Origin of the sequence: Deinococcus radiopugnans ATCC 19172 (assembly GCF_006335125.1) — a bacterium.
Lineage (GTDB): Bacteria > Deinococcota > Deinococci > Deinococcales > Deinococcaceae > Deinococcus > Deinococcus radiopugnans.
The window spans coordinates 1-55,712 of record NZ_VDMO01000021.1 but is presented as its reverse complement, the minus strand read 5'-3'; the positions used below and the strand labels follow the sequence as shown (position 1 = coordinate 55,712).

The 55,712-nt window shown below is 68.9% G+C and carries 56 protein-coding genes and 1 rRNA gene (1 of these 57 running past the window's edge); 32 read left to right on the top strand and 25 right to left on the bottom strand.

Features of this window, described 5'->3' with window-relative positions:
• From FHR04_RS16290 to FHR04_RS16275, 4 genes are all read left to right on the top strand, one after another.
• Positions 1-296 carry the 3' portion of a hypothetical protein gene (locus FHR04_RS16290; protein ID WP_139404329.1) on the top strand. The gene continues 277 nt to the left of window position 1, outside the view, so 296 of the gene's 573 nt are visible here — the last part of the coding sequence; its start codon lies off the left edge, out of view; its stop codon occupies positions 294-296.
• Between the two features lie 433 nt (positions 297-729).
• On the top strand, positions 730-1,701 hold the full coding sequence (locus FHR04_RS16285) for an aldo/keto reductase (RefSeq protein ID WP_139404328.1): 972 nt from the start codon (positions 730-732) through the stop codon (positions 1,699-1,701).
• Positions 1,698-2,615: an NAD-dependent epimerase/dehydratase family protein gene (locus FHR04_RS16280; protein WP_249039169.1), complete on the top strand. Its 918-nt coding sequence runs from the start codon at positions 1,698-1,700 to the stop codon at positions 2,613-2,615. The genes FHR04_RS16285 and FHR04_RS16280 overlap by 4 nt, the downstream gene beginning before the upstream one ends.
• Positions 2,612-3,604: an SDR family oxidoreductase gene (locus tag FHR04_RS16275; RefSeq protein WP_139404327.1), complete on the top strand. Its 993-nt coding sequence runs from the start codon at positions 2,612-2,614 to the stop codon at positions 3,602-3,604. The genes FHR04_RS16280 and FHR04_RS16275 overlap by 4 nt, the downstream gene beginning before the upstream one ends.
• Here the strand turns inward: FHR04_RS16275 and FHR04_RS16270 are convergent.
• From FHR04_RS16270 to FHR04_RS16260, 3 genes are all read right to left on the bottom strand, one after another.
• Positions 3,601-4,086 carry a hypothetical protein gene (locus FHR04_RS16270; protein ID WP_139404326.1) on the bottom strand — a complete coding sequence of 162 codons (486 nt, stop codon included), beginning with the start codon at positions 4,084-4,086 and terminating at the stop codon, positions 3,601-3,603. The two genes, FHR04_RS16275 and FHR04_RS16270, sit on opposite strands and share 4 nt — an antisense overlap.
• A 203-nt stretch (positions 4,087-4,289) precedes the next feature.
• Positions 4,290-4,964 carry a DUF2270 domain-containing protein gene (locus FHR04_RS16265; protein ID WP_039686606.1) on the bottom strand — a complete coding sequence of 225 codons (675 nt, stop codon included), beginning with the start codon at positions 4,962-4,964 and terminating at the stop codon, positions 4,290-4,292.
• Positions 4,965-5,099: 135 nt separating this feature from the next.
• Entirely contained in the window at positions 5,100-5,759 is a 660-nt protein-coding gene (locus FHR04_RS16260) for an MBL fold metallo-hydrolase (RefSeq protein ID WP_139404325.1), read from the bottom strand.
• 80 nt (positions 5,760-5,839) lie between these two features.
• Here FHR04_RS16260 and FHR04_RS16255 point away from each other — a divergent pair, with 80 nt between their 5' ends.
• From FHR04_RS16255 to ftsZ, 11 genes are all read left to right on the top strand, one after another.
• Entirely contained in the window at positions 5,840-6,916 is a 1,077-nt protein-coding gene (locus FHR04_RS16255; protein WP_375782587.1) for a sensor histidine kinase, read from the top strand.
• Positions 6,913-7,497 (top strand): response regulator transcription factor, encoded by a 585-nt coding sequence (locus FHR04_RS16250; RefSeq protein ID WP_039682457.1) that lies wholly within the window; start codon positions 6,913-6,915, stop codon positions 7,495-7,497. Before FHR04_RS16255 ends, FHR04_RS16250 begins: the two co-directional genes overlap by 4 nt.
• A gap of 94 nt (positions 7,498-7,591) precedes the next feature.
• Positions 7,592-8,194 carry a hypothetical protein gene (locus FHR04_RS16245; RefSeq protein ID WP_139404324.1) on the top strand — a complete coding sequence of 201 codons (603 nt, stop codon included), beginning with the start codon at positions 7,592-7,594 and terminating at the stop codon, positions 8,192-8,194.
• A gap of 403 nt (positions 8,195-8,597) precedes the next feature.
• Complete coding sequence (locus tag FHR04_RS16240) at positions 8,598-9,596, top strand: NPCBM/NEW2 domain-containing protein (protein WP_139404323.1); 999 nt, start codon at positions 8,598-8,600, stop codon at positions 9,594-9,596.
• A gap of 93 nt (positions 9,597-9,689) precedes the next feature.
• On the top strand, positions 9,690-10,871 hold the full coding sequence (locus FHR04_RS16235; RefSeq protein ID WP_139404322.1) for a pyridoxal phosphate-dependent aminotransferase: 1,182 nt from the start codon (positions 9,690-9,692) through the stop codon (positions 10,869-10,871).
• Positions 10,872-11,238: 367 nt separating this feature from the next.
• Entirely contained in the window at positions 11,239-12,420 is a 1,182-nt protein-coding gene (murG, locus tag FHR04_RS16230; RefSeq protein WP_139404321.1) for an undecaprenyldiphospho-muramoylpentapeptide beta-N-acetylglucosaminyltransferase, read from the top strand.
• A 23-nt stretch (positions 12,421-12,443) separates the two neighbouring features.
• Positions 12,444-13,871, top strand: a complete 1,428-nt coding sequence (gene murC / locus FHR04_RS16225) for a UDP-N-acetylmuramate--L-alanine ligase (protein ID WP_139404320.1) — start codon at positions 12,444-12,446, stop codon at positions 13,869-13,871.
• Positions 13,868-14,803: a UDP-N-acetylmuramate dehydrogenase gene (locus FHR04_RS16220; protein WP_139404319.1), complete on the top strand. Its 936-nt coding sequence runs from the start codon at positions 13,868-13,870 to the stop codon at positions 14,801-14,803. The genes murC and FHR04_RS16220 overlap by 4 nt, the downstream gene beginning before the upstream one ends.
• 107 nt (positions 14,804-14,910) lie before the next feature.
• The gene (locus FHR04_RS16215; protein ID WP_249039168.1) at positions 14,911-15,498 is read left to right on the top strand and encodes a cell division protein FtsQ/DivIB; all 588 of its coding nucleotides are present in this window, start codon (positions 14,911-14,913) and stop codon (positions 15,496-15,498) included.
• Complete coding sequence (gene ftsA / locus FHR04_RS16210; protein ID WP_139404317.1) at positions 15,495-16,832, top strand: cell division protein FtsA; 1,338 nt, start codon at positions 15,495-15,497, stop codon at positions 16,830-16,832. The genes FHR04_RS16215 and ftsA overlap by 4 nt, the downstream gene beginning before the upstream one ends.
• Before the next feature lie 185 nt (positions 16,833-17,017).
• A complete protein-coding gene (ftsZ, locus tag FHR04_RS16205; protein ID WP_039682443.1) occupies positions 17,018-18,088 on the top strand; it encodes a cell division protein FtsZ in 1,071 nt (356 codons plus the stop codon).
• Between the two features lie 165 nt (positions 18,089-18,253).
• Here the strand turns inward: ftsZ and FHR04_RS16200 are convergent, their stop codons facing one another.
• From FHR04_RS16200 to FHR04_RS16190, 4 genes are all read right to left on the bottom strand, one after another.
• Positions 18,254-18,613 carry an IS1 family transposase gene (locus FHR04_RS16200; RefSeq protein ID WP_139404316.1) on the bottom strand — a complete coding sequence of 120 codons (360 nt, stop codon included), beginning with the start codon at positions 18,611-18,613 and terminating at the stop codon, positions 18,254-18,256.
• A 53-nt stretch (positions 18,614-18,666) separates the two neighbouring features.
• Positions 18,667-18,975, bottom strand: a complete 309-nt coding sequence (locus tag FHR04_RS21695; RefSeq protein ID WP_417323661.1) for an IS1/IS1595 family N-terminal zinc-binding domain-containing protein — start codon at positions 18,973-18,975, stop codon at positions 18,667-18,669.
• A 127-nt stretch (positions 18,976-19,102) separates the two neighbouring features.
• Positions 19,103-19,687, bottom strand: a complete 585-nt coding sequence (gene mobA, locus FHR04_RS16195; protein WP_139404315.1) for a molybdenum cofactor guanylyltransferase — start codon at positions 19,685-19,687, stop codon at positions 19,103-19,105.
• Positions 19,688-19,693: 6 nt separating this feature from the next.
• On the bottom strand, positions 19,694-21,160 hold the full coding sequence (locus tag FHR04_RS16190) for an aldehyde dehydrogenase family protein (protein WP_139404314.1): 1,467 nt from the start codon (positions 21,158-21,160) through the stop codon (positions 19,694-19,696).
• Between the two features lie 241 nt (positions 21,161-21,401).
• On the opposite strand from FHR04_RS16190, the gene FHR04_RS16185 reads away from it, so the two are divergent.
• Positions 21,402-21,854 (top strand): hypothetical protein, encoded by a 453-nt coding sequence (locus FHR04_RS16185; RefSeq protein WP_039682438.1) that lies wholly within the window; start codon positions 21,402-21,404, stop codon positions 21,852-21,854.
• A 71-nt stretch (positions 21,855-21,925) separates the two neighbouring features.
• Here FHR04_RS16185 and FHR04_RS16180 read toward each other — a convergent pair whose 3' ends face one another.
• Positions 21,926-23,083, bottom strand: a complete 1,158-nt coding sequence (locus FHR04_RS16180) for a prepilin peptidase (RefSeq protein WP_139404313.1) — start codon at positions 23,081-23,083, stop codon at positions 21,926-21,928.
• 434 nt (positions 23,084-23,517) lie between these two features.
• Here FHR04_RS16180 and FHR04_RS16175 point away from each other — a divergent pair, with 434 nt between their 5' ends.
• Entirely contained in the window at positions 23,518-24,960 is a 1,443-nt protein-coding gene (locus tag FHR04_RS16175) for a beta/alpha barrel domain-containing protein (protein WP_249039167.1), read from the top strand.
• Between the two features lie 72 nt (positions 24,961-25,032).
• On the opposite strand, the gene rimO is transcribed toward FHR04_RS16175, so the two are convergent.
• The 6 genes from rimO to FHR04_RS16150 form a co-directional block, all read right to left on the bottom strand.
• Positions 25,033-26,544 carry a 30S ribosomal protein S12 methylthiotransferase RimO gene (gene rimO, locus FHR04_RS16170; RefSeq protein ID WP_221265573.1) on the bottom strand — a complete coding sequence of 504 codons (1,512 nt, stop codon included), beginning with the start codon at positions 26,542-26,544 and terminating at the stop codon, positions 25,033-25,035.
• 134 nt (positions 26,545-26,678) lie between these two features.
• Complete coding sequence (gene purD, locus FHR04_RS16165; RefSeq protein WP_139404312.1) at positions 26,679-27,926, bottom strand: phosphoribosylamine--glycine ligase; 1,248 nt, start codon at positions 27,924-27,926, stop codon at positions 26,679-26,681.
• The gene (locus FHR04_RS16160; protein ID WP_139404311.1) at positions 27,923-28,837 is read right to left on the bottom strand and encodes an MBL fold metallo-hydrolase; all 915 of its coding nucleotides are present in this window, start codon (positions 28,835-28,837) and stop codon (positions 27,923-27,925) included. The genes purD and FHR04_RS16160 overlap by 4 nt, the downstream gene beginning before the upstream one ends.
• Complete coding sequence (locus FHR04_RS21030) at positions 28,834-29,007, bottom strand: hypothetical protein (RefSeq protein ID WP_170213988.1); 174 nt, start codon at positions 29,005-29,007, stop codon at positions 28,834-28,836. The genes FHR04_RS16160 and FHR04_RS21030 overlap by 4 nt, the downstream gene beginning before the upstream one ends.
• A 46-nt stretch (positions 29,008-29,053) precedes the next feature.
• A complete protein-coding gene (locus FHR04_RS16155; protein ID WP_039682430.1) occupies positions 29,054-29,398 on the bottom strand; it encodes an RNHCP domain-containing protein in 345 nt (114 codons plus the stop codon).
• Positions 29,395-29,820, bottom strand: a complete 426-nt coding sequence (locus tag FHR04_RS16150) for a hypothetical protein (RefSeq protein WP_039682428.1) — start codon at positions 29,818-29,820, stop codon at positions 29,395-29,397. The genes FHR04_RS16155 and FHR04_RS16150 overlap by 4 nt, the downstream gene beginning before the upstream one ends.
• A gap of 61 nt (positions 29,821-29,881) precedes the next feature.
• On the opposite strand from FHR04_RS16150, the gene FHR04_RS16145 reads away from it, so the two are divergent.
• Positions 29,882-30,442 (top strand): Uma2 family endonuclease, encoded by a 561-nt coding sequence (locus FHR04_RS16145; protein WP_139404310.1) that lies wholly within the window; start codon positions 29,882-29,884, stop codon positions 30,440-30,442.
• A gap of 61 nt (positions 30,443-30,503) precedes the next feature.
• Here FHR04_RS16145 and FHR04_RS16140 read toward each other — a convergent pair whose 3' ends face one another.
• From FHR04_RS16140 to FHR04_RS16115, 6 genes are read right to left on the bottom strand one after another with little or no spacing between them, the layout of a single operon-like run.
• Complete coding sequence (locus tag FHR04_RS16140; protein WP_139404309.1) at positions 30,504-31,115, bottom strand: hypothetical protein; 612 nt, start codon at positions 31,113-31,115, stop codon at positions 30,504-30,506.
• Between the two features lie 52 nt (positions 31,116-31,167).
• On the bottom strand, positions 31,168-32,484 hold the full coding sequence (locus FHR04_RS16135; protein ID WP_139404308.1) for an ABC transporter permease: 1,317 nt from the start codon (positions 32,482-32,484) through the stop codon (positions 31,168-31,170).
• Complete coding sequence (locus FHR04_RS16130) at positions 32,481-33,230, bottom strand: ABC transporter ATP-binding protein (RefSeq protein WP_311734731.1); 750 nt, start codon at positions 33,228-33,230, stop codon at positions 32,481-32,483. The genes FHR04_RS16135 and FHR04_RS16130 overlap by 4 nt, the downstream gene beginning before the upstream one ends.
• Positions 33,227-34,603 (bottom strand): efflux RND transporter periplasmic adaptor subunit, encoded by a 1,377-nt coding sequence (locus tag FHR04_RS16125; RefSeq protein ID WP_139404307.1) that lies wholly within the window; start codon positions 34,601-34,603, stop codon positions 33,227-33,229. The genes FHR04_RS16130 and FHR04_RS16125 overlap by 4 nt, the downstream gene beginning before the upstream one ends.
• Positions 34,600-35,598 carry a TolC family protein gene (locus FHR04_RS16120; protein ID WP_249039166.1) on the bottom strand — a complete coding sequence of 333 codons (999 nt, stop codon included), beginning with the start codon at positions 35,596-35,598 and terminating at the stop codon, positions 34,600-34,602. Before FHR04_RS16120 ends, FHR04_RS16125 begins: the two co-directional genes overlap by 4 nt.
• Positions 35,599-35,648: 50 nt before the next feature.
• Positions 35,649-37,025, bottom strand: coding sequence for a TolC family protein (locus tag FHR04_RS16115; protein WP_139404305.1), 1,377 nt, complete (start codon positions 37,023-37,025; stop codon positions 35,649-35,651).
• A gap of 255 nt (positions 37,026-37,280) precedes the next feature.
• Here FHR04_RS16115 and FHR04_RS16110 point away from each other — a divergent pair, with 255 nt between their 5' ends.
• The 11 genes from FHR04_RS16110 (at position 37,281) to FHR04_RS16060 (ending at position 48,327) form a co-directional block, all read left to right on the top strand.
• Positions 37,281-37,964 carry a response regulator gene (locus FHR04_RS16110; RefSeq protein WP_039682415.1) on the top strand — a complete coding sequence of 228 codons (684 nt, stop codon included), beginning with the start codon at positions 37,281-37,283 and terminating at the stop codon, positions 37,962-37,964.
• The gene (locus FHR04_RS16105) at positions 37,961-39,274 is read left to right on the top strand and encodes a sensor histidine kinase (protein WP_249039165.1); all 1,314 of its coding nucleotides are present in this window, start codon (positions 37,961-37,963) and stop codon (positions 39,272-39,274) included. The genes FHR04_RS16110 and FHR04_RS16105 overlap by 4 nt, the downstream gene beginning before the upstream one ends.
• A 91-nt stretch (positions 39,275-39,365) precedes the next feature.
• The gene (locus FHR04_RS16100) at positions 39,366-40,385 is read left to right on the top strand and encodes a D-alanine--D-alanine ligase family protein (RefSeq protein WP_039682414.1); all 1,020 of its coding nucleotides are present in this window, start codon (positions 39,366-39,368) and stop codon (positions 40,383-40,385) included.
• 125 nt (positions 40,386-40,510) lie between these two features.
• Positions 40,511-41,416 carry a pyridoxal kinase PdxY gene (gene pdxY, locus FHR04_RS16095; RefSeq protein WP_139404304.1) on the top strand — a complete coding sequence of 302 codons (906 nt, stop codon included), beginning with the start codon at positions 40,511-40,513 and terminating at the stop codon, positions 41,414-41,416.
• Between the two features lie 104 nt (positions 41,417-41,520).
• On the top strand, positions 41,521-42,183 hold the full coding sequence (locus tag FHR04_RS16090; RefSeq protein ID WP_039682412.1) for a hypothetical protein: 663 nt from the start codon (positions 41,521-41,523) through the stop codon (positions 42,181-42,183).
• Positions 42,184-42,357: 174 nt separating this feature from the next.
• Positions 42,358-44,043: a glycerol-3-phosphate acyltransferase gene (locus tag FHR04_RS16085; protein ID WP_139404303.1), complete on the top strand. Its 1,686-nt coding sequence runs from the start codon at positions 42,358-42,360 to the stop codon at positions 44,041-44,043.
• Positions 44,044-44,182: 139 nt separating this feature from the next.
• Positions 44,183-45,706, top strand: coding sequence for a phospholipase D-like domain-containing protein (locus FHR04_RS16080; RefSeq protein WP_139404302.1), 1,524 nt, complete (start codon positions 44,183-44,185; stop codon positions 45,704-45,706).
• A 49-nt stretch (positions 45,707-45,755) separates the two neighbouring features.
• A complete protein-coding gene (ispH, locus tag FHR04_RS16075; RefSeq protein ID WP_039682410.1) occupies positions 45,756-46,751 on the top strand; it encodes a 4-hydroxy-3-methylbut-2-enyl diphosphate reductase in 996 nt (331 codons plus the stop codon).
• 88 nt (positions 46,752-46,839) lie between these two features.
• Positions 46,840-47,643, top strand: coding sequence for a [LysW]-aminoadipate kinase (locus tag FHR04_RS16070; RefSeq protein ID WP_139404301.1), 804 nt, complete (start codon positions 46,840-46,842; stop codon positions 47,641-47,643).
• Positions 47,640-48,011: a YbjQ family protein gene (locus FHR04_RS16065; protein WP_211344210.1), complete on the top strand. Its 372-nt coding sequence runs from the start codon at positions 47,640-47,642 to the stop codon at positions 48,009-48,011. The genes FHR04_RS16070 and FHR04_RS16065 overlap by 4 nt, the downstream gene beginning before the upstream one ends.
• Positions 48,012-48,048: 37 nt before the next feature.
• Positions 48,049-48,327: a hypothetical protein gene (locus FHR04_RS16060; protein ID WP_139404300.1), complete on the top strand. Its 279-nt coding sequence runs from the start codon at positions 48,049-48,051 to the stop codon at positions 48,325-48,327.
• 85 nt (positions 48,328-48,412) lie between these two features.
• On the opposite strand, the gene FHR04_RS16055 is transcribed toward FHR04_RS16060, so the two are convergent.
• From FHR04_RS16055 to FHR04_RS16040, 4 genes are all read right to left on the bottom strand, one after another.
• Positions 48,413-49,765 carry a S1C family serine protease gene (locus FHR04_RS16055; protein WP_139404299.1) on the bottom strand — a complete coding sequence of 451 codons (1,353 nt, stop codon included), beginning with the start codon at positions 49,763-49,765 and terminating at the stop codon, positions 48,413-48,415.
• 95 nt (positions 49,766-49,860) lie between these two features.
• Complete coding sequence (locus tag FHR04_RS16050; RefSeq protein ID WP_052195232.1) at positions 49,861-50,289, bottom strand: S1 RNA-binding domain-containing protein; 429 nt, start codon at positions 50,287-50,289, stop codon at positions 49,861-49,863.
• A gap of 93 nt (positions 50,290-50,382) precedes the next feature.
• On the bottom strand, positions 50,383-52,521 hold the full coding sequence (locus FHR04_RS16045; RefSeq protein WP_249039164.1) for a hypothetical protein: 2,139 nt from the start codon (positions 52,519-52,521) through the stop codon (positions 50,383-50,385).
• Complete coding sequence (locus FHR04_RS16040) at positions 52,518-53,096, bottom strand: glycerol-3-phosphate acyltransferase (protein WP_139404298.1); 579 nt, start codon at positions 53,094-53,096, stop codon at positions 52,518-52,520. The genes FHR04_RS16045 and FHR04_RS16040 overlap by 4 nt, the downstream gene beginning before the upstream one ends.
• Positions 53,097-53,219: 123 nt before the next feature.
• Between FHR04_RS16040 and FHR04_RS16035 the strand changes: the two genes are divergently transcribed.
• From FHR04_RS16035 to FHR04_RS16025, 3 genes are all read left to right on the top strand, one after another.
• Positions 53,220-54,002, top strand: a complete 783-nt coding sequence (locus FHR04_RS16035) for a HesA/MoeB/ThiF family protein (protein WP_139404297.1) — start codon at positions 53,220-53,222, stop codon at positions 54,000-54,002.
• 204 nt (positions 54,003-54,206) lie between these two features.
• Positions 54,207-54,548 carry an HU family DNA-binding protein gene (locus FHR04_RS16030; RefSeq protein ID WP_039682404.1) on the top strand — a complete coding sequence of 114 codons (342 nt, stop codon included), beginning with the start codon at positions 54,207-54,209 and terminating at the stop codon, positions 54,546-54,548.
• Positions 54,549-54,967: 419 nt separating this feature from the next.
• Positions 54,968-55,462: a CarD family transcriptional regulator gene (locus FHR04_RS16025; RefSeq protein ID WP_311734732.1), complete on the top strand. Its 495-nt coding sequence runs from the start codon at positions 54,968-54,970 to the stop codon at positions 55,460-55,462.
• 123 nt (positions 55,463-55,585) lie between these two features.
• On the opposite strand, the gene FHR04_RS16020 is transcribed toward FHR04_RS16025, so the two are convergent.
• Positions 55,586-55,712, bottom strand: a 16S ribosomal RNA gene (locus FHR04_RS16020); the annotation flags it as partial.

The window sequence follows — 55,712 nt, the reverse complement described above, 5'->3', positions numbered from 1 at the left end:
TGGAAGGGGTACGTCAGGCCATGTGGCTGGTCAACGCCAAGACCAGCCCGGAAGACGCCGCCGCCTACCGCGACATGCTGATGCTGGTGGCCGAGCGCACCGCCGAGGCCGCCACCGAAGGCGGATTCCTGGGCATCGGCGGCGAACGGGTGAACGACAAGGAACGCGCCGTGATCGAGGAATTACGTCAGATGCTGGGGGGCAGCGGCTCAGGCGTCATCACGCACGAAACGCCCCCCGAAGCGCTGGACAGGCGGCCAGAGCCGGGGCCGGACGGTTCAGGCAACAGCAACTGAGCAGCGACTGAAGTTCAGCCGAGATTCACAGGGGCGGCCACCGCAATTCGGTGGCCGCCCCTTCCTTTGCACCCGTCGATGGTGCGCGCCGACGGAGGTCATGGGCCACGACAAGGGCGCCCGGAGGCTTCGGCTGTGCCCCTGATACGGACTCCGATTGAAAGGTGTTGAAAACACCTGAAAATCCGAGCGAGAGGAGCAGCGTCCTCCCTGCGGGCTGTTCCAGTCATGGGCGTCTGTTCGCGACGACAGCGAGAATGAGGAAAACGGGTTCCGGACGTGGAGTGTAGAGATCGGAGCTGTCGCGATGTCTGTCGCGTTACAAACGGAATCCGTATGAGCCCTCGCAAGCATGAAGGCATGGCCAGGATGACGCTGCCCCGCCTAGGGGTGTAGCGTCGGGACGAACACCGCACACAAGGAGGCGTCACCGATGGACTACCGTCACCTGGGCCGCACCGGCCTGAAAGTCAGCCCACTGTGCCTGGGCACCATGAACTTCGGCCCGGAAACCACCGAGCAGGACAGCCACCGGATCATGGACCTGGCGCTGGAGCGAGGCGTCAACTTCTTCGACACCGCCAACGTGTATGGCCGCAAACCCGGCGAGGGCGTGACCGAGCAGATCGTGGGCCGCTGGCTGGAAAGCAACCCTGGCAACCGCGACCGCATCGTGCTGGCCACCAAGGTCTACGGCAAGATGGGCGACGGCCCCAACGATCAGAAGCTCTCGGCGTACCACATCCGCAAGGCGTGCGAGGACAGCCTGCGCCGCCTGAAGACCGACCACATCGACCTGTACCAGATGCATCACATTGACCGCGCAACCCCCTGGGAAGAGGTCTGGCAGGCGATGGAGCAACTCGTCCGCGAGGGCAAGGTGCTGTACGTGGGCAGCAGCAACTTCGCGGGCTGGAACATCGCGCAGGCCAACACGCTGGCCGCGCAACGCCACTTCATGGGCCTGGTGTCCGAGCAGAGCCTGTACAACCTGTCGGCGCGCACCATCGAGCTGGAGGTCATTCCGGCGTGTCAGGCGCTGGGCCTGGGCCTGATTCCCTGGAGCCCGCTGGGCGGCGGTCTGCTGGGCGGCGCGCTGCAAAAAGCCGAGGGGGGCCGCCGCGCCAGTGAGAACATGCAAAAGCAGATCGAGAAACACCGCCCGCAACTGGAGCGCTACGAGGCGCTGTGCCGGGAGTTGGGCGAGTCGCCGGCGGACGTGGCGCTGGCGTGGCTGCTGCACCGGCCTGCCGTGACGGCCCCGATCATCGGCCCGCGCACGGCGGAGCAATTGGAGGGCGCATTGAGGGCGCTGGACATCAAGCTGACGGAGGACACCCTGAAGACGCTGGACGACATCTGGCCCGGCCCCGGCGGACAGGCCCCGGAAGCCTACGCGTGGTGAGGGACGCTTCCCAGGCTGCGCCGATAGGGCCGGTGGTGCTGACCGGCGCGGCGGGCCGGGCCGGACGCGCCACCCTGCGACACCTGCTGGAACACGGCCACGAGGTCATCGCCGTGGATCTTCAGCCCATTTCCAGACCGGACGGCGACTTCCCTGGCACCCTCAAGGCCACCCTGCGGGCCGATCTAACCGATCTGGGCCAGACGCTGGAGGTCATGCACGGGGCGGGCAGCGTGGTGCATCTGGCGAATATTCCCGCTCCGGATCTGCAGGCCGCGCACCACACCTTCGTGCAGAACGTGAGTATGAACCACAGCGTCTTCACGGCGGCCACCCTGCTGGGGCTGGGCCGGGTGGTCTGGGCGTCCAGCGAGACCACGCTGGGGCTGCCCTTCGACGTGCCGCCCGAATACGCCCCGGTGGACGAGGCGCACTACCCGCACCCCGAGTCGTCGTACGCCCTGAGCAAGGTGGTCACCGAGACGATGGCCGCCGATTTCTCGCGCAAGACGGGGATTCCCTACGTGGCCCTGCGCTTTTCCAACATTCTGGGGCCGGAGGAGTACCGCCGCTTTCCGGCACTGGCCTGGCCCGATCCGCAGGCCCGCAAGTGGAACCTGTGGGGCTACATCGACGAACGCGACGCCGCGCTGGCCTGCCGCCTGGCGCTGACCGCGCCGCTCGCGGGGGCCAGCAGCTTCATCATCGCCGCCGCCGACACGGTGATGCCGGTGCCGTCGCGCACGCTGATGGAACAGGTGTTTCCTGGGGTGCCGCTGCGCGAACCGCTGAAAGACTTTGAGACCCTGCTCAGCATCGACCACGCCCGGCAGCACCTCGGCTTCGAGCCCCGGCACTCCTGGCGCGACACGCTGGACGGACCGGAGGCGGACCAGCCGGGCGAACGCGCGTGAACGTCCTGTTCATCGGCGGCACCGGCATCATCAGCTCGGCGTGTTCGGAACGGGCGCTGGCGCAGGGCATGGAGCTGTACCTGCTCAACCGGGGCGAGTCCTCCCGACCCGTGCCGGACGGCGCAAAAGTATTGCGAGGCGACATCCGCGATCCGGAGAGTGTCCGGCGGGCGCTGGGCGATCTCGAGTTCGACGCCGTGGTGGACTGGGTGGCCTTCACGCCCGAACACATCGAGACCGATCTGGCACTGTTCACCGGGCGCACCCGGCAGTACGTGTTCATCAGCTCGGCCTCGGCGTACCAGAAGCCGCTGGGGCACCTGCCCATCACCGAGTCCACCCCGCTGCACAACCCGTTCTGGGGGTACTCGCGCGACAAGATCGCCTGCGAGGAGCGGCTGACGCGCGCCTACCGCGAGGACGGCTTTCCGGTGACCATCGTGCGGCCCTCGCACACCTATGACCGCACCCTGCTGCCGATGGACGGCGGCTGGACGGTGGTAGACCGCATGCGCCGGGGCAAACCCGTGATCGTCCACGGCGACGGCACCTCGCTGTGGACGCTGACCCACCACCGCGACTTCGCCGTGGGGTTCGTGGGTCTGCTGGGCCGCCCGGCGGTGCTGGGCGAGGCGGTGCAGATCACCGGCGACGAGTGGCTGACCTGGAACCAGATTTTCGAGCTGGTGGCCGGGGCGGCGGGCGTCAAGCCGCAACTGGTGCATGTGCCGTCCGAGACCATCGCCGCCTTCGCTCCCAACTGGGGCGCGGGGCTGCTGGGCGACAAGGCCCACAGCGTCATTTTCGACAACAGCAAGATCAAGCGGCTGGTGCCGGAGTTCCGCGCCACCATCCCCTACGCACGCGGCGTGCGCGAGGTGCTGGCGTGGTACGACGCCGATCCGGCCCGGCAGGTGGTGGACGAGGGGTTAGACCGGCTGATGGACGAGATCATCGCGCAGGTTCGGGCGCTGGGGCCGCAGCGCTAGGGGGCAGTTACAGGCGCTGCGGCGGCGGGCGTCGCTGCCGGGGCCGCCTCCCCCACCCGCTCCAGCTCGACGGTGTAGCCCAGCAGTTCACGGCCCAGCAGCACGGTTCGCAGCACCCCACTGATTTTGGATCCGCTCAGGGTGGCGTGCAGGTTGCCCCGGTGCTTGTCGCCGTTCTCGAACAGGTTGAGTTCCAGCGCGCCGCCGTTGCCGCTGCGCTTGAAGGTGCCGCTGGCCGCGTAGGCCTTGCGGCTTTCCAGGTTGGTGATGACCCCGGTGGCGCGGCCCTCGCGCTCCTGCACGGTCAGGGTCATGCGGTAGGGCACCCGGCCCGTGCCGCCCACGCCGATGCCCTCGTAGGTGCCGTTCACGGCGCGTTCCAGTGGGGTCAGCGGGCTGAGGTACGCCCCGAAGGCGCAACCACTGAGGGCGGGGGGCAACAGCAGGGCCGCCGCCGCGAGACAGGCAAGACTTGAGCGCATACCGGAGCTTACGGAGACCTCATGAAGCGCGTCTGATGCGCCCCGTTTGCCCGCCATGCCGGACTCATACGGACTCTGATTGGAAGGTGTTGAAAACACCTGGAAATCCGAGCGAAGCGAGCAGGAGAAAAACATCCCTCCGGACGTGGAGTGTGGAAATCGGAGCTGTCCCGATTTCTGTCGCGTTACAAACGGAATCCGTATCAGCCCTCCTCCAGCGGGTAGGTGCGGGCGGCGCGCACTGCCAGCCAGATCAGGTAGAGGTAGAACACGCCGACGATGGCAAAGACCAGCCAGCCGGGAAAATTGCCGATGTCGGCCAGTGAGAAGGCGTCTGGGAAGGTCAGGACGTAGCCCTTGGGCTGTTCCAGATCCAGCTTGGCAAACCACGCCAGCAGCACCGCCGCGTAGATCCACAGGTAGTTGCGTCCCAGCCGCCAGCCCAGCGCGTCGTTGCGGCTCATCGGGCTGCGCGGCTTGCCCAGTTCGGCCAGAAGCAGCTGGTGCCAGCCGGGGTCCACCTTGTCGCCCAGCATGGCCGGGTAAAAGAAGCGCTCCATGATCCGCACGCGGTGGTGGGCGATCTCGTAGGTGCGGAAGCGCCGGGCCTCCAGCCGCAGGAAGAAGTAGTTCATGAACATGGCGAACAGGAAGGTGGCGTGGCTGTTGCCCACGTCGCCCAGCGCGAACGAGGCCAGGCCCGCGCTGGTCACCACCGACCAGTTGGTGGTCATGTCGAGGCGCTGCCGCCACGCGGTCATCTTGCCGACCTCGGCGCGGTACAGGTGGATCAGCGCGTTGGCCTGGTTGGTGCTGTAACTGACCTCCGTCAGGCCGGGCGCCAGCACCGCCCCGGCCCCGCCGCCTGCCCCCGGCATCAGCCCCAGACCCCCGTCACGCTGCCCCGGATCCCGCCGCCCCACCGCATCATGTGGCCCAGCGTAGCGCGTTCACGCTGCCGGCGGCCCATCTGACCTGCCACGCTGATCAAGCAGCGCCCATTCCAACAGCCGTCAGCGCAGAAAGGGATTGCTGCGGCGTTCCGCGCCGACCGTGGTGGCCCCGCCGTGACCGGGGTAGACGGCGGTGGCGTCGGGCAGCGCCAGCAGTTCCCGCGTGATGCCTGCCAGCAACGCGGCATGATCGCCCCCCGGCAGGTCCGTGCGCCCGATGCCGCCCTGAAACAGCGTGTCCCCGGCCACCACCACGCCCGGCCCGCCATCTGTGGCGGCCAGGAAGACCACATGCCCCGGCGCGTGGCCCGGCAATTCGCGGGCGGTCAGGGTCAGGTCGCCCGCCGTGAAGGTCTGGTCCTGCGCGATCTCGTGGTCCGGCGCGTCAGGCTGGATGAAGGGCAGGTTCCAGCGCCCCGCCGACGCCGCGCCCATGCGGTACAGCGGCAGATCGGCGGGGTGCAGCCAGACCGGCACCTGCAACGCCTCGCGAACGGGCTGCACCGCCCCGATGTGATCGAAATGCGCGTGCGTCAGCAGAATGCCGCGCACCGTCACGCCTGAATCGCGCACCAGCGCCAGAATCCGGTCCGCGTCGTCGCCGGGATCGAAGAGGAAGCCCTCATTCTGCGTGCCTGCCGCCAGGACAGCGTTTTCCTGCAGGGGGCCGGTGGGCAGGGACCACACGCGAACGTGACCATGGACAGTCGGTTGAAGCATGGGCGCAGTGTAGCGGCCAGCCCCACCCCTCCCCCGCACCGTGAGGGTTCTGTCAGACCCCCCTCCCTAAGCTGAGTTTCGTGAGTGGCCGCCTGATCACCGAATCCCCTGGGCAGGATCTGGCCGGACGCCGCCGGGCGTCGCGCAACACCCTGCGCGCCCAGTTCGCGCTGGTGATCTTTCTGCTGGCGTTCCTGCCCAATCTGGTCCTCACGTTGACCGCCCAGTCCACCCTGCCGGCCGGGGCGCTGATGGGCTGGATGCTGCTGGTGGGCGTGCTGTGCGGCATGGTGGGCTACGTGCTGAGCGGAGCGCTGCTGCGGCCCCTGAGCCGCCTGCAGACCGAGGTGGAGGGCGGCGAACTCAGGGCCCACACCGACGATCCAGCGGAAATCCTGCGGCTGCGCCGCGCCTTCTCGGACCTGCTGGCCCGCCTGGGCACCGAGCAGACGCGCCGCAACGCCTTCATGGCGACGCTGGTGCACGACCTGAAAACCCCGCTGGTCGCCGCCGGGCACCTGACCCACGCGCTGGTCCACCTGCCGCTGCCCGAGGCCGAGCGCCGCGAGGTGGGGGCGCAGATGGGGGCCGAGACCGCCCGCCTGCTGGCGCTGGTGCAGCAGATGGCCGACGCCCACCGCTTCGAGCGCGAGGACGTGACGGTCCAGAGCGCCCCCACCGATCTGCGTGCATTGATCGACGGCGTGGCCCGGCGCCTTCAGCCGCAGGCCGAGTGGGGCGGCCTGGAACTGACGGTAGACGGCAGCGGCCACGCCCCCGCCGACGCCCCGGTGCTGGAACGCGCCGTGACCAACCTGACCGAAAACGCCCTGCGCTACGCCCGTTCACGCGTCGAACTGCGGGTCACACCCAGTGGGCTGGTGGTGGCCGACGACGGCCCCGGCCTGGGCGGCTCACTGGCACAACTGGCGCAGCCGTTTACCTCGCAGCCCACCACCATCGCCGGCCAGCAGTACACCGCCGGCACCGCCGGGCTGGGGCTGTTCATCGCCCGCCGCATCGCCGAGGCGCACGGCGGCGGGTTGCACTACTCCCACCAACCCCACGAGCTGTCCTCCCAGGACCCCGCCTCCCCGCCGCCCGCATCCACCCTGCCCACCGTTTTCACGCTGACTCTTCCGGAGGTCACCCCATGAGACTTGTTATCGCCGACGATCACCCGCTGTTCCGCATGGGCCTCAAGTACGCCCTGATGCACCAGGGCTTCGACGTGGTGGCCGAGGCTGCCGACGGCCTGAGCGCCCTGGACGCCTGCCGCACGCTGCAACCCGACGCCGCGCTGCTGGACATCAAGATGCCCGGCATGACCGGCATCGAGGTCTGCGAGCGGCTGCGCATGACCCACCCGCAGGTCGTCAGCGTGCTGATCACCACCTTCGCCGAACCCGCCATCGTGCAGGCCGCCCGCGCCGCCGGGGCCCGCGGCTATGTCAGCAAGGAAACCGATCCCGAGAGCCTGGCCCGGCAGCTGCGCGACATCGTGGCCCACCCGGAAATCGACCGTCTGCCGCAGGTGGACGTGCCCCGGCTGACCCCCCGCGAATCCGAGGTGCTGCCGCTGCTGGCCCAGGGCTACAGCAACAAGGAAATCGCCAAGAACCTGGGCGTTAGCCCCGACACGGTCAAGGACCATCTGGCCCGCCTGTACGCCAAGCTGGACGCCGGGGACCGGACCCAGGCGGTCAGCCGCGCCCGCAGCATCGGCCTGCTGCACTGAGGAGCGCCGGGGGATTTGCGCCGGGGAGGGGGCTTGCGGGCCTTCTTCCCCATTCTTGTGCCGCGTCCCTTCTGCTCTCCGCTACTCTCGTTGCATGTCGAAACCCACCCTGACCCGTGCCCTGGCGCTGGCCCTCGCCGCTGTTCCCTTCGCCAGTGCCCAGACCGCGCCCGGCACGCCCATCTTCGTTCAGCCGCCCCAGCAGCAGACGCCCGAACTGGTGCCGAGCGTGCCGCAGCTCCCAGAGATGCCCCAGGCTCAGCCCACGCGGGACCGCTTCACCGTCTGGGGCGGTCTGGGCACCGAGCTGTACGTCCTGCCCGGCGTAACCATCGGGGCCAGCGCGCCGCTGGGCCGCGTGGGCAACGTGAATCTGGCCCTGCGCGCGGGCGCCGAGGCCATCCTCATTCCACTGGCCGATGCCCCCGGCCCGCTGCCCATCGTGAACGCAGCTCTGCTGCTCTCACCGTCGGGTGGTGGGCGCGGGCTGCAGGTCTACGGTGGCCCCAGCGTGGGCACGGTGCTGGGTTACGCGTGGCTGCTGGGCGGCGTGGCCGGGGTGCGCGGCGACTTCGGCGCGGGGCCGTGGGGCTACTTCGCCGAGGGCAAGGCCCGCATGCTGTTCATCGGGACAGGAGATGGCGGAGCGGCGCTGTTCACGCCGGGCGTCAATCTGGGGGTCACGTACCGCTTCTAGAGCATTTGTCAGAAGGGCTGTTTGCTTTTGACCGAACGGACTGGCACAGCTCGCAGAGAGTGAGTGGATTTTGCTGAGCATTTGGGCCTGGTACAGCTCCGAAGGAGAGAATGGAGGCATCAGAAGTCTTTTTTCTGATGCAGCAATTCGGACAACTGCTCTAGCCTGCCGTTGCTGAAATCACGACAAGGCCGCGCGGGAAGTCCAGTTCGCCCTGGCCCCGATCATGCCCCGGTCATGAGGCTCGGCGCAGCATGACCCCATTCCAGCCGGGCAGCAGCCGTCCAACCTCACGCCTGCCGGCTGGGACAGGAGCGCCGCAGCGCCAACACGGCTGGCGCCTCCGCATCCGCGCCGCGTCCATCCGCCCGCCTCGCCCACCAACAGTTCAAGGGGTGATGCCATGTCCGTTGCCAGGCTCTTTCCGTCCGTCACGTCCGCCGTGGTCCTCTGCGCGCTGCTTGCCGGTTGCGGCACCACTCCAGACTCGTCTGCCGAGATGGACCCCTACGCGGGCGGCGCGTCCTTCCCGTGGACCTACACGGCTCCGGCGGGGTCCCTCGGTCCCCAGCGGCTGACCGCGGCCCTCAACACCCTGTCGTTCGAGACCCTGCTGGGTGCGTCCAACGGCTGGGGGCCGATTGAACCAGACCGCAGCAACGGCGAGCAGGCGCGCGGTGACGGGCGCACCCTGACCCTGGCCGGCGTGCCCTACGCCAGGGGCTTCGGCACCCACGCGGGCAGCGAGATGCGTTTCTCACTGCAGGGCTACAACGGGGCACGCTGCACCCGCCTGACCTCGGACATCGGGGTGGATGACGAGGTGGGCCACCGGGGCAGCGTGGTGTTCCAGGTCTTCCTGGACGGGGTGCTGGCGTATGACAGCGGCACCATGACCGGCGCGAGCGCCACGCGCCGCATTGACCTGGACCTCCGCGGCCAGGGTGAGCTGCGGCTGGTGGTGGGGGACGCCGGGGACGGCATCGACTACGATCACGCCGACTGGGCCAATCCCCAGGTGCGCTGCGAGAACGACTCGGCCGCCGATCTGCGCTACGCCTTTGAGTTCCCTGAGCCCCTCAACGCCCGCTACGGTCAGCAGGTCACGGCCACCCTGCGCGTCAGCGACGAGCCGGGGCACACCAGCGGCCCGGTCTCGTTCCAGCTCTCGGTGTTCCACTGGTCCAGCCCCGGCGCCCCGCCCGCGCAACTGGCCGAACCCAACCGCGTGTACGCCGCCACCACCCTGCCGGCGGAGTTCCCCGTCCGCCTGAATCTCACGGCGCCCTATCCGGACGGGTTCACCCCGCCCACCGGCCCGGTGGAACTGACCCTGGCCGCCCGACTGGAAGACCGGGGCTTTTTCCGGCGGGCCTACCTGAACTGGAACGTGCTGCCGTAGAGCCGCATATTGCAGCCGCCGCACGTCGACGCGCCGCCGTCCATCTAAGGCGGCGCGTTTTCCCGCTGCCTCCGGCCCTGTACCCTGAACCCCATGAGCAGCCCCTTTGCCCTGTCGGCGCGCGCGCTGAGCCTCAAGCCCTCCTCGACGGTGGCGGTGACCAGCCGCGCACTGGAGCTGCAAAAAGCCGGGGTGGACGTGATCAGCATGAGCGTGGGCGAGCCGGACTTCGACACGCCGGCGCACATCAAGGCCGCCGCCATCCGCGCCATCGAGGCGGGCAAGACCCGCTACACCCCGGTCAGCGGCATCCCCGAACTGCGGGCGGCCATCAGCGCCAAGTTCCGGCGCGAGAACGGGCTGGAGTACACGCCGGACGCGGTGACGGTCACGTCGGGCGGCAAGCAGGCGCTGTTCAACGCCTTTCTCGCGCTGCTCAATCCAGGCGACGAGGTGCTGATTCCCGCGCCGTACTGGGTCAGCTACCCGGAGATGGTGGCGCTGACCGGGGCGTTTCCGGTGCCGGTGCCGACGCACGCGGCGGGCGGCTTTCAGCTTGATCCCCAGGCGCTGGAGGCCCGCGTCACCCCCATGACCCGCATGATCGTGCTGAACAGCCCCGGCAACCCCACCGGAGCGGTGTTCACGCCGGAGGTGTTGCAGGCGGTGGCCGAGGTGGCGATGCGCCACAACCTGATGATCGTCACCGACGAGATGTACGAGCATCTGGTGTACGACGCCGCTCAGGTCAGCATCGGCACCTTCGCGCCGCAGCATACGCTGACCGTGAACGGGGCCAGCAAGGCGTACGCCATGACCGGCTGGCGCATCGGCTACGCGGGCGGACCGAAAGCGGTGATCGCCGCCATGAACGCCCTGCAGTCGCAGAGCACCAGCAACGCCAGCAGCGTGTCGCAGTACGCCGCCCTGGCCGCCTTCGAGCAGCACGAGGAGACCACGCGATTTATCGAGATGACCCTGGGGGCCTACCGCCAGCGGCGCGACCGCATCGTGGCCGGGCTGAACGCGCTGGGTCTGAAAACGCCCACGCCGCAGGGGGCCTTCTACGTGATGGCCGACACCACCCGCATCCATCCAGACGAGCTGGAGGCCGCCCGCATCATCCTCGACGACGCGCGGGTAGCCGTGGTGCCCGGCACCGATTTCGCCGCCCCCGGTCAGGTCCGCCTGAGCTACGCCACCAGCATGAACAACATTGAGGAAGTGCTGCGGCGGCTGGACGGATTGCTCCAAACGCGGGCGCACCAGGAATGAGCGACTGAGCCTGCCCGAGCGCCGACAAACGCCCTGGCTGCGTGAGGCGCTGCGTGGGGCGGCCTGCGGGACTCAGGGGGACGTGGTGGCGAGGGTTTCCGGATAGGCTGGCCCTGAATCTTGCCGACATCCTGCGGCCTGGACGTCCATAATCGCGCCAAATTGAGTTGCGAGCGACGCGACAAACCGGGCCAGCGCTGGAGGTCTGGGCCTCCACCGAAAAACGTCGAACAGGAGGCGCGAGGCCACCGGGCATCCCAATTTTCGCGCAGATTCCGGCGCGGACTTCTCCCGGTGATCGGGTTGACCCGGTGGTCCGGCCCCGTCCGTCCCCCACCACGCACCCCATCCTCTACACTGCGCCCCAATGGCTCTGGTGGTGATGGCGACAGGTGGAACGGGCGGACACATTTACCCGGCGGTGGCGACCGCACACGAACTCACGCGGCGCGGGCACGCGGCGATGATCCTGGGACAGCGCGGCGGCATGGAAGAACGCATTGCCGCCGAGCAGGGCCTGCTGTTTCAGGGCGTGGACGCGGGCAAACTGGCCCGCAGCGGGCAGGGCCGCCCCGACCCGCGCGAGCTGATCCGCGCCGGGCAGGGCGTGGCGCAGGCGCGGGCGGTGCTGTCCAAACTGCGGCCGGGTGTGGTGGTGGGTTACGGCGGCTTTGCCAGCCTGCCGGGGGTGCTGGCCGCCCAGAGCCTGCGAATTCCCACGGTGCTGCACGAGCAGAACGCCCGCCTGGGCCTGACCCAGCGGCTGGCGGTGCGGCGGGCGCGGGCGGTGGGTACCGCCTACGAGCGGGTGCTGGGCCTGGACCCCCGCAAGGCGACGATGGTGGGCATGCCGGTGCGCGAGGAACGCATGGACCGCATGGCGGCGCTGAGCCGTCTGAAGCTGCGCACCGGCCCGCTGACCATTCTGGTGATGGGCGGCTCGCAGGGCTCGCTGTTCCTGAACAATCACGTTCCAGACACGCTGCGCAACATCCTGGGCACCGAGGGTCTGCTGGAAAGCGGCTCGGCGGCCACCACCGCCCGCATCGACCTGCAGTTCGAGCCGCAGGGCGAGCGTAACCTGTTCCGCGATCTGGTCTCGGAGGCGGTGGGCAGCGAGGCGATACAGGTGCTGCACTCCACCGGGCCGCGCTGGTTTCCAGAGGTGGCCTCGCGGGTGCAGGACATGGACTGGTACCACGCCACCGGGTTTGTGGACGCGGTGGCGGCGTGGTCGGCGGCGGATCTGGCCATCACGCGGGCCGGGACAGGCACCCTGGCCGAGGCCGCCTTTCACGGGGTGCCGGCCATCATGGTGCCGCTGCCCGAATCGGCGGAGAACCACCAGTTTCACAACGCCCGCATGGTGCAGGAGGCGGGGGCCGGCATTCTGGTCGAGCAGGCCCGCGTCAGCGCCGAGCTGGGGGCGGCGGTGTTACAGTGTGCCTCACCCGCCGCCCGCGCCGAGATGCGCGACGCGGCGCTGGGCCGCTCCCCGGTGGGCGCCGCCGCCCGCTTTGCCGACCTGATCGAAGGCAGCCTGCGCTGATGGCCCCCCATTCCCCTTCCAACATGACTGACCCTTCCCTGCCTTCCCCCACCCCCGACGCGGCCCGTCCCGAGCCGCTGCACTACCACCTGATGGGCATCGGCGGCATCGGCATGAGCGCCTTTGCCCGGCTGCTGCGGGCGCGCGGCGCACGGGTCAGCGGCTGCGACGAGTCGGTGACCGAGCTGACGGCACAATTGCAGGCCGAGGGCATCCCTGTGGACTGCGGGCACTCAGCGACGCACATCACCACCCGGCCCCACGGCAAAATCGACGTGCTGGTGGCCTCTGAGGCGGTGCCCAAGTCGCACCCCGAACTGGTGGCCGCGCGTGAGGCGGGGATCGAGGTCCGCCCGCGCATGGCGCTGCTGGACGAACTGCTGCGCGCCGGGCCGAGCATCGGCGTGATCGGCACGCACGGCAAGACCACCACCACCAGCATGATCGCCGTGGCGCTAATCGGGGCCGGGCTGGACCCCTCGGCCTTCGTGGGCGGCATCGTGCCGGAATTCGGCAGCAATGCCCGTGTGGGCGCCGGTCCTTTTGTGGCCGAGGTGGACGAGTCGGACCGCGCCTTCGCCGAGCTGGGCAGCGAAACCGCCGTGTTCACCAATGCCGAGGACGACCACGTGGGCGGCAATCAGGCGACGTACTGGGCCACGGTGGAGGAGCAGCACGCCGGGTTCGCGCAGTATGTCGCGCAGTCCGGGCGCGTGCTGCTGTGCGCCGACTGGCCGGGGCTGCGTGAGCTGTGTACCGGGGCAAAAGAGATCCTCAGCTACGGGCAGGCGATGGGGGCCGATTACCGCGCCGTCAATCTGCGCCCGGACCCGGATGGGACCTCGTTCACTGTGACTTTTCAGGGCGAGACGCTGGGCGAGGCCCGTGTGGGGCTGCCCGGTGTGCACAACGTCCTGAACGCGCTGGCGGCGCTGGCGGTGGGCCACCTGTACGGCGGTGAATTTGAGGCGGCAGCGGCGGCGCTGGCAGCCTTCGGGGGACCGGGGCGCCGCTGGCAGCGCGTCGGCACCCTGAATGGAGCGCTGGTGATCGACGACTACGCGCACAACGCCACCAAGGTGGCCGCCGCCGTGCAGGCCGCACGCCAGACCGGGCGGCGCGTGCGGGTGGTGTTTCAGCCGCACCGGTACCTGAGAACGCAGCAGAGCTGGCCCCGGCTGGCCGACGCCCTGATGGACGCCGACGAGGTGCTGCTGCTGGACATCGCCGCTGCCAGCGAAACGCCTATCGAGGGCATCCACGCCACGCTGATCTCCGGGCGCATGGCCGCCAACGGGCACGCGGGCGTGCGCTACCTGCCGGACCGCGCCGAGGTGTTGCGTGTGCTGAGCGAGTCGGCGGCCCCCGGCGACGTGATCGTGACGATGGGGGCGGGCGACGTCTGGAAGCTGGCGCGCGAGCTGGTGGACCCGGCCGGGGCCCGGCCATGACCGCCGCGTCTGAAAGCCAGACGGGCGCGCGTGTGCAGCGCCTGCCCCTGGCCCGCTTCACGACGCTGGGCGTGGGCGGCGAGGCCGAGGTCTGGTTCGTCGCCACCCACGAGCAACTGGCCGAGGCAATGTCGGCGCCGTACCGCATCCTGGGTGGCGGCAGCAATCTGGTGATCGCCGACGAGGGGGTGCCGGAGCGGGTGATTCGCCTGAGCGGCCCGCTGGCCGAGCGTGACCTGACGCCGGACCCCGACCTCAGCGAGGGCGACGCGCTCGTGACCGGCTGGGTGGGCGGCGGAGTGCCGCTGCCGGGGCTGGTCCGCGCGCTGCAAAAGCTGGGGCTGGGCAACCTGGAAGGCACCGTGGGCATCCCCGCGCAGGTGGGCGGCGCGGTCTGGATGAACGCCGGCACGCGCTACGGCGAGATGTTCGACGGCCTGCACACGCTGGAAATCGCCACGCCGGACGGCCTGCAGGTGCTCAGCCCCGACGACCTGCGCTGGGGCTACCGCAACAGCGGCATTCCGCGCGGCCACATCGTGACGCGGGTGCGCCTGAAGCTTCAGCGCAGCACACCGGAAGAGGTGCTGGCCAAGATGACGCTGGCCGACACTGCCCGCAAGGGCCAGCCCAAGATGAAAACGCCGGGGTGCGCCTTCAAGAACCCCGGTGGCGTCGGCGCCGGGCGACTGATCGACGAGGCCGGGCTGAAGGGCACGCGGGTGGGGGGCGCGCTGATCGCCCCGGAGCACGCCAATTTCATCGTCAACCTGGGCGGCGCGACCGCCGGCGACGTTCACGCGCTGCTGGACCTGATCCGTCAGCGCGTCGGTGTGCCGCTGGAGTTGGAATACGAGCTATGGCCCGGCGGAGCGCAGGGACAGGCGGCATCTACTTCCACATCGCGTCCGTGGGCCGTGGAGCGGCAGTGAACGGGCCAGACGGGACTCCTCCTGAAGTGGAGCACGCGGCCTCCCCCACGCTGTCCACTCTGCGGCCACCCTCCCGCCGCCGCTGGTGGTGGCTTGGCGGGGGCGTCTTGCTGACCGGGGCCCTGGCCGCCAGCTGGTTCGCGCTGCCCATCCGCGCCGTCGAGGTGACGGGCGAGCGGCACCTGAGCGCCGGGCGCGTGCGTGAACTGGCGGGCCTGACCCCCGGGTTCGGCTGGCTATACTACGGGGCGTGGCGGGCACGCGGCCTGCTGGACGATCCCTGGGTCCGTTCGGCGGTGGTGACGCGGCATTTTCCCGATGCGGTGACGGTGCAGGTCAACGAGCGGCAGCCGGTGGCCCGCTGGCAGAAGGACAACGGCACGGTGGTGGCGCTGGCCGCCGACGGCACGGTCCTGCCCCGGCTCTCAGAAAAAGACGCTGAACTGGCCCGCCTGCCCCTGATCCAGGGCTGGGGACCGTCCCGGCTGCCCGAAGCCCTGAAGGTCTTAACGGTCCTGGGCGGTTACAATGTTGAGTCGGTGGCCTACACGCCAACCGGACTCCGGGCAAAAATGCCCGCCGGGTCCGTGTGGAGCGGCGACCTCAAATCCTTACTGAAGTATGCTGGGAGTATCGGCATGTACCCAAAACAGAACATCAACATCTACCCCTGGGGGGTGAGCGTCCAGGAATGAAGGACAACACGATCATCGTGGGCCTGGACATCGGGACCACCAAAATCACCACCGTCATCGGCGAGGTCGCCTCTGGCGGCGGCATCGACATCATCGGCGAGGGCAGCGTGCCCAGCGAGGGCATGAAGCGCGGCAGCGTGGTCAACCTGGAACGGGCCACCCACGCCATCAAGCAGTCCGTGCTGGCCGCCGAGCGGGTGGCCGGCGTCAAGGTCAGCAGCGTCTACGTGTGCGTGGCCGGCAACCACGCCAAGGCCATCACCAGCCACGGTCTGGCCGCCATCCGGCGCAACCAGGAGATCGGTCAGAGTGACGTGGACCGCGCCATCGAGAACGCCCGCGCCGTGCCGCTGGACCCCAACCTGGAGATCATCCACACGCTGCCGCAGGAATACGTGGTAGACGGCCAGGAAGGCATCAAGAGCGCGGTGGGCATGCACGGTGTCCGGCTGGAAGTCGACGTGCACATCGTGGCCGGCACTGCCGGGCCGCTGCTGAACCTGCGCCGCTGCGTGCAGGAGGCCGGGCTGCAGGTCGAGGGCTTCGTGCTGCACGTCCTGGCCTCGGGGCTGGCGACGCTGGAGGCGCTGGAACAGACCCAGACAGTCATCGTGGTCGATATGGGCGGCGGCACCACCGACATCGGGGTGTTCAAGCGCGGCAATCTGGCGCACTCGGCCACCATTCCCATCGGCGGCGAGCACGTCACGGCGGACCTGGCGCAGATCCTGAAGATTCCCATGGAGGAGGCCGAGAACGTCAAGAAGCGCTACGGCTCGGCCCTGCCCGATCTGGCCGATCAGGACCTGACGCTCGAGATCACCACCGCGTCGGGCAGCACCCACGCCATCAGCGCCTTCGAGCTGTCGCGCATCATCAAGCCGCGCCTGTCGGAGATCTTCTCGATGATCCGCGAGGAGATCGACCACACCCTCGGCCCCGCCGAACTGGTGGCGCAGGGCGTGGTCCTGACCGGCGGCGCGGCGCTGCTGCGCGGCACGGTGGAGCTGGCCCGTGACCGCTTCCGCCTGCCCGTCCGCATCGGCCGCCCGCGCGGTATCGGCGGCCTGACCGACATCGTCGGCGGCCCGGAACACACCGCGAGCGTGGGGCTGGTGCTGTACAGCCTGGGCGAGAACGGACGGGTGCCGCAGATCGTCTTCAAGGAACCCGATCCCATCGAGGCCCCCCGGCCCGATCCTTATCCGGACCAGGAACCCACCATCGTCAAGCCCACGCCCAGACCCACGCCTCCGGCCCCCAAACCGGGCTCGGGCGACACCGGCGCGAGCCTGATCAACCGGGTCCGCAACTGGCTCAAGGAATGGACCTGAGGTGGCGCAGGGGCAAGAGAGGCGCGTGAGAGCTGATTCGTTTCGGTTCTCGCCTTCCTTTATGCCCCCCTCCCCCGGGATTTCCGCCGCACCGTCTCAACCCTGTATGAGGGTGCGCTAAACTACCACCACCCAGAAAGCGACCTCTTCCTGCCCGGCAGGATGGTGAGGCAAGGAGAAGATAGATGCAAGCGGCCAGAATTCGTGTGATCGGTTTGGGCGGGGCGGGCAACAACGCCGTCAACCGCATGATTGAATCGGGACTTGAGGGTGTGGAGTTCATTGCCGGCAACACGGACGCTCAGGTGCTGGCCAAGAGCCACGCCGAGATCCGGATCCAGCTGGGGGACCGCCTGACCCGTGGGCTCGGCGCGGGCGCAGACCCGGACGTGGGCGAGAAGGCGGCCCTGGAAGACCGCGAGCACATCAAGGAGTACCTGGGCGGCACCGACATGCTGTTCATCACGGCGGGCATGGGCGGCGGCACCGGCACCGGCTCGGCTCCGGTGGTGGCGCAGATCGCCCGTGAAATGGGCATCCTGACCGTGGCCATCGTCACGCGCCCCTTCCGTTTCGAGGGTCCCAAACGCCTGCGAATCGCCGAGGAAGGCATCAGCAAGCTGGCCGATGCGGTCGACGGCATGATCGTGGTGGACAACGAGAAGCTGCTGACCGCCGTGGACAAGAAGGTGTCGTTCCGCGAGGCCTTCCTGATCGCCGACCGCGTGCTGTATTACGGCGTCAAGGGGATCAGCGACGTGATCAACGTCGAGGGCATGATCAACCTGGACTTCGCCGACGTGCGCAACCTGCTGTCCAACAGCGGCACGGTCCTGATGGGCATCGGCGCAGGCCGGGGCGAGAAGGTCTCCGAGGAAGCCGCCATGAGCGCCATCCACAGCCCGCTGCTGGAGCGCGGCATCCAGGGCGCGCGCCGCATCCTGGTCAACGTGACCGGCAGTTATGACCTGAGCATGACCGACGCCAACGAGATCGTCGAGAAGATCCGCGAGGCCACCGGCTTCGAGGACCCCGACATCCTGTTCGGCATCACCCCGGACGAGGCGGCGGGCGACGAGGTGCGTGTGACCGTGATCGCCACCGGCTTCAACGAGACGCCCATGAGCATCGCCAGCGGCGGCGCCCGGGGCAGCGTGATCGACAACATCGTCCGCCCGATCCGGGGCAGCGGCAGCACCTACGATCCCAAGGACTACGACATTCCTGCCTTCTTGCGGAACGTCGAGCGCGAGTAAGTCTCACCCGTTCGTGAGCAGGCCAGGGCAACTTGCTCTGGCCTCTTTCGGATGTGCCAAGCAGGGGAAAGAAGCCTGAGACCGGCCTCCCCAAGTGCTCTCACCCGTTGATGACCATCGAAAACCTTCTCTCCGCAGCGGCGAAAGACCCCATGGGTAGAGGGTTCAAGGTAATGACGCGTTGTAGCGGTGGATGAACAGCCAGATCAGCATTTCCAGGTTGGCCTGTTTCCGGCTGAAGGACAGCGTGCGGCGCACCAGATGTGCCACTCGAACCCGTAGGGTGGCATTGAATCGCTCGATATGCTGGGTGCCGCCGATGCGGTGCAGGGCGCCAAAAACAACACTTTTGTAGGCCCCCAGGCGGTCTGTATGACAGACCGCATCGAGATAAGGGGTGGGCAGGCCCTCCCACAAGCCAAAGGCGCTGACAGCATCCCGACGTCCCATAAAGCAGCTCACGATTTTGCGCGTGTGTCGGTCCATGGCCAGCCAGATCCAGAGCTGACGGGTGTGCCGTGCCACAAACGTGCATCACTCATCGCACTCCAGCACCAGCGGCGCTGGCGCTGGAGTGCTCACCGTTTTGAGGACACCACCTCCTGTGGATCAATGCGGTGTGGCACGGTCTGAGCCAGCGATTGCAGGTGATGGCGAAACCAAGTTCGGCTGACCCCCACCACCCGGCAAATGCCACGGTGGGAGATGCGCTCAGACAGCAAACGGTCCACCAACTGCACTTTTTCAGGGGAAATCGGAGGCCGAGCGTGGTTCAGGGTGAATTGGAACGTGCACACCCGGCAGAGGTAACGCTGTTTTCCTGTGTGTGCGTGGCCGTTTTTGACGATGTAGACGCCCCCGCACTGCGGACACTTCAAACCGTTCATGATTCATTGAACACCCGTCATGCTCGGAAGTCCACTACCACCGGGTGCATGGATTTGACAGCGGCTGAATACCGCGCTATATTCTTTATTAATACCGCCGACACAGGCGGCTTTTTTTGGGCTTGAATCAGAGGGCACGTTCGGCGGCCAGGGCCGTCAGGTCGGCTGGCGTATTCACGTTCCGCAGGGCGGACGACAACCCCGCCAGATGCACGCACTGCTCGAAAGGCGCGGCCAGCCTCAAGCGCCGCTCACCGCTGTCGAGCAGAGCTGTGACGTGCGGCAGCAGATCGCGGTGGTACAGCCCAGCCAGCGGTTGCGGGCGGCCCGCGCCGTCAAGGGCCAATACCGCCCGTGCGGCTGGCGTACGCGCCCGCGCCAGTGCCCCCCAGAACCCAGGCGTCAGCCCAGGCAGATCGACGCCGGTGAAGGCCAGCCACGGGGTCTGGGCGTGGTTCAGGGCCGCCTCCAATCCGGCCAGCGGTCCCTCGCCGGGGCGGGTGTCGGGAATCACCTCCCAGCCCGCCAGGGTGTACCGGCCAGGGGGCGCGATCAGCAGGCGGGTGGGGCACGCCTGCAGGCTGTCGGCGACGTGGCGCAGCAGGGGCTGGCCGTCCAGCAGCGCCAGCGCCTTGTCCGAGCCGAAGCGGCTGGACCGCCCCCCCGCCGTGATGACCGCCGTGAACTTCCAGTCTTCACCCGTCCGACTCACGCGCCGCTACTCGCGCGGCCCGGCCTGACGTTCCAGCAGCCGAAGGGCCCAGGCGGTCAGGCGCGGCAGCGGGCGGCCATACGGCGGGTACATCAGCCGCACCGGCGACGGGCGCGGCTCGCGCAGGACGGCCCGCTCGTGGCTGAAGGTTCGGAAACCGTGTTCGCCGTGGTAGTTGCCCATGCCGCTCGGCCCCACCCCGCCAAAGGGCAGGTGAGGGTTGGTCAGATGAATGACCGCGCCGTTGATCACCAGGCCGCCGCTGGTGGTCTCCTGCCCCACCTGCGCCACCGCCGCCTCGTCCTCAGCGAACAGGTAGAGGGCCAGCGGGGGGTCCAGACGGCGGACCAGCGCCAGCGCGTCTTCAAACCTGCGGTAGGTCAGCACCGGCAGCACCGGGCCGAACAGTTCCTCCCCCATCAGGGGCATCTCGGGTGTCACGTCCGTGACCACGGTGGGCGAGATGAACCGCTCGGCCGGATCGAACTCGCCGCCCAGCGCCACCCGCGCGCCCTGCTCCACGCTGTGGTCGGTCAGCCGTTGCAGCCGCTCAACGCTGGCCGCGTCCACCATGCGGCCGTAATCGGGACCGACCCGCAGCCACGCGCGGTCCCCGTAGCGGCGGGCGATCACCGCGTCCACCTCCAGCACAAAGGCGTCGCGCATGGGTTCCGGCAGCAGCACGTAGTCGGGCGCCACGCAGGTCTGCCCGGCATTCAACAGCTTGCCCCAGGCGACGCGCTCAGCGGCCGTTTTCAGGTCCGCGCTGGGATGCACGAGGGCCGGCGACTTGCCGCCCAGTTCCAGGGTGACGCTGCTGAGGTTCTGGGCGGCGGCGGCCATCACCTTGCGCCCGATCTCGCCGCTGCCGGTGAAAAAAATGTGGTCAAAGGGCAGCGTGGTCAGGGTGTGGGCCACCGCGCCGTCGCCCTCGACCACCGCCACCAGCCGTGGCTCGAAGACACCCTCCAGCAGGTCCCGCAGGGCACGCGCGACGTTCGGCGCTTTCTCGCTGGGCTTCAGGATCACCGTGTTGCCCGCCGCCAAGCTGGCGATCAGCGGCGACAGGGCCAGATTGACCGGGTAATTCCAGGGACTCAGGATCAGGGTGACGCCGCGCGCCTGAAACTGCACCTCGCTGCGTGCCCCGGCCAGCATCAGCGGCGTGCTGACCCGGCGCGGGGCCATCCAGCGCGGCAGGCGGCGGATGATGAACTGCAATTCCTCCAGCACCGGATGAATCTCGGTGATCTCGGCCTCGGCGCGGCTCTTGCCCAGATCGAGGGCCAGGGCGTCGGCCAGCGCCACCCGCCCGGCCTTGAGCGCGTCGTGCAGCCGCCGCAGGATCGCCTGCCGCTCGGCGGCCCCCGTCTGCGCGGCCCGCCAGCGCCAGTCCCGCTGGGTCTGGAACAGGCGGCGCAGGTCCGTTTCGGAGGGCTGTGTCGGGTCGGAGGAAGGGGCAAGGGCAGTCATGGCGGAACCTCGCAGGAGATGGATGTGAGGGGAATTGAACCGAGTATAAGCCCCAGGTGCGGATCAGACTGTGCGGTCTGGACGGCCACCCGCCGCGTGACCACCCACTTCAGGCCACAGTCCAGCTTGATGAGTCCCCTTAAGGGCTCCATTACAAAGCGGGGAAACCAACACTCAGGTGCATGTACACGCGGCACACTGCGAGGCGATAGACAATTCAGAGCTTCATGGAGGTTCCACTATGAAAAATATTCTGATGCTGCCCGCCCTGGCCGTTGCCCTTAGCGCCTGCACCATGATGTCGGGCAACATGATGTCGTACACGCTGGCCAAGCAGCCCGACGGGATGGCGCTGAACTCCAGCGGCACGGTGATGCCCAAGATGGACGGCACCATGGTCATGACCACCGCCAAGGTCATGGGGCTGGCCCCCAGCACCTACTACGTCGCCCACTACCACCTGATGGGCACCAAGAGTGCCGATCCCTGCGCCAGCGGCGGCGATCCCATCATGGCCAGCAAGATCGTGGGCCAGACCGACGCCACCGGTATGCTCAGCCTGTCGGGCAGCGTGGACAAGGCGGCCATCATGGACGCCAAGTATTTCAACATCCACACCGCCACCGGCCCGGACGGCACCCCGGCGGACGCGGGCGTGACCTGCACGGCCATCAACGTGTCCATGCTCAAGTGATCTGACGTCATCGTGAGAGGAGGGGAGGCCACTGTAAATCGCCGTGGCCTCCCCTCCTTTGATCCGGCAGGTTACAACCCCAGCATGCCCCGGTAACCCGCCACGATGCCCGCGCCCCAGATCAGCGCCACCAGTGCGCCGAAGGCCAGGAACGGACCGAACTTGACCCGGTTTTCCTGCTTGCGGGCCAGCTGAACCACGCCGATGATCGCACCGGCGAAGACGGCGACGAGCAGGGCCACCAGCAGCCGCTCCCAGCCCAGGAAGGCGCCGATCACGGCGGCCAGTTTCACGTCACCGAAGCCCATCGCGCTGGCGTCGTAGTGGTCCTCTGCGCCGTCGCCTGTACTGTCATTCGCCGCGCCCCGGCGGTGCTTGATCCACCAGTACACGCCGGCCACCAGCGACACGCCGCCTGCCGCCGCCAAAGAGCCCTGCACCATCAGGATCAAACCGGGGCCGCCGCCCGCGCTGCCCACCACCACGCTCAGCAGCAGGCCGCCCAGGGTCAGCAGTTCGGGAACGCGGACCACACGGCGGCTGATGCCGTTGACCGCCGCCGACAGCACTCCCACGCCCGCGCCCCACCACGGCCCCAGCCACGCCCCCGCCAGCAGGCCGAGGCTGATCTGCTGAAAGCCAATAGGAAACTCTGGATACTGGCGTTCGCGGAAGCGCCTCAGCACCCACGAACCGAACTGGTTGATGGCGACGAGCAGCCCGGCCCCAAGCAGCGCCCCATTGACCGCGCCGGCCAGATCAGGCAGCCCCTCTACCCCGTTGCGACCATTAAAAAACCCGAACAGCAGACCCAGGGCCACGCCCGGCAATGTCAATTCGTCGGGCAGGGTGTAGGTGTCCAGATCAATGGCGCTGCCCACCAGCAGCAGCGTGAACAGCACCATCAGGCCCAGGCTGCCCGCGCCGTACAGGGTCAGGGGAAACAGCAGGGCAATGGCAGCGTAGCCCAGCCCGGTCAGCGCCTCGACGATGGGGTAACGGGTCTTGATCGGCGCGCGGCAGTAGCGGCATTTGCCGCCCAGCGACAGCCACGAGAACAGCGGCACCAGATCGCGCGGGGACAGGCCGTGGTCACAGTGGGGGCAATGACTGGGCGGAAAGGCGATGTTCTCACCGCGCGGCAGCCGCCAGATCAGTACGTTGGAAAAAGAGCCCACCAGCAGGCCGAACAGCCCAGCGAAGACCACCAGCAAGACGTCGAGATTCACGGCAGAAGTGTAGGCGCCGCAGCCTTACAGTGGCCTTCCACCGCTCCAGATCGCCCTGTGGCCGCTTTAAGGCCCGGCTGCGCCCACCTTCTGGCCGCGTGATAGGGACACCAGTGGAATCCTCGACAAAACGATGGAGGGACGAGCGAAGCAAACAGGTGCAGAACGAACTGCCGTCTGTTTCGTTCACCCTCCGGCAGAGCGCGGGCTGACCCACTCCACGCCCGGAATGCGTATTAGGCCCACCTTTTGACTGCGTTCCAAGTTGGACACCCCTGGCCGGAGCAGTGAAATACTGGGCGAATAAAATCTGGGGTGACGCTGCCTTTTGGTCTCCTGACACCCCGTTGATGGCCTCCTCCAGCGCTTCATCCGCTTTGACCCCGCCGCTTGCGGCGTTCCAAAAGGTACCCAACATGACGCAAACTCCCGCAATGACCACCTCCGCCGCCCCCGCGCCCCGCACACCCGCCCTGCCGCAGATCATCCAGGGCGGCATGGGCGTGGGCATCTCGCACTGGGGGCTGGCGCAGGCCGTGTCCCGGATCGGGCAACTGGGCATCGTGTCGTGTACCGGCATCGACAACGTGCTGGTGCGCCGCCTGCAGGACGGCGACGAGGGCGGGCATGTGCGCCGCGCCCTTGGGCACTACCCCAACCAGGCACGCGCCGAGAAGGTTATCCGGATGTATTTCCTGGAAGGCGGGCGCGAGCCGGGCCAGGCCTACCGCCGCGTGCCGCTACCCACCGTCACCAAGCACGGCGCAGCCTGGGAACTGGGCGTGATGGGCAGCTTCGTGGAGGTCTTTCTGGCCCGCGAGGGCCACGACAACCCGGTGGGCGTCAACCTGCTGACCAAGCTGCAACTGCATACCGTCCCGGCGCTGTACGGCGCGATGCTGGCCGGGGCCGACACCGTGATCATGGGTGCGGGCATTCCCCGTGAGATTCCCGGCGTGCTGGACGCGTTCGCAGCGGGCGGGCAGGCCTCGATCAAGCTGGACGTGAAGGGCGGGGACGCCGCCGTCCTGAATTTCGATCCCGCCGAGTACGGGCTGGAACGGCGGCAGTTGCCACGCCCGAAGTTCTACCCGATTGTCACCTCGCACATTCTGGCCGGGGTGCTGATGAAAAAGGCCAGCGGATCGGTGGAGGGGTTTGTCATTGAAGGTCCCACCGCCGGGGGCCACAACGCCCCGCCGCGCGGCACCCCCACCTTTGACGAGTCCGGCCAGCCGATCTACGGCGAGCGCGACATTGCCGATCTGGACGAGATGAAGAAGCTGGGCCTCCCCTTCTGGCTGGCCGGCAGCCGCGCCACCCCCGAAGCGTTGCAGGAAGCGCTCTCACGCGGCGCGGCGGGCATTCAGGTGGGCACGCTGTTTGCCTACTGCGCCGACAGCGGCCTGCGGAACGATCTGCGCGAGGAAGTGCATGTGCAGACCAAGAATGGCGGCGTGGACGTGTACACCGATCCGCTGGCCTCGCCCACCGGCTTCCCGTTCAAGGTGGTGCAGATGGATGACACGCTGGCCCGCCCGGAGCTGTACGCGGCCCGCCCGCGTGTGTGCGACATCGGCTATCTGCGCGAGGCCTACGCCGCAGAAGACGGCAAGACCGGCCTGCGCTGCGCCGCCGAACCCGTAGACGCCTACGTCGCCAAGGGCGGCAAGATCGAGGACACCGTGGGCCGCAAATGCCTGTGCAACGCCCTGATGACCGACGCCGGCTACGCCCAGGTCCAGAAGGGCGGCTACGTGGAAGATTCGCTGATGACCAGCGGCGACAGCCTGAACGACATCGCCGCGTGGCCTTTGGGATACAGGGCAGAGGATGTGGTGAAGTTCTTGCTGGGGCGGTACACGCCAGGGGCATAACGCTCGGTCAAAGCAATGGGGGCCGCGTCTCGATCACGCGGCCCTCATTGCTCTTCACTCTCTACAGCAGCTTCAGTGATGCCCCCCGAAATGCCCCAATTGCGGCACGTTCGGCCTCCACTCTGGCCGTTCCACCACTTCCCCGAATAGATCGTATTCGTCGCTGTCCTCGATTCGGGCGCGCACGATGTCGCCAATCTTCACCTGACCCGCGAAGTCGCCCGCGAACAGGTAGACCTGACCGTCGATGCCGGGCGCGTCGCCCTTGGTACGCCCGATCAGGCGAGTGCCCGGCGCGTCGCCCTCATCGTCGTTGAATTCATCCACGATCACGTCCATCACGCGGCCCACCTTCTCGGCCAGCCGCTCGGTGCTGATACGCTGGGCGACTTCCATAAAGCGGGCCAGCCGCTCCTGCTTCACGTCGTCCGGCACGGGGTCCGGCAGGGCGTTGGCGTCGGCCTCCTCTACATCCGAGTAGGCGAAGGCCCCCACGCGGTCTAGCCTCGCGTCCTCTAAAAAGGTCAGCAGCTCGCCGAATTCTTCCTCGGTCTCGCCGGGAAAGCCGACGATAAAGGTGCTGCGGATGGTCAGTTCGGGGCAGATGGTGCGCCAGCGCCGGATGGTGTCCAGCTGCTTGCCCGCGCCGGGCCGCCGCATCAGCCGCAGGATGCGCGGCGAGGCGTGTTGCAGCGGCACGTCCAGGTACGGCAGGATCTTGCCCTGCGCCATCAGCTCCACGATTTTATCGACATGCGGGTACGGGTAGACGTAGTGCATCCGCACCCATGCGCCCATCTCGCCCAGCTTGACGGCCAGATCGGTCAGGTGGGCGCGGACCTGTTCGCCCTGGAACTCGGACTCGCGGTAACGCACGTCCACGCCGTAGGCGCTGGTGTCCTGCGAGATCACCATCAGCTCTTTGGTGCCGCCTGCGATCAGGCGGAAGGCCTCGTACAGCACCGCGCCCGCGTCGCGCGAGACCTGAAGGCCGCGCAGTTTGGGAATGATGCAGAACGCGCAGGTGTGGTTGCAGCCCTCGGCGATCTTGACGTAGGCGTAGTGCCGGGGCGTCAGCTTGATGGTGGGGGCGAACACGTCGCCGTGCTTGGTGACCTCACGCTCGGGGCGCATGCCGGGGGCCGCGACGGGCAACACACCGGTAAACTCGTCGGTTTCGATGGGCAGCAGCTCGCGCACGTGCATCATCACGTCGTCCACCGCCTCGCTGCCGGTGATGGCGGCGACTTTGGGGTGGCGTTCCAGAATCTTGTCGGGGCGCTCGCCCAGGCAGCCGGTGACGATCACGCGGCCCGTGGCCTCCAGCGCCTCGCCGATGGCGCTCAGGGATTCCTCCACGGCGGGCGTGATGAAGCCGCAGGTGTTGACGATCACGGCGTCCGCGCCCTCGTAGCTGCTCGCCACCTCGTAACCCTCCACCCGCAGTTGCGTCAGGATGCGTTCGCTGTCCACCAGCGCCTTGGGGCAGCCCAGGCTGATGAAACCCACCTTGCGGCTTCCCACGTTTTGGATGCCCACTGTTTGTTTATTGACAATCGCGGGCGAATCTACTGTTTGAGTCATGCGCTCTCCTCCGTCCTCTCGCCTCTCTCCAGCGGGGGGCCAGAGGCAGGGTCAGCCCGGCAGTTTACAGGAAAGCGGGAGACAGGAGCAGGCCGCAGCTCACGAAATGCCGGGAACAGTGCGGGGATAGAGCGTCACGCTTCTCCCGCACGCGCCCCAATCCGGCCCCCAATGTCGCGCCGCAGCTGCGCGCCCTCGAACTCCACCCGGTCGGCCAGCGCGTAGGCCCGCGCCAGGGCCGTGTTCAGCGTCGGGGCCACCGCCGTGACGGCCAGCACGCGTCCGCCGCTGCTCTGCAACCCGCCGTCCAACTCGCGGGTTCCGGCGTGGTAGATGATCTCGTCTTCACCCACGTCCGGCAGGCCCAGCCGCACGCCGCGCAGCGGATCGCCGGGGTAGCCGGGGGCCGCCAGAATGACCACCGCGCTGGCATCGTCGCTGAAGCGGACGGTCTGCGGCTCCAACTGGCCCCGCGCCGCGTCCAGGCAATGCTGGGCGAGGTCACTTTGCAGGAGGGGCAGTACGGCCTCGGCCTCCGGGTCACCGAAGCGGGCGTTGAATTCCACCACCTTCGGGCCGTCCGGCGTGAGCATCAACCCGGCGTACAGCACGCCGCAGAACGGCAGCCCCTCGGCGCGCATGCCGGCCAGGGTGGGGGCGATGACGCGCTCCCGGATGGCCGCCAGATCAGCGTCCGACAGCGGGAAAGGACAGATCACGCCCATGCCGCCGGTCATGGGGCCGATGTCGCCCTCGAAGATGGTCTTGTGATCCTGGCTGGGCGGAGTCAGGGCAAACGCCACGCCGTCGGTCAGGGCCAGCACCGACACCTCCTGCCCGGTCATGAAGTCCTCAATGACCGCGCAGGCGTCCGGCACGCTGAAGATGTCGCGCAGGGCCGCTCCCGCCTCGGCCTGGGTGTGAGCAATCGTGACACCCTTGCCCGCCCGCAACGCGGCGTCCTTGATCACGGTGGGGGTGGACTGGGTGTCCAGATGGGCCAGCGCCGCATCCAGATCATCGAAAGTCTGATGGTGCGCGGTGGGAATCCCGTGCCGCCGCATGAACGCCTTGCTCCAGCCCTTGTCGCCTTCCAATCGGCTGGCCGCCGCCGTGGGGCCGAAGGCGGGCACGCCGCGCGCCGTGCAGGCGTCCACCACCCCGGCCGCCAGGTACGCCTCCGGGCCGACGATCACCACGTCCGCCGCCTCGCGCACCGCCAGTTCGGCCAGCGCGTCGGCGTCCTGGGGGCTGTCCAGCACCTGGGCCAGCTCCGCAATGCCGGGGTTGCCGGGGGTACACAGCACCGTATGCCCCTGCCGGGCGCAGGCGTGCACGATGGCGTGTTCACGCCCGCCGCCGCCGATCACCAGCACCCTCAAGACGAACGCACCGCTTTCTTCTGCCAGTAGCGCATCAGCCCCTGCACGCTCATCCACGGCGGGCAGGCGAAGTTGTAGCGGGCGGGCAGGTCTTCCCCCTCTGCCAGCAGTTCCTGCATCAGGACTTTGGTGTACCCCTTCGAGATCGCCTCGAAGTCCTGGCCCGCCTCCATCCCGGCGTGGATGCGCCCGGCGTCCAGTTCCATCTTGTCCAGCAGGCCGTCCCAGTGGGCCGCGTCATGGGCATAACTGCCGTAGTGGGCCAGATGCAGGGTCTGGGCGTCGCGCCCGCGCAGCGCCGCCACGCTCTGCCGCCACGCCTCCAGATCGATGTCCGGCGGCGGCGTGGGCGCACGCGGGGTCTGGTGCGTGTCCAGGCGCACGCCACCCACATCGCCCACGAACAGCTCCGGCCCGACGTGGTAGGCCAGATGGTGAACCGCATGGCCCGGCGTGTACAGCGCGTCGACGCTCAGGTCACCGATGCGGAAGGTCTCGCCGCCCGCCAGCACGGTCAGTTTTTCGGGGGGGATGGGAAGCATCTCGCCCCACAGACGCTCCATCGCGTCGCCGTAGATCTGGGTGGCGCTGGCCACCAGCCGTTCGGGGCTTGCCAAATGTTTGGCGCCGCGCTCGTGGACGTAGGCCCGCGCCTCCGGCACCCGAGACAGGATCGTTCCGGCGGCCCCGGCGTGGTCAAAGTGAATATGCGTGAGCAGCAGGTGGCGCACGTCGTTCAGCGTGGCGCCCAGCGCCTCGATGCCTGCCGTCAGCGCAGGCAGGGTACTGCCAGGGCCGGTGTCCACCACCGCCAGCCCATCGCCGGTGTCCAGGAGGTAGGCGGCGATCACGCCGGGGGTGGCCTGAAAGTTCAGGTCCACGGTCTGCACCCCGCCCGGCGCGGCGCTCACGCGGCCCCCGTCACGCGCGCGGCGGCCAGCAGGGCGGCGGCGGCGAACTGCACGGCGGCCACAGTTCGCAGCGTCCGCACGTTCGCGGCGGCCTTGAGCGGCCCCAGACTGAGGGCCAGGATAAAGGTGGCGCTGACCGCAACGGCAGCGCAGAAAAGCCAGAGAAGCATGGGAGGCAGGATACCGTCCGGTCTGCCGGGTGTGGGGCTCTCCTGCCTATCGCCGCGTGGTCAGCGCGATCAGCGCGTCCCAGTCGTCCGGCTGCCGGGCATCGTCCAGGGCGGCGCGGTTGCGGCCCGTGAAGCCGCACTTCTGGCACTGGTGCACCAGAATCCAGCCCTTCTTGCCGCTCTGCTCCGCGCCCACCGGCACCAGCAGGCCGTGGCAGGTGCTGGCGCGGTCACCCGGCAGCACGTCCACGTGCAGGCTGTGCAGGCACGCGGGGCAGTGGTTGCGGACGCTGCCGTTGGTCAGCGGCAAGACCTCCGCGCCGCAGTTGCGGCACACGAAGGCGTTGTTGGTGCCCTGCACGGTAAAGCGGCGGCCCGCCGTGTCGGTCACGCCCGGCCCCGCAGCTGCCGCCCGCGCGCTGCCCAGCGGGCATCCAGAAACGCGCGGATCACGGCGGTGCCCACCAGCGCCGTGCCCAGCAGCAGGTAGGCCAGCCCGGCCCCGCTGACCACCCAGCCCTGCCACGCCACCGAACCGGCCAGCATACCGATCACGAACACCACCAGCCCCGCCACCATGCAGAAGCCCACGGTCAATCGCCAGGCCCACACGCTGCCGCGCCAGACGTTGTAAAGCAGGACAGCTGTGGCAAAAGCGTAGAGCAGGTTGCGCAGCCAGTCGGCCGTCTGCCCCTGCACCAGCCCGGCCACGAACGGCGTGATCGTCACCATGAAGATGCCGAGCAGCACCGCCAGCGTGGGCGTGCGCCCGGCCTCGGCCTGCTGCGCGTTGAAGGGGGAGGGGGCGGCCATCAGACCCCTATTTCAGCACGGCGGGGGCGGGACAATTGGGGGGCAGGGAGTATCCTGGGGCATGTCTGATCCGGCCTTCAAAGCGATGAGCGTTGAAGAGTACCTCCGCACCGAGGAACTCAGCCCGTACAAGCGCGAGTACGTGGGAGGTTTCGTGTACCCGCTGCACGGGCAGGCGGGAGCGAGCAGGTCTCATTCTCTGATCGGTGGCAATATTTTTGCGGCGCTTCATGCGGCAGCCCGGAAAGCTGATTGCCGAGTTCATCAGTCCGATATGCGCCTGAGCCTGGAGGGCAGCAGCACGTTCTTTTACCCGGACGTGATGGCGGTGTGCGACAGGGACAGTGGAACCCGGATGGCCGAAACGTCGCCCTGCTTGCTGGTGGAAGTCCTGTCGCCCAGCACCGCCGCGCATGACCGGGTGGGCAAGTACGGCATGTACACCGCCATTCCCAGCCTGCAAACCTACCTGATCGTGGAACAGGAGGAACGGCGGGTCTACGCCTACACGCGCCAGGGCCAGACCTGGGCGCTGGCCGAGCTGAGTGGGCAGGGCCAAGTGGAGATCGCCTGCCTGGGCCACACGCTCACGCTGGACGAGATCTACGCCGGGGTGCTGTAGCGAGAGGGGCAGGTGAACGCGCCCCTCCCATAGAGGCGAGGGCGCGTTTGCGTGTTCCGCGTTACTTCTTCTGCAACACGGCGATATACGCCTTCAACGCGTCCGCCGCGCGCCCCTGCTTGAAGGGGTTGAATTTGGTGGGATCGAACGGGCCGCCCTGCGCGTTCTGGCCGCCCGCCGCGCCCCTCGCGGCCTGACCGCCGGGACGCTGCCCCGCGAATCCACCGCCCAGGCCGCCGGGCACACCGGGAATCCGCACGCCCGCGCCGCCCTGAGTGCCGCCGCCGGCCTGCCGCTGGGCGCGCTGGGCCTCCCTTTCCTTCTCGGCCTTGAGCACCAGGGAATCCAGCGCCGTGAGCTGCTTGTCGGTCAGGATCTTGTCCTCGATCTGGGTCAGGTATTTCTTGGCGTCGTTGGGCTGCACGCCCGTGGCCTTTTGCAGGGCGGTCAGGATCGGCAGCAGTTGCTTGGCCTGCGCCTTGCTCATGGCGGTGGCCTTGTTCTTCTCCAGTTCGGGCAGCAGGCGGATGTCCTGCGCCAGATCGTTGACGGTCTGGAACTGGGCCATGCGCGCGCGCATTTCCGGCGTCATCTGGCGGTTCGGGGTGGTCTGCTGTGCACTGGCAAACGCGGCGAGGGTCAGAACGCTGGTCAGCAAGAGGATATTTTTCATGGAGTTCGCTCCTTGGGAAGAGGGCTGAGGCCGGATGGTCACAGCGCTGGCCTCACTCGTACCTGAGGCTGTCCACCGGATCCAGGCGCGCGGCCCGCGCCGCCGGGTAGTAGCCGAAGAAGATGCCCACCAGGGCGCTGAAGATGAACGCGACGACGATGGGCGTGGCGCTGAAGACCGGCGCGATGCCAAAGAAGTTGCCCGCGTAGGCCGCCGCGACGCCCAGGCCCAGACCGATGACGCCGCCGCCGATGGACAGCAGGCTGGCCTCCACCAGAAACTGCGTGAGGATGTCGCGCGGCTTGGCCCCCAGCGCCTTGCGGACGCCGATCTCGCGGGTGCGCTCGGTGACCGAGACCAGCATGATGTTCATGATCCCGATGCCGCCCACCAGCAGGCTGATGCCTGCGATGGCCCCCACCAGAATGGTCAGTGTGGAGGTGATGGCGTTCAGGCTGGCGAGGCTGTCGGCCTGGTTCTGCACCTGAAAGTCCAGATTCTCAGGATCGGTCTGCTCGTGGCGCACGCTGAGCAGATCGGTCACGTCGGTCTGAAGTTGGGTCAGGTCTTTGGCGTTGCTGGCCGAGAGGTAGACGTTGCTGACGGTGGGCTGTCCGCCCGCGCTGTTGGTGCGCGAGAAGCGCTGGAGGAAGGTGCTCAGCGGGATCAGCACCTGACTGTTGGCGTTGCCGAAGCCGCTGTTGCCCTTGTCGGGCAGCACGCCCACCACCGTGAAGGTCACGCTGCCCAGGCGGATCTTCTGGTTCAGGGCGTCCGTGTCCGCCGCACCCTCGCCCCACAAGTCCACCAGCACCTGGTGACCGATGACTGCCGTGCGTTTGCGGCCGTCCACGTCGGCCTGCGTGAAGTAGTCGCCGGCCTCGACGGGGCTGTTGCGCACCGCCGCGTAGGCCGGCCAGGTGCCCACCACGCTGGCCTGGGTGTTGACGCGGCCCAGCTTGGCCTGCACGTTGCTGTTGACGGTGGGGGCCACGCCGGACACGCGGTCTCCGAAAGCAGCGGCCAGCGCCTCGGCGTCCTTGACGGTGATGGTCTGGCGCGGGCCGCCGCGCACCAGACTGCCGCCCCCGCCGCCACGCGCGCTCTGGACGGTCAGCAGGTTGGTGCCCAGCGATTCCAGCCGGTCTGTCACGCCCGCCGTGCTGCCCTGGCCGATGGCGGTCAGCGCCACCACCGCCGCCACGCCGATGATCACGCCCAGCGCGGTCAGGACGCTGCGCATGGGCGTGCCGATGATCGCCCGCCACGCAATCGTGAAGGCCCCGCCCAGACCGATGCCGCGCCGCAGAGGTGGAGAGGCCGGTGCTGTGGGCGTCGCCTCACGCTTCAGGTCAGAGGTAGTCGTCATCCGCCCGCCCGTCGGGGGGTCTGCCGCGTATCGGATTCCATCAGGCCGTCGCGCACACGGATGATTCGCTCGGCGTAGGCCCCGATTTCCGGCTCGTGCGTGACCAGCACCACCGTGGTGCCCTCGGCGTGCAGTTCACCGAACAGGGCCATGACCTCCTCACCCGTGCGGGTGTCCAGGTTGCCGGTGGGTTCGTCGGCCAGCAGCAGGCGGGGACTGCCGGCCAGGGCGCGGGCCACCGCCACGCGCTGTTTCTGCCCGCCGCTGATCTGGCTGGGCAGGTTGCGGGCCTTGTCCTCCAGGCCCACGCGGCGCAGCACGTCCAGGGCGCGTTCGCGGCGCTCGGCGGCGGGCACCCCGGCGTAGGTCAGCGGCACCTCCACGTTTTCCAGCAGGTTCAGCCGGGGCAGCAGGTGAAACGCCTGAAACACGAAGCCGATGTCGGTGTTGCGGGCCTCGGCGCGTTCGTTCTCGGACAGGGTGGTCACGTCGCGCCCGCCCAGGGCGTAGCTGCCCGCGCTGGGGCGGTCTAACAGGCCGATGATCTGCATCAGCGTGGTCTTGCCGCTGCCCGAAGGCCCCATCAGGGCCACCATCTCGCCCTGGCCGATCTGCACGTCCACGCCTTTCAGGGCCTCGAAGACCACGTCGCCCTGCTCGTAGACCTTGCGGATACCGCGCAAGTCCACGACGGGCGGCGCTGAACCCACCGGCCGCGTCGCCTGCATCACGCCGGAAGCGGTCACGGTGCGCCTCCGAAGCCGCCGGGAGGGCCTCCGCCGAAGCCGCTGTTGTTGGTGCGGGGAGAACCAGAACCGCCAGAAGTGGATGTCCCGCGCGCGCTGCCCGGCACGATCACGTCCTGCCCGGCTTCTAGGCCCTCGGTGATCACGGTATTCGTGCCGTCGGTGGCGCCCGCCATGACGCGCACGCGTTCCGGCTCCGCGTCCGGCGTGGCGCCCGGCACCTCCACGTAACTGCGGTTCCTGACCGTCTGGATGGCCTTGCTAGGCACGATCAGGCCGCGTTCCTGGCTCTGGATGATCTCGGCCTCGGCGGTCATGCCGCTCCTGAGCTGGCCGTCCGGATTGGGCAGCGTGACGGTGGCGGTGAACACGCTGATGCCGCTGGACTGCGTGGCCCCCGGCGACACGCGCGCCACCTTGCCGGTAAAGGTCTGGCCGTCGTAGGCGTCCAGCGTGACCTCCGCCGTCTGCCCGGCCTGCACCCCCGCGATCTCGGTTTCGTCGATCTGCACCGGCAGGTTCAGGGTGCTGTCGTCCAGGATGGTCAGGATGGTGGTGCCGCTGTTCACCACGGTGCCCGCGTCGGCGCTCACCGTGCTGACCACGCCGCTGATCGGCGCGTACAGCTTGAGGCTGGCACGCGACTGCTGCGCGGTTTCCAGCGCAGTCTGGGCCTGCTGCACGGCGATCTGCGCGCCACGCAGGTTCTCGGCGTCGCTGCTGGCCCCGGTGCTGCTCTGGGTCTGGGCGGCGCTCAGGGACGCGCGGGCACTGTCCAGCGCGAGCTGCGCTTTCGTGACCGTGGCCTGCGCGGCGTTCAGATCGGCGTCGGACAGCGCGCCGATGGCGTGCAGTTGCCGCTGCCCGTCCAGGGTGCGCTGCGCCTCGGCCAGGGTCTGCTGCGCCCCCAAGACGCTGTTCCCGGCGCTGCTCACGCTGCTGCCGCGCCCCGCCGCGCTGCTGGCCTGGTTCGCACGGGTGGCGTCCAGGCTGGCGCGGGCCTTGTCCAGATTCAGCTGGGCGGTCTGGACATTCTGTTCCACCGCGTCGCTGCTCAGACGGGTCAGCAGCTGCCCTTTCGTGACGCGCTCGCCCACCGGCGGCACGGCCCCCACCGTGCCCGCCTGATCGGCCCCCACCGTGCGGGTGGCCCCGGCCTCCAGCGTGCCGGGGCCGTTGACGCTGATGCGCACCTGGCCGCGCTGCACCGTCGCGGTGGTCACGGTGGGCGCGGTCACGGCGGTCTCGGCGCCCGTCCGCGCCAGGTACACGCCGCCGCCCACGCTGCCCAGCAGCAGCGCCCCCAGGACGAACAGCGGCCAGCGCCGGGGCCGCGCCGCCTGGCCGCGCGCAGGGGTGGACGTGGTGGTCACAGCGCCCCGCCGATGCCGGTCAGGTTCTGCCCGCTGGCGACGGACAGGGCGGCCAGGGCCTCCAGCACGTTGTCCTGGGCCTGCAGGCGGGCGAACTGCGCCTTTTTCAGGCTCAATTGCGAGGTCTGCAATTCCACCGGGCTGATGGTGCCGCTCTTGAGGCGGGCGGCGTCCTGGGTGTAGGTCTTGAGGGCCGCCGCCTCACGCGCCTGCGCTACGCCCAGCAGTTCGGCGCTGTTTTGGGCTGTCTGGTATGCGCTGGCAAGGGCCTGCGCGGCACTCTTGGCGGCGCTGTCCACGCCCCGCTGCGCGTTCGCCAGGGCGGTGCGGGCGTCCTGCAGCGTGCGGGCCGGGGTGAAGTCGTTGTCGGCCAGCTTGACGTTCAACTGCGCGGCGGCCAGATCGTTGTTCGCCGACACCTGCGAGGTCAGCGTGCCCAGGCCCGCCTGCAACCGGCTCAGGGTGGTGCTGAGCTTGGGCACGGTGGCCACCCCGGCGGCCCGTACGCCGCCCCCCAGCCCGGTCAGGGTGGACAGCCGCGCGCTGGCGAGGCCCACCTGGGCTTTGGCATCTGCCAGGTTCTGCTGGCTGCCCGACAGCGTGTTCTGGGCATTGTTCACGTCCAGCGCGGTGGCGTTGCCGATGCCCTGCTTGACCTGCGCCACCTGCACCGCCTTGCTGTCCACCGAAACCTGCAGGGTCTGCAGCGCCACGTTCTCCTGCGCCTCCAGCAGCGCCGTGTAGGCCGTGACCGTGCTTTGCAGGGTGTTGAGCCGCGCGCCGCGCAGCGCCGCCTGGGCCTGGGCCTGACCGCCCGACGCGCTCAGCTTGGCGGCCACCAGCGCGCTGGGATCGGCCTGCGCGGCGCGGTTGGCCGCCTGCGCCTTGTCCAGATTGGCCTGCGCGGTCTTCACGTCGGCGTTGTTGGTCAGGGCGGCGGTCACGGCGGCGCTGGCCGTCACGGCGGGCGCACCCTGCGCCAGGGCAGCGGGCAAGAGCAACAGGGAGGCCGTCAGAAGGACTCGATTGCGTGTTTTCGTGGGGTTCATCGGGGGCCTCCGGCAGCGCTTTGAAGTTGAAGCAGGTTGGTCTGGGCGGTGATGCGGGCGGCCAGCAGGTCACGCTCCGCCCCGGCCAGTTCGAGTTCGGCGGCGCTGACGTCGTCCGCCGTGCCGGTGCCGGCTTCCAGGCGGGTCTGGGCCGTTTGCAGGGCGAGCTGCGCCACCTGCACGCCCGTCTCACGGGTCTGCACGGCGATCAGCGCGGTTTGCAGGGTGCTGTAACGGGTTCGTACGTCCAGCTCAGCATTCTGCTGCGCCACGTTCAGCGACAGCTGCGCCTGCGTGACGCTGGCCTGCGCCGCCGAGAGCTGGGCTTTCTGACCCGGCGAGTACACCACGTAACTGCCGGTGACGCTGGCGCTCAGGCGGCTGGCCGTGGAGGCCGTGGCCGAGACCCCCAGCGGCAGGCTGTACCCCGCGCTGAGCGTTCCCTGCTGCAGGTTCAGGGCCGTGGTCAGGCCGCCGCCCCCGCCGGGGCCGTAGCGCACGCTGGCGGTCAGGTCAGGCAGGGTGGCCTGGCGCTGCTGGCTGGTCAGATCGTCCTGCGCGGCCTCCAGGGTGTTCTGCGCCCCAATGACTTCTGAACGTGAGGCCCTGGCCTGCGCCACCAGCGCCGCCACGTCCGGCAGCGTGACTTGCGTGGTGGGCAGGGTGCTGAAGGTCACGTCCCCCACCTCACTGCCCAGCGCCGCCTCCAGCCCGCGCCGCGCCGCGTCCAGACTGGCGGCGGCCTGCACCTGCGCCCCCTGGGCACTTTGAACGGCGGCCTGGGCACTCAGGACGGCCCCGGCAGTGGCGTTGCCGACGCCCTGCTGGGTCTGGGTGACGGTCAACTGGCGCTGCCGCAGGGCCAGGGTGCGGGCCGCGATGTCCATGTCCTGCGTCGCCAGCACCGCCGCAAAATACTGCCCCGCCACGTTCAGTCGCGCCGAGTTCTGGGCGTCGGTCAGCCGTGCCTGGGCCAGCGCCAGCCCGCGTTCGGCGGTTTTCAGACCGCTCCCGTTACTCGCCCACGGCAGCAGCCCCAGGCTGACGTTCACGCCCGCTGCGCCACTGGTGCTGCCCGCCGTGGCCGTGCCGTCCGCCGCCGTGCCTGGGCCGCTGTAGGCCGCGTTGCCGTTGACCGAGACCGTCAGGCCCAGCGCCGTGCGCGCCGCGTTCAGATTGGTCTGGGCCGTCTGCACGCTCAGGCGCGCGGCGGTCACGCTGGGGGCGGCGTCCAGACGGTTCAGGGCGTCTTCCAGGGTAAACGGCGTGCCAGTCTGCGGCTGTGCGGACTGCGCGGAGGCCGCGCCGCCCAGGGCCAGCGTCAGGCAGACCAGCTGCAAGGGTGGGGGCCGTGAAGATCGGGGGGCGTTCATGACCGGCAGTCTGGGGGCGGCGTGCGAACGCTCCGCGCAGGCTTTTCGAAGATTTGTCGAAGGCGCCCCCACGCCGTCTGAATCAGCGTCGAGGCCAGATTGGAGGCCCGGTCTTCCCCCGCTGACCTTCGCCCAGTCTTCACGCGGCGGGGCTACTGTGGGCCGCATGAACGGGACTCGCGGGGGGCAACATGAAAACAGCACGAGGCGGACGGCGGCCACACCTTCAGCCCTCCTGACGGGCGGGCCGCGCCCATGAGCGCCCTGCTGCTGATCGTGGAGGACGAGCCGCAACTGGCCGAGGTGCTTGAGGCCTACGCTCGCCAGGAGGGCTACCGCACCGAGCGGGCCGGGGACGGCATTGCGGCCCTGAGCGCCTTCCGGGCCGTCAGCCCAGACCTGATCCTGCTGGACGTGATGCTGCCCGGCAAGAGTGGCCTGGACGTCCTGAAGACCGTCCGGGCGGACGGCGGCACCCCGGTGATCCTGGTGACCGCCCGCGCCGAGGAAACCGATCAGATCGTGGGGCTGGAACTGGGCGCGGACGACTACGTGGTCAAGCCGTTCCGCCCGCGCGAGGTGATGGCCCGCGTCAAGGCGGTGCTGCGCCGGGCGAGCGCCGCCCTGGAAGACCTGGACAAGCCGCTGCGGGTGGGGCCGCTGGAGATCGATCCCCGCGCCGTCCTGGCCCGCGTGAACGGGCAGGCGCTGACGCTGACCCCCGCCGAATTCCGGCTGCTGTCTCATCTGGCGCAGTCGCCGGGCCGCGCCTTTACCCGCGAGGAACTGCTCGCGGCGGCGCTGCCCGACTCTGAGGCGCTGGAACGGGTGGTGGACGCGCATCTGGCCGGGGTGCGGCGCAAGCTGGAGGCGGCGGGGGCGGCGGGCCTGCTGCGCACCGTGCGCGGCGTGGGCTACCGGCTGGAGGCCACCGGTTGAAGCAGACGCCGGCCTCCCGCAGGCGCGGCCTCTCGCTGGGGTTCACGCTGCTGCTGGCCATGCTGGCGGTGGTGGGGCTGTCGGTGGGCAGCACCTTCGTGTTTTCCAATCTGGCGGTGCAGGGCGAGTTCCGCCGCCTGCCGCCGGAAGTGCAGCAGTACCTGCGCGCCCAGCAGGAGGCGCAGCGCCGGGGCGAGGTGATCGTGGCCGCGCCGACGCCGCAGATCCGCACCGGCACCCCGGCTGATCCCTACCTGCCCCCTGGCCGCAGCAGCCCGGACGTGAACGGCGTGGTGCGCGGCGCGGGCGGCAACGACATCGTGATCGAGGCCGGCGCCAGGGTGCGGGGCCGGGACGACAGTGGTGGGCCGCCCCGGGGCTTCACGCCGCGCACCCAGGACTTTCTGGAGAACATTCAGCGCAACCTGCTGCAGGTGGGGCTGCTGGCCGCCGCCGCGTCGGCGCTGCTGGCCTTCGTGCTGTCGCGGCGGCTGGCCCGGCCGATCCTGGCCGTCTCGGCGGCGGCGGCGGGGCTGGCGCGCGGGGACCTGAGCGTCCGCGCCCCGGTGCTGAGCGGCGAGCGCGAACTGGCCGAACTGGCGGGCAACTTCAACGAGATGGCCGCCAACCTTCAGCGGCTGGAAAACGAGCGGCGGCAGGCGGTGGCCGACATCGCCCACGAGCTGCGTACCCCGCTGGCGATCATGCAGGCGCGGCTGGACGCCCTGGAGGACGGCGTGTACACGCTGAGCCCCGAGCAGGTGGCGCTCCTGAGCCAGCAGACCCAGCAGCTCACGCGGCTGGTGGACGATCTGCGCACCCTGACGCTGGCCGAGGCGGGCCGCCTGCGCCTGCAGCCCGGGGCGCTGGATCTGGCCGCCCTGAGCGCCGGGGTGGTGCGCGATCTGACAGACCGGGCCGGGGCGCGCGGCGTCACGCTGCAGCTGAACGCGCCGCACCCCGCCCCGCTGCACGCCGACGCCGGGCGGGTGCGCCAGATCGCCGTGAACCTGCTGGAGAACGCGCTGCAACACGCCTGCAGCCGCGTCCAGATCAGCGTGGAGACCAGCGGCGCACAGGCGTGGCTGCACGTGGACGACGACGGCCCCGGCATTCCCGAACCCAGCCGCGAGGCCGTCTTCACCCGCTTTACCCGCCTGGACAGCAGCCGCACGCGCGGCACCGGGGGCAGCGGCCTGGGCCTGGCCATCGTGCAGGAGCTGGCGCATGCACACGGGGGCGAGGCGCGGGCCGAGCGGGGGCCGCTGGGCGGGGCGCGTTTCACGGTGCGGCTGCCACTGAGCGGGTAGAGGTGAGGGAGGGGGGGCGGCTGGCTGGCCTGACGCCAGGGGCCAGCAGGGTTCTGCCGGCTGCCTCACCCCCGTGACATACTGCGCCCCGATGAAGAAGCGCATTCTGCTGCTGGCCGGCGGCCAGTCCGGGGAACACGAGGTCAGCCTGATGAGCGCCCGCAGCGTCCTGGCCGCCCTGCCGCGTGACCAGTTCGACGTGACCCCGGTGGCCATCAGCAAGCAGGGGCGCTGGCTGCCGCCCACTGACACCCGGCAGGCGCTGGAAAACGGCGTGGCAGCCTCTGGAGGCGATCTGGTGTTGCACCGCGTCGCCAGCGCCGAGGGCTACGACGCCGTCTTTCCGCTGCTGCACGGCCCGATGGGCGAGGACGGCACGGTGCAGGGCCTGCTGACGCTGGCGGGCATTCCGTTCGTGGGCAGCGGTGTGCTGGGTTCGGCGGTCAGCATGGACAAGGTGATGACCAAGCAGGTGCTGGCCTCGGCCGGCATTCCGCAGGTGGCGTGGCGGCTGGCGGTACGGCGCGAGTGGCAACAACACCAGGACGCCGTGCGGGCGCGGGCCGCCGAACTGGGCTTTCCGCTGTTCGTCAAGCCGGCCAACCTGGGGTCCAGCGTGGGCATCAGCAAGGTGCGTGGGCCGGCTGACCTGGACGCCGCGCTGGACCTGGCCTTCAGCCTAGACCGCCGGGTGATTCTGGAAGCCATGACCGCCCACAAACCGCGTGAACTGGAGGTGGGCGTGCTGGGCAACGACTCGCCCATCGCCAGCCCGGTGGGCGAATTGCGCTTCGGGGCCGAGTTCTACGACTACGAGACCAAATACACCGAGGGCCGCGCTTCCGTGCATATTCCCGCTCCCATCCCCGATGACGTGTCGGGGCGCGTGCGGGAACTGGCCCTGACGGCCTTCCGCGCGCTGGACTGCGCCGGGCTGGCCCGCGTGGACTTCTTCTACCTGGAAGAAAGCGGCGAGCTGCTGCTGAACGAGGTCAACACCATGCCCGGCTTTACCCAGACCAGCATGTACCCCAAGCTGTTCGAGGCGGCGGGCCTGGGCTACAGCGAGCTGGTCACGCGACTGGTGGAACTGGCACTGGAAGAGCGCTAAACGCACCGAAACCTCGCCAGTTCCAGAACACGGCGCAGACCCAGACACACAATCCCATCAGGCAGCAACCGGGCCGCTTGTGGGGCAGGACGCGAAATGGCCCCACGCGGCCTATCCTGAAGAACATGACAGCCCCCTTCCCGGACGCCGCACCGTCACCGCTCAATGTCCTGAGCATTCAGTCATGGGTCAGCTTCGGCCATGTCGGCAACGCCGCCGCCGTGTTTCCGTTGCAGCGCCTGGGAATCGAGGTCTGGGCGATTCATACCGTGCAGTTTTCCAACCACACCGGGTACGGCGCGTGGACCGGGGCGGTGTTTCCGCCCGAGCAGATCGCCGAGCTGGTGGACGGCATCGAGGCGCGCGGCACGCTGGACAGTTGCGCGGGCGTGCTGAGCGGCTACATGGGTTCGGGCGGCACGGTTGCGGCGGTGGTGGAGGCGGTGCGGCGCGTGCGCGAGGCCAACGCGGCGGCGCTGTACTGCTGTGACCCGGTGATGGGCGACGTGGGGCGCGGCGTATTCGTGCGCCCGGAGCTGCCGGACCTGATCGCGGCGCAGGCGCTGGGGGCCGCCGACATCCTGACCCCCAACCAGTTTGAGCTGGAGCTGCTGACCGGGCGCGAGGTCCGGACCCTGCAAGGGGCGCTGGCGGCAGCCCAGAGTCTGCGCGAGCGGCTCCACCCCGGCGGCCCGCGCATCGTTGTGGTCACCAGTCTGGTCAGGGAAGACGCCCCGGCGGACCAGATCGAGACGCTGGCCGTGACCGACGACGGGGCGTGGCTGTGCAGCACGCCGCTGCTGCCGCTGGACCCCCCGCGCAACGGGACCGGGGATACCATCGCCGCGCTGTTCTTCGGCCACTACCTGCAGCAGCGGGACGTGGGGGCGGCGCTGAGTCTGTCCATGAGCGCGCTGTACGGCCTGCTCAAGCGGACCCACGAGGCGGGCAGCCGCGAGATCATGCTGGTGGCCGCACAGGACGAGTTCACGTCACCCTCCCAGCGGTTCGAGGCCGAGAAGATCGCCTGAGCGGGGTCACATGAGACCGACCTACAGGTCACTTCAGCATCGTCCCAACGGTTTTTTGAGGTCGTCTCATGTCAGCCTGAGAGGCCTCGCCCAGACTGGGTGACATGAAACACATTCTGTTCCCCACGACCGCACAGGCCGACGCGTTCATCGCTGAACTTCAGCAGAAGGGCGTGGTGGCCCCGACCATGGGCACCTCGACCTACAACCGCCACAGTGACCTCCGCACGGCGGACAACGGCATGGCCGACACCTACGGCAACGGCATGGACAACACGGCGGCAGCGGGCGGCGACGTCCGGACCTACGACAACACCGCCGACGGCGAGCCCAGTGCCGCCGCTGAAGACGCGGGCGCGGGTGCCGTGAAGGGCACCGGCGTGGGCGCCGTGGTGGGTGCGGGTGCGGGCCTGTTGGGAACGGCAGGCACCGTTGCGGGCGTTGGGGCCACGGTGGCCACCGGCGGTCTGGCGATTCCGGTGGTCCTGGGCATGGCCGCGCTGGGTGCGGGTGTGGGCGCCGCGGTGGGCGCAGCCGGCGGCGCAGCAGGTGTGGACGAGAACCACGACGGCCGCACGGCCGATGACGATTACGGCACCTACGGCGTCAGCGACGACTACTACGACCGGATGCACAGCACGGTGAACGCCGGGGGCCGCGCCGTGGCCGTCGAGGACGCGGTGCCCTACGACGTGGTGGCCGAGGCGGTCAAGCGCCACGGCGGCGAGTTCGTGGACGAGAACACGATGGACGCCCGCCGCATGTAAACCGTCCTCACCGCGAAACGTCCCTCCTGCATCTGCGGGAGGGACGTTTTGTGGTCGCCTCCAATGGGCAGCGCGGCTGAGCTGGAGGGTTCCACACGCGGGCTGGGCGGGCCATCCCATCCCCAGTCATCTCGCCCAAGGGTCCGGTGACCTGAAAGCCCTAGAATGCCTGGCATGTTGTTTCTGTCGGCCCTGTTGCTGCTGGTGGCCTTTCTCGTGGGCAGTCTGCCGCTGGGCCATCTGCTGCTGAACCGCGCTGGGGTAAACGCCCGCCTGAGCAACGCGCACAACCTGGGCGTGGAGAACATGCTGCGGCTGGTGGGACCGGGGCTGGCGACAGCCTCCGCGCTGCTGGACGCGGGCAAGGGCCTGCTGGCGGTGCTGATGGCCTCCAGCCTGGGGTTGCCGGAAGTGACCGTGCTGGCGGCACTGGCCGCGTATCTGGGCCACCTGAACCCGCCAACCGCGCTGTACCGTCCGCTCTACGGCGCGGTGCCGCCGCGCGGACGCGGGAACTTGGTGCTGCTGGGCGTGCTGGCCGGACTGGCAGTAACCGGGGCCGTGCCGCTGTGGGTGGCGGCACTGCCGGTGGTGGTCTACGCGGGCGTGACCGGCTACTGGGGTTATGTCAGCGCGGCCACCCTCGCCGGACTGGCGGCTTTCGCCGTGGTGATGGCGCTGCTGCCCGCCGGCGTGCCGGCCAAGCTGGCGGCGCTGGGGTTGCTGGTGGCGGCGGGCTGGCGCTTCAAGGAAAACATCGGACGCATGCTGGACGGCACCGAACCGAAGTTCGGCGAGGAGGTGCCGCTGGCCGGCAAACGCAGCGACGAGGTGGTGGCCGCCTTCATGATCCACCCCATGACGCTGGAGAACTTCTGGTCCGCCCGCCGCTTCGCGTGGATGAAGCCGCTGGTGGAGCGCGGGGTGATCAGCGAGCGCACCGTGCGCCAGATGGCCGAGAACCTGCGGCCCATGAAGGTGGGTGAGCTGCGCGGCATCCGCACCCCCGAGGGCCAGAGCATCCGCTGTTACCTGCTGTCGAGCCCGCTGCTGCCGGATGTCTTTGATTCACAGCCGGAACTGGCCACCCGCCGCGCCATCGAGGGCGCGCGGCTGGCGCACGAACTGGGCGCGGAGGTGTTCGGGCTGGGCGCCTTCTGGTCGGTGGTGGGCAACAAGGGCGTGGACGTGCAGGCCGCCGTGCCGGAAATCACCGTGACCAACGGCGGCGCGTACACCTCGGGGACCATCAAGGCCGCGATTCCAGGCATTCTGAAACATTTCGAGTCGGAGGGCCGGGACCTGGGGGCCGCCACCGCCGGGATCGTGGGCGCCAACGGCGTGGTGGCCTTCGGCATCGCCCGCACCATCGCGCCGCAGGTGGCGAGGATCATCATGCTGGGGCGCAACATGGACAAGCTCGAGCGCAGCGCCGCCACCCTGCGCCGCGCGAACGCCCAGACCGAGATCATCACCACCACTGATTACGCCACGCTGAAAGACGCGGACCTGATCTTCACGGCCACCAGCGATCCGCAGCCGGTGATCTTCCCGCAGCACGTCAAACCCGGCACCTGGATCTTCGACGAGGGCCGCCCGGCAGACGTGGCTGAAAGCGTGGCGAGCATTCCTGGCGTGCGGATCATTCCCGGCGGCGTGGTGCGCCCACCCGGCGGCATGACCACCGCCATCGACCTGCAGTTCGGGGACGGCGCGGTACCGGCGTGTCTGGCCGAGACCCTGATCATCGCGGCCACAGGCGAACACGGGCGCAAGAGCCTGGGGCCGCAGACGCTGACCGAGAACATCAACTTCTTCGTGGAGCAGGCCGCGCGGCTGGGCTTCACGGTGGTGGACTGAACGGGTCACAGCACGTGCCTCCGGTCCCGCACGCTGCCCCTCTGTTGATCCTCGTTTCCAACCTGACGCGTCTCTAAGAACCTCCGGGGCGGGCCTTAAAGTGGTGCCCAGCGCGCGTGCCAGCGGCTTATGCTGCCGCATGACTGCCCGCGCCGCCCGTCTGCTGCTGCCCTTCGCTCTGGCCTGCGGTGGGCACGGGCAGGGCGCGGAGGTGCCGCTGGGGTTGGGGCCGGTGGCGCCGCCCGCGCCGCTGAACCCGCCCCCCTGCGCCCCGCCCACGGACCCGCTGGAACACGCCCTGTGGACCGTGACCACGGCGAACGGCCAGCCGGACCTGAGCTGCGACAACGCCTTCGTCGGGTACCTGCGCACACCGCGCGGCCTGACCACGCCCCTGGACGCTTTCGAGGTGACTGCCAGCCAGATCGCCAACGCCAGAAGCGAGGTGCTGCTGGCCAGCATGGAGTGGAATGCGGGGCCGGGGCTCCCCGGCTGGACCTTCGCGCAGGCGGTGGCGGCGCTGTACGCGCGGGTGCGGGCCGATCCCGCCGCGTACCCGCAGGGCATGACGGTGCGGGCGCTGCTGGGCGGCTTTCCGGATCTGCAGCGCCCCGACGGCCGGACCCAACCGCTGGCCCTGCTCGCCGATCTGCTCGATCTGGGCGTGCCGCTGCAGGACGCCCGCGTGGGCTGGACCCTGACCATTCTCAATTACCGCTACTTTCCGCACAGCCACGTCAAGCTGCACGTGATCGACGGGCGGGACCTGACGGTGGCCGGCTACAACTACACCGACTGGCACCTGCCGGCCTCAGAGGCCGGAGGACGCGACCTGCATGATCTGGGCCTGCGCGTGACGGGACCGGTGGCGCAGAGCGGCGTGGCCGCCTTCGACGATCTGTGGCGGCACAGCCTGCAACTGCGCTGCCCGGAGGGCGTCACGCGCAGTGGGGCGGAGGCGCACTGTCAGCTGGCCCCGCCGGACCCGGTGACGCACCCGGCGGCCGCGCGGGAAGCCGTGCCCAGCGGCCACGCACGGGCCTTTATGCTGTACCGCCGCCCCGGCGACGACTCGGCCGACCGCGCCCATCTGGCCCTGTTGGGCGCGGCCAAGAGCCAGATCGATCTGATGCAGGCCGACTTTGGCCCCACGCTGAACTGCTGGGGCGCGTACCTGAACCCGCAGGGCTGCGGCCCGGACACCTGGCCCGTGTACATGACCGCCGTGCTGGAGGCGCTGGAGCGTGAAGTGCACGTCCGGCTGCTGACCGTGGACTACGGCACGGGGGCGGCGGCCAACCGCAGCGGCGTCACCCTGCTGCGCCAGGCGCTGCGCCGACGGGGGCTTCAGGACCGCTTCGAGGCGCGTTACGTCACCTTCAACATGCACACCAAGGCCCTGACGGTGGACCGCCGGGTGGTGGTGGTGGGCAGCATGAACTTTCACTTCAGTGCCTGGGGACGGCTGGGGCTGGCCGAGGCCGCACTGGCGACGGGCGATCCGGCGGCGGTGCAGCAGCAGGAGGCCAGCTTCGAGCGCATCTGGAAGACGGCCAGCCGTCCGGTCCCGGACGAATGGTGGCTGAACACCGTGACTCCTGATCTGGGGCCTCCACCGGACGCCGGGACACCCGACACGGTCACGCCCAGCCCCGGCCCGTAAACTACCGGCATGACTGACCTCTCCCCCGCCCCGTTGCTGCGTCGTTCTCATGGTTGAGCGCCTGTATCTGGCCAAGCCGCGAGGCTTCTGCGCGGGCGTGGTCATGGCCATCGGCGCCGTGGAGCGCGCCGCGCAGACCGAGGACAAACCCGTCACCGTCTACCACTCGATTGTCCACAACCACACCGTGGTGGACCGGCTGGCCCGAGATCACAGCGTGCATTTCGTGGAGAATCTGGACGACGTGGAAGCTTTGCCGGGGGGCGGCGACACCGTGGTGTTCTCCGCGCACGGCATCAGCCCGCTGGTGCGCGAACGGGCGCGGGCGCTGGGGTTGAGTACCATCGACGCCACCTGCCCGCTGGTCACCAAGGTCCACACCGAGGCCAAGAAGTACGCCCGCGAGGGCCACACCATCCTGCTGATCGGCGACAGCGCCCAGCATCAGGAGGTGATCGGCACGCGCGGCGAGGCCCCGGACCACACCATTCTGGTGGGCGTGCTGGGCAAGAGCGGTGAGGGGCTGCACGACCCGCACACGGTCACGGTGCCGGACCCCGAAAAGTTGGTGGTCCTGACCCAGACGACCCTGAGCGTGGACGACACGCGGCGCACGGTGGACATTCTCAAGGCCCGCTTTCCGAAGCTGATCGTGCCGCCCAGCGAGGACCTGTGCTACGCCACCAAGAACCGCCAGGACGCCGTGAAAGCCATCGCGCCCAACGTGGACGCCTTTCTGGTCCTGACCAGCACCCACTCCAGCAACGGCATGCGCCTGCTGGAACTGGCCGCCGAGACGTGTGGGCGGGCCGAGCGCCTGGAAAACGCAGATGATCTGGCGGGCCTTGATCTGGGCGGCGTGAAGGCCATCGGCATCACCAGCGCGGCCAGCACCCCCGACGATCTGGTGCAGGCCGTGGTGGCCCATTTCCGCGCCCTGAACCCGGGGTTGCAGGTGATCGAGGAGGGCGAGTGGGAGAACATCGAGTTCCGCGAGCCGAAGAAGATTCTGCCGGGTCAGCCTTTGCCGCGCACGATGGGCTGATGTCGGCCCAGGGTCCGTGCCGGGTCTGAACGTCTGAGTGTCCGCCGCCTGCCCTTTGCTCTAGCATACCCCGCATGAGGGAACGAGTTTGATCGTGGTCAAGGTGGGCGGCAGCGCCGGGATCGATTACGACGCGGTGTGCGCCGATCTGGCGGCGCGCTGGAAGGCGGGCGAGAAGCTCATTCTGGTCCACGGCGGCAGCGGCGAGACCAACCGCGTGGCCGAGGCGCTGGGCCATCCGCCCAGATTCGTGACCAGCCCCAGCGGCTACACCAGCCGTTTTACAGATCGCCAGACCCTCGAAATCTTCGAGATGGTCTACTGTGGCAAGATCAACAAAGGGATCGTAGAGCGCTTGCAGCGGCTGGACGTCAACGCGGTGGGGCTGTCGGGGCTGGACGGGCGCATTTTCGAGGGCCGCCACAAGGACAGCGTGCGCGCGGTGGAAAACGGCAAGACGCGGGTGCTGCGCGGCGATCACACGGGGACGGTGGAGAAGGTCAATACCGGCCTGATCGAGTTGCTGCTCACAGCGGGCTACCTGCCCGTCTTGACCCCTCCGGCCAGCAGCTACGAGGGCGTGGCGATCAACGTGGACGGGGACCGCGCCGCCGCCGCGCTGGCGGTGGCTCTAAAGGCCGAGGCGCTGCTGCTGCTGTCCAACGTGCCGGGGCTGCTGCGCGCCTACCCCGACGAGGCCAGCCTGATCCGCCATATTCCGGCGGACGACGTGGAAGCGTACCTGGAATTTGCCCAGGACCGCATGAAGAAGAAGGTGCTGGGCGCGGCGGAGGCCGTGGCGGGTGGCGTCCGCCGCGTGATCTTCGGGGATGCCCGGGCCGGACAGCCGATCACGGCGGCGCTGGACGGCGCAGGAACGGTGGTGTCGTGACCGGACACCCGCAGCAGGGTAGGCATGGGGGCGCCCAGTTGCACCCGATGATGATCACCACCACCAATGAACTCGAAGGCCAACGCGTGACCCGTCAGCTGGGCGTGGTGCGCGGCCTGACCGTGCGCTCGCGCAGCGTGCTGGGAAATCTGGGCGCCTCCCTCCAGACGATCCTGGGCGGCAACATCACCCTGTACACCGAGCTGGCCGAAAAGGCCCGTCAGGAGGCGTTCGACCTGATGGTCCAGCACGCCCAGGAACGCGGGGCCAACGCCATTCTCGCCATGCGCTACGACGCCAACGAGATCACCGACGGCGTGACCGAGGTGCTGGCCTACGGCACGGCGGTGGTGGTGGAACCGCGCTGACCTCCGCCCGCCTGATTTCGGGCATGATGGTCCCCCGATGAACGCCGCCGAACTGCTGACCTACCTGAACGCCAGGGGCGGCCAGGAATACCGCGTCACCGCCCTGCTGCACGTTGGCCGGGGCAAGAAAGCCAGCGTCCGTGAACTGGGCGAGTACCGCCTGAACGTGCGCGGCACTCAGGTGCAGGCCACCGGCCCCAGCGGACAGACGCGCCTGCTGGACCGGGGCGAGTTCATGGCCGTTTTCAGCAGCTATTCGTTCGGCCCGGCCACGCCCACCGGCGAGATGACCGATCTGGGACCGCTGTTCGGCTGAGCGGTCCCGGCCAGCAGGGTCACACAGAAGAGGGGGCGGAGGTCACAACCCCCCGCCCCACTTCACTTCCGGTGCCCTGCTGGCTCTACTGCTGCGCGGTGGGGAACGTCACGTCGCCCAGATTGACCGTGACCTCGCGGGTCTGGCCGCCGCGCCGGACAGTCAGCTTCACGCTGTCGCCCATGCTCTTGCCCAGAACGGCGCTTTGCAGGCTGTTGTCGTCGGTGATGGGCTGGCCGTCAATGGCGGTGATCAGATCGCCGTCGGTGGACACGGTGGTGGTCTGGCCGGTGGCCGGATTGGTCAGCTTGATGCTCTCGTTGCTGCCTGCCTGCAGGCTGGCGTTGGCGGCGGGACTGCCCGGCACCACGCTCTGCACCAGCGCACCATTTTCCGGCAGCCCGGCGGCCTTGCGCTGCTCAGGGCTCAGGCCGCTGATGTCCGTGAAGGTGATGCCCATGCGCGGCGGCTGCACCACGCCGCCCTTGCCCGCCTGCAACTGGGGCAGCAGTTTCTTGACCGTATTGACCGGGATGGCAAAGCCCACGCCCGCGCTCTGGCCGGCGCCGCCGGTCAGGATCTGCGTGTTCACGCCGATCACCTCGCCCGCACTGTTCAGCAGCGGCCCACCGGAGTTGCCGGGGTTGATCGCCGCGTCGGTCTGGATCAGGCTCTGCTTGATGCCCTGCATGCCCACCGGGGCGGTGCGCTCCAGGCTGGAAATAATGCCCTCAGAGACGCTGAAGTCCAGACCAAAGGGCGCGCCCATCGCCACCGCCTTCAGGCCCACGTCCAGCTGGCTGCTGTCGCCCAGCGGAATCGGCTGGATCAGGTTCTTGGGCAGACCCTCGGCGCGGATCAGCGCCAGATCGAAGTCGGGCGCGCGGGCAATCACCTTGGCCTTGTACTCGGTCTTGTCCCCGTGAACGCGGATGGTGATCTCGCTGGCCCCGTCCACCACATGGTTGTTGGTGATGATGTCGCCCGCACTCGACACAAAGAACCCGCTGCCCGTGCCGGTCTGGGGTTGCGGCGTGCCGCCGCCATCGCCGCCATCTCCAAACGGACTGGCACCGTCACCGAACGGAAAGCCGAAAGGCATCTGCTCCTGCATCCGTTTGCGCAACTGGGCCTGGGGACTGGCCGAGGCGTCTGCCTTTTCAGTCACGCTGACGTAGACCAGCCCGCCCTGCCGCGCCTTGACCACGTTCACAGTGTTGGCCTCGGATTCGGTGCGGGCGCGCCCGCCGTCGTAGCTCTGGGTCAGCGGGGCCTGGGGCGGCGTCGCCAGGGCCTGGACCATCTGGCCCTGGGTGGTCTGAGCGGCCGTAACCGGCGCGGCGTTCTGGGCGGCCGAACGTTCGTTGACGCCGTAGCCCACGAACGCGCCGAGGGCCAGCGTGCCCGACAGGGCCAGGATAGACAGGTTCTTCTTCATGACCGCAGTGTGGCGCGGCCCGGTTACACGGCGGTTAAAGCCTCAGACAAAGCAAGGCTCCCGGCCATAGGGAACCGGGAGTGCGTGTCTCAGGCTTACTTCTTGCGCTTGCCGCCGCCGCCCGGCTTCTTGGGGCCGCCGGTGGTGGTGCGCTCCTTGGCGTCGCGCATGAAGGAACGCAGCTTGGCCTCGAACTGCGGACTCTGCCGCCCGATGGCGCGCGGGCGCGGCACTTCCTCGGGCTCCTCGAGCAGCTCCTTGATCGACAGGTCCAGGCGACCACGCTCGTCGCGGCCCAGCACCTTGACCTCGATGTTCTCGCCCTCGCGCACATGATCGTGGATGTTACGCACGAACGAATGGGCGATCTGCGAGATGTGAACGAGGCCCGTCTCGCCGTTCTCGAACTGGATAAACGCGCCGAAATCGGTCACACGGGTTACGCGGCCCTCGGCCACCGCGCCAGAGTCAAGCTGCACTAAAGAAGTTCTCCTGGGGAAAGCATGGCTCACATGGTACACCATGCGGGCGGAAGGTGGGTCACTTTTTAAATGCGGCGTCAATGGTTGCCGGCTGGAGGCGTCCCAGACACCAGAAACCACCTCCCGCCTGCCTGCCTAGCTGTCGGCGCGTGCTTTCCAACGCTGGTGGCGGTAGTGCCGGACCTCGGCAGTCAGCAGCAGGGCGGCGTTCAGGATGTAAATGACGGCCAGCGTAACGATCAGGCCGCCCTGCAGGGCGCCGGAGGCCAGCAGCGGCAGCGCCGGAAACGTGACCAGGCCGCTCCAGGGGGCCAGCGCCGTGAGCACGGCCGCCCAGGCCAGCAGCAACATGCCGCCCCACGGACTGTTCATCAGCCCGCTGCCGGGCAGCAGCAGGGCCAGCACGCGGGTCAGGGGCGCGCGGGCCTGCGCCGGGGTCAGCCTTGTGCGCGGCAGCAGCAGCGACAGGGCCATCAGCGCGCTCAGCAGCGCCGCCCCCAGCAGCGCCCAGCCCAGGCGGGCGCTGCGGCCCGGCGCGGGGGTCAGCACCTGGGCCGGGTGGAGCAGCGCCTGGCGCAGCGTCACGCTCAGGTCACCGGTCACGGCGCGGGTCAGGCTGCGTTGGTCCGGGTAGCACAGCCGGGGCTGACCGGGGCGGTACGTCCGCTGGAAGCTGCTGTCCGGCGTGCCGGGGTTCAGGCCCAGGTTGAAGGCGGACGCGCTCAGGTCCGGGCGGGCCGACAGCGCGGCGCGGTACTGTTCGCGGGCCTGCGCCTCGTCGCCGCGGGCCTGCGAGATCGCGCCCAGGTTGTTCAGGGCGCAGGCGTCGGGTAGCGCCCCGGTGTAGGTCTGACGGGCCAGCGAATCGTCCCCGTCCAGCTGCGAGGCCAGCGCGATCAGCAGGGCGCTGTCGGGGCCGGGACGCAGGTTCAGGTCCCCCAGCCCCGCCCCACCCCAGCCCCCGCCGTAGGTGCCGATGTTCAGCGCTGGACTTCTCAGGGCCGCGCCGGCCAGATTGGCCCACTGCCACCCGCCCAGCGAGACCACCAGGCCGGCCAGCAACAGGGTCAGCAGGAAACGCTCGCTCAGGGAGGCGTAGGCCACCGAGATCAAGCGGGAGCGGGCCAACGGGCGGCGCAGCCACGCCCGGAACCGCCCTCCCAACGGCCGGGTGGCCTCCCCCTGGGGTTGCCACGCCCGCACCGCCAGGACCACCAGGGCCGCGCCCACGCTGAGCAGTAGCGCCAGGACCAGGAAACGGGCGGCGTCCCGCACGGTGTCCAGTCCATCCGCCCCGAGGTTGTACAGGGTCCCGGTCCGCAGCGAGCGCGAGAACTGCCGCCATTCCTCGGCCTCCCCGGCGCGGCCCTGGGCTTCCAGAATGCCCGCGTACCGTGCGTACAGGGCCGGGCCGCCCTCGAAACGCGGATGCAACTCGCGCAGGTACCCTATCCAGGCGGCGGCGCGGGCCAGCCGGTTCTGGTCCAGCAGCGTGCCCAGGTACGCGCTGGGGTTGCCATACGCGCCCAGGGCCGCCCGGCTGACCGGCACGTCCGGGTCCAGTCCACGCCCGGCGGCGTCGCGGCGGGCGCGGTCCAACGCCAGATCAGCCGCCGCCGGATACCCCGCCGTGTCCAGGCGGGCGGCCAGTTGCACCCACGCCGGGAACGGGAGGCTGGTCCCCAGCGCACGGCGCACGGCGCTGAGGGCCGCGTAACTGTCGCCTGCCCTGCGGCGCTGCTCGGCCAGCCGCAGCAGCAGGAAGGGGTTGGTGGGGTCCTCGCTGGCCGCCGCCTGCACGCCCGCCTCCGGTACCGCCTGGGCCGCACGCAGCAGCCACTGCGTCACGGTGGGGTCCGGCGGAAAGACCACCCGTTCCTGCACGCTGGGGCCTGCCGCGCCGCCGGCCAGCGTGAAGCGCTCGGCGTAGCCGTCTCCCGCAGTGGTCACCCGGACCACCCCTCCGGACGCGTCCAGGGACGTCACGGCGCCGGGCAGATCGGCGCGGCCCAGCACCCGGCCCCGCGCGGTGTACGCGTACACTTCCGGTCCCACCCCCAGATACGTCACGCCGCCCACCTCCAGCGGGCCGCTCAGGTCCCCCAGCGCCGCCGGATAGCTGCGCTGCCACACCAGCCGGGAACCGTCCTCGTAGCGCAACGTGCGGCCTTCCAACACCGGGACGGCCTGGGCCGGCCCCCACAGCACGGCGGGCAGCAGGCCCAGCAGAAACCGCGCCGCGCGCCGCCGCGCCCCGGTGTCCCGCCGCCTCATCGTTTGTCGCCCTGGGCCACCGGCACAGCCAGCAGATGCGCGGCCCGCACGGCCATCGCGGCGCTCCCCGCCAGCAGATCGGCCAGACCGCCGTAACGCAGGCTCAGCAGCACGCCCAGCGGCACGGCGACGGCAGTCGCAAACGGCACGGCATTCAGGTTCAGGCGGCTTTGCAGGGTGGCGCGGTACAGCGGGATCAGCGCCAGGCCAAGCGCCAGCGTGCCCAGCAGGGTCAGCGGGGCGACCACCAGCAGGGCGCCCATCAGAGGCGCAATGCCGCCGCCACCGCGGAACCGGAAGAACAGTGGATAACAGTGGCCCAGCACGACCGCCAGGGTGGCGATCCAGGTCTGTTCAGGAATCAGCGCACGGGCCAGCAGCGCGGCCAGCACGCCTTTAAGGATGTCCCCGGCGGTCACCAGAATGGCAGCGTTGCGCCCAAACTGCCGGTAGGTGCCGCTGCCGCCCGGCAGGTCCCGCCCCAGAATATCGGCCCCGCGCGCCCGCGAGTACAGCACGCCGGTGACCAGTGACCCCAGAAGGTAGGACAGGACGGCAACCAGCAGGGCTAACATACGGGCCGCATTGTAGGGCAGCGCCGCAGCCGGGACAGGCGCAGCCGCACGCGGCGGCCCAGAACCGCTGGACTGTGAAGCGGCGGCCTCCGTCGCCGTCCAGTCTCCATTACACTCGGCCCAATGACCGCCGCAAAAAGCAGCGTCCGGGCGCTGAAGGAACTCCAGGCCCCGGCCCAAGGGGAACTCTCGCGTGAGGAGTTGAGGCGCTACTCACGGCAGCTGCTCGTTCCAGAGTGGCTGCAGGCCGGAGCCCAGGAGCGGCTGCGACACGCCAGCGTGCTGCTGGTGGGCGCGGGTGGACTGGGCGGCCCCGTGGCTTTGCAGCTGGCCGGAGCTGGCGTAGGACGCTTGGTGATTGCGGACGGCGACACGGTGGGGGTGAGCAACCTGCACCGCCAGACGCTGTTCACGGCCGCCGACGTGGGCCGCCTCAAGGCCGAGATCGCCGCGGCGCGGGCACAGGCCCTCAATCCCTTCGTCCAGGTGCAGGTGGCGTCCAGACTGGACGGCCATGATCTGGACCGCCTGGTGCCCAGCGTTACGCTCGTCGTGGACGCTACTGACAACTTCGAAACGCGTTACGCCATCGCCGACGCCTGCACACGGGCCGGACGTGAGTGGGTCTGGGGAGCAGCGGGCGGCAGCAGCGGGATGGTCAGCGTCTTTGGCCCCCATCTGGGCCTGCGGGATCTGTTTCCCACCCCCGGCGACGGCCCGTCCTGCGATGAGACGGGCGTCCTCGGACCGGTGCCTAATCTCGTGGGCAGCCTGATGGCTCAGGAGGCCCTCAAGGTGCTAGGCGGCGTCGGTGACCCCCTGCGCGGCAAGCTGTGGACCTTCGAGGCCCTGTCAGGGCAGGCGCGCCTGCTGTCCCTCAAGTCCGTCAAACCAGTCACTCCTTAATTCTTTACTCATTTAAAACACATCTGAATCGACGTTTGTAAGGGAGTAAACGGTGGTTCATTGCTGTTTTGTCCGGTGAGGGACATCATGAATCACCGGAAAGGCTTTGTGAGACAGCAGTTCCGAGTATTGACGATTGATTAATGTGTGTTAAGGTGCATTTGAGCCAACAATCTGCTCAATCCAGAGCCCGGAGGTTTGTCCATGGCAAAAAGCACCAAAGCCGCCACGAAACCCGCCGCCAAAGCCACACCCACAAGAAGTGCCAACAGCAAGATCGCCAAGACCCAGATCATTGACATGGTGGCCGACAAGACCAGCCTGAACAAAAAGCAGGCCGGCGAAGCGGTCGCCGCCGTCCTGACGAGCGTGGTCACGGCCCTGCAGGGTGGCAAAAGCGTCGGCCTTCCGGGTCTGGGCACCCTCAGCGTGACCCAGACCGTGGCGCGGACGGGCGTTCGGCCCGGCACCAGCCAGAAAATCACCATTCCCGCTGGCAAGAAAATCCGCTTCAAAGTGGCCAGCACCCTCAAAGGGACGCTGTAAGCCCTGACCGGGTGCGGTTCCGCCGCCCCGTGTTCAGGATGTTGCCCCTGAAGCCCAGTCCGTCGAGAAATGGTGTCGGATGGGCTTCTTTCATTGGCATCCAGTTTCAACCGATTCCTGGCTTGCATCTGCTCTATTCGCGGATTTCAGTTCGGTCTACCAGACCGCCATGAAGCAACCCTAATGCATTCCTTATCGCTTTGGCCTAAACTGTAACCTATGCACCACAATCAGGCTTGGCTGGGACGTCCAGAGCGGTTGCCCGCTCTGGCATGGCGGAGGAGATCCCCAAATCTGCTGGTGGCGACTTCTGTCAGCCAAAGCACCGGCTTGAGGGCAGTCAACGATTCGCAGCCCTTCTCCTGGCCCCCCAACTGTATCTGTGCACTATGGCGTCAGGAGGTCTGGTCTTGACACAGGTGGCCTTCACCCAGGGGGACCGTGTGGTCTTGCCCCCCTATGGCCTCGGGGTAATCAGCGGCACGTGCAGACGGCCCGTCGGGGAAAACTCGTACGAGTATTACGAAATCCAGTTCGCACACACGGCCAGCCGCGCCTATGTCCCGGTGGCCGCCCCCCAGAGCGCCGGGATGCGCGCCGCGCTGACCGAGAACGACCTCCCGGAATTGCTGGCACAGTTGCAGGGCAGCACGTTGAAGTTGCCGCCGCAGTGGGCGGCACGCCAGCGGCTCGTCGCCGAGATCCTCGCTGGCGGCAATCCGCTGGAACTGGCCGTCCTGACCTGCGAGTTACGGCGCTGGAACACCGAGCGGGGCCTGCCCGACCTGGACCGGCAGGCCTTCCGGCGGGCCATCAAACTGCTGGAGCAGGAGGTGAGTGGTCTGGAAAACGATGACGCGCAGATGGTCCAGCAATTTCTGGAGCGTGCGTGGCACGAGACTCCACAACATTGACATCCCAGCAAGCGATACCCGCAGCACCACAAAACAGCGCAGCGCCCCCAACGGGTGTTGGGGGCGCTGAGGCAGAGAAATCAAACCCTCGGAGAGGGCTGAACAAGCAGTGCGGAGCGAAGTAAAGGAGGTGATCCAACCGCACCTTCCGGTACAGTTACCTTGTTACGACTTCACCCCAGTCATGAACCACAGCCTAGACGCCTGCCTTTCGGCTCCCGGCGGTTTGAGCTGCAATTTACTCCCGTGG

Bases quoted from the DNA above. Each gene is read 5' to 3' on its own strand.
- FHR04_RS16285 (WP_139404328.1), top strand. From the start codon at position 730: ATGGACTACCGTCACCTGGGCCGCACCGGCCTGAAAGTCAGCCCACTG.
- FHR04_RS16270 (WP_139404326.1), bottom strand. From the start codon at position 4,086: ATGCGCTCAAGTCTTGCCTGTCTCGCGGCGGCGGCCCTGCTGTTGCCC.
- FHR04_RS16265 (WP_039686606.1), bottom strand. From the start codon at position 4,964: ATGCCGGGGGCAGGCGGCGGGGCCGGGGCGGTGCTGGCGCCCGGCCTG.
- FHR04_RS16260 (WP_139404325.1), bottom strand. From the start codon at position 5,759: ATGCTTCAACCGACTGTCCATGGTCACGTTCGCGTGTGGTCCCTGCCC.
- FHR04_RS16250 (WP_039682457.1), top strand. From the start codon at position 6,913: ATGAGACTTGTTATCGCCGACGATCACCCGCTGTTCCGCATGGGCCTC.
- FHR04_RS16245 (WP_139404324.1), top strand. From the start codon at position 7,592: ATGTCGAAACCCACCCTGACCCGTGCCCTGGCGCTGGCCCTCGCCGCT.
- FHR04_RS16240 (WP_139404323.1), top strand. From the start codon at position 8,598: ATGTCCGTTGCCAGGCTCTTTCCGTCCGTCACGTCCGCCGTGGTCCTC.
- FHR04_RS16235 (WP_139404322.1), top strand. From the start codon at position 9,690: ATGAGCAGCCCCTTTGCCCTGTCGGCGCGCGCGCTGAGCCTCAAGCCC.
- murG (WP_139404321.1), top strand. From the start codon at position 11,239: ATGGCTCTGGTGGTGATGGCGACAGGTGGAACGGGCGGACACATTTAC.
- murC (WP_139404320.1), top strand. From the start codon at position 12,444: ATGACTGACCCTTCCCTGCCTTCCCCCACCCCCGACGCGGCCCGTCCC.
- FHR04_RS16220 (WP_139404319.1), top strand. From the start codon at position 13,868: ATGACCGCCGCGTCTGAAAGCCAGACGGGCGCGCGTGTGCAGCGCCTG.
- ftsA (WP_139404317.1), top strand. From the start codon at position 15,495: ATGAAGGACAACACGATCATCGTGGGCCTGGACATCGGGACCACCAAA.
- ftsZ (WP_039682443.1), top strand. From the start codon at position 17,018: ATGCAAGCGGCCAGAATTCGTGTGATCGGTTTGGGCGGGGCGGGCAAC.
- FHR04_RS21695 (WP_417323661.1), bottom strand. From the start codon at position 18,975: ATGAACGGTTTGAAGTGTCCGCAGTGCGGGGGCGTCTACATCGTCAAA.
- FHR04_RS16190 (WP_139404314.1), bottom strand. From the start codon at position 21,160: ATGACTGCCCTTGCCCCTTCCTCCGACCCGACACAGCCCTCCGAAACG.
- FHR04_RS16185 (WP_039682438.1), top strand. From the start codon at position 21,402: ATGAAAAATATTCTGATGCTGCCCGCCCTGGCCGTTGCCCTTAGCGCC.
- FHR04_RS16175 (WP_249039167.1), top strand. From the start codon at position 23,518: ATGACCACCTCCGCCGCCCCCGCGCCCCGCACACCCGCCCTGCCGCAG.
- rimO (WP_221265573.1), bottom strand. From the start codon at position 26,544: ATGACTCAAACAGTAGATTCGCCCGCGATTGTCAATAAACAAACAGTG.
- FHR04_RS21030 (WP_170213988.1), bottom strand. From the start codon at position 29,007: ATGCTTCTCTGGCTTTTCTGCGCTGCCGTTGCGGTCAGCGCCACCTTT.
- FHR04_RS16150 (WP_039682428.1), bottom strand. From the start codon at position 29,820: ATGGCCGCCCCCTCCCCCTTCAACGCGCAGCAGGCCGAGGCCGGGCGC.
- FHR04_RS16145 (WP_139404310.1), top strand. From the start codon at position 29,882: ATGTCTGATCCGGCCTTCAAAGCGATGAGCGTTGAAGAGTACCTCCGC.
- FHR04_RS16140 (WP_139404309.1), bottom strand. From the start codon at position 31,115: ATGAAAAATATCCTCTTGCTGACCAGCGTTCTGACCCTCGCCGCGTTT.
- FHR04_RS16135 (WP_139404308.1), bottom strand. From the start codon at position 32,484: ATGACGACTACCTCTGACCTGAAGCGTGAGGCGACGCCCACAGCACCG.
- FHR04_RS16115 (WP_139404305.1), bottom strand. From the start codon at position 37,025: ATGAACGCCCCCCGATCTTCACGGCCCCCACCCTTGCAGCTGGTCTGC.
- FHR04_RS16110 (WP_039682415.1), top strand. From the start codon at position 37,281: ATGAGCGCCCTGCTGCTGATCGTGGAGGACGAGCCGCAACTGGCCGAG.
- FHR04_RS16100 (WP_039682414.1), top strand. From the start codon at position 39,366: ATGAAGAAGCGCATTCTGCTGCTGGCCGGCGGCCAGTCCGGGGAACAC.
- pdxY (WP_139404304.1), top strand. From the start codon at position 40,511: ATGACAGCCCCCTTCCCGGACGCCGCACCGTCACCGCTCAATGTCCTG.
- FHR04_RS16090 (WP_039682412.1), top strand. From the start codon at position 41,521: ATGAAACACATTCTGTTCCCCACGACCGCACAGGCCGACGCGTTCATC.
- FHR04_RS16085 (WP_139404303.1), top strand. From the start codon at position 42,358: ATGTTGTTTCTGTCGGCCCTGTTGCTGCTGGTGGCCTTTCTCGTGGGC.
- FHR04_RS16080 (WP_139404302.1), top strand. From the start codon at position 44,183: ATGACTGCCCGCGCCGCCCGTCTGCTGCTGCCCTTCGCTCTGGCCTGC.
- ispH (WP_039682410.1), top strand. From the start codon at position 45,756: ATGGTTGAGCGCCTGTATCTGGCCAAGCCGCGAGGCTTCTGCGCGGGC.
- FHR04_RS16060 (WP_139404300.1), top strand. From the start codon at position 48,049: ATGAACGCCGCCGAACTGCTGACCTACCTGAACGCCAGGGGCGGCCAG.
- FHR04_RS16055 (WP_139404299.1), bottom strand. From the start codon at position 49,765: ATGAAGAAGAACCTGTCTATCCTGGCCCTGTCGGGCACGCTGGCCCTC.
- FHR04_RS16050 (WP_052195232.1), bottom strand. From the start codon at position 50,289: ATGGTGTACCATGTGAGCCATGCTTTCCCCAGGAGAACTTCTTTAGTG.
- FHR04_RS16045 (WP_249039164.1), bottom strand. From the start codon at position 52,521: ATGAGGCGGCGGGACACCGGGGCGCGGCGGCGCGCGGCGCGGTTTCTG.
- FHR04_RS16040 (WP_139404298.1), bottom strand. From the start codon at position 53,096: ATGTTAGCCCTGCTGGTTGCCGTCCTGTCCTACCTTCTGGGGTCACTG.
- FHR04_RS16035 (WP_139404297.1), top strand. From the start codon at position 53,220: ATGACCGCCGCAAAAAGCAGCGTCCGGGCGCTGAAGGAACTCCAGGCC.
- FHR04_RS16030 (WP_039682404.1), top strand. From the start codon at position 54,207: ATGGCAAAAAGCACCAAAGCCGCCACGAAACCCGCCGCCAAAGCCACA.